The 57,671-nt window shown below is 48.8% G+C and carries 55 protein-coding genes (1 of these 55 only partly in view); 52 read left to right on the top strand and 3 right to left on the bottom strand.

Translation table 11 applies throughout. The features are described from left to right. Positions 1 to 21: 21 nt before the first annotated feature. The 6 genes from CVT49_03840 (at position 22) to CVT49_03815 (ending at position 8,990) form a co-directional block, all read left to right on the top strand. Positions 22 to 903 (top strand): pyridoxal 5'-phosphate synthase lyase subunit PdxS, encoded by an 882-nt coding sequence (locus CVT49_03840; GenBank protein PKK84467.1) that lies wholly within the window; start codon positions 22 to 24, stop codon positions 901 to 903. Continuing rightward, a complete protein-coding gene (locus tag CVT49_03835) occupies positions 822 to 1,526 on the top strand; it encodes a pyridoxal 5'-phosphate synthase glutaminase subunit PdxT (GenBank protein PKK84466.1) in 705 nt (234 codons plus the stop codon). Before CVT49_03840 ends, CVT49_03835 begins: the two co-directional genes overlap by 82 nt. A gap of 38 nt (positions 1,527 to 1,564) precedes the next feature. Continuing rightward, positions 1,565 to 2,500 carry a 4-hydroxy-3-methylbut-2-enyl diphosphate reductase gene (gene ispH, locus CVT49_03830; protein ID PKK84465.1) on the top strand — a complete coding sequence of 312 codons (936 nt, stop codon included), beginning with the start codon at positions 1,565 to 1,567 and terminating at the stop codon, positions 2,498 to 2,500. 143 nt (positions 2,501 to 2,643) lie between these two features. Then, positions 2,644 to 6,324 (top strand): hypothetical protein, encoded by a 3,681-nt coding sequence (locus CVT49_03825; GenBank protein PKK84464.1) that lies wholly within the window; start codon positions 2,644 to 2,646, stop codon positions 6,322 to 6,324. 487 nt (positions 6,325 to 6,811) lie between these two features. After that, on the top strand, positions 6,812 to 7,210 hold the full coding sequence (locus CVT49_03820) for a hypothetical protein (protein ID PKK84463.1): 399 nt from the start codon (positions 6,812 to 6,814) through the stop codon (positions 7,208 to 7,210). Positions 7,211 to 7,313: 103 nt separating this feature from the next. Then, positions 7,314 to 8,990, top strand: a complete 1,677-nt coding sequence (locus CVT49_03815) for an electron transfer flavoprotein (GenBank protein ID PKK84462.1) — start codon at positions 7,314 to 7,316, stop codon at positions 8,988 to 8,990. A gap of 72 nt (positions 8,991 to 9,062) precedes the next feature. On the opposite strand, the gene CVT49_03810 is transcribed toward CVT49_03815, so the two are convergent. Continuing rightward, complete coding sequence (locus CVT49_03810; GenBank protein ID PKK84461.1) at positions 9,063 to 9,470, bottom strand: hypothetical protein; 408 nt, start codon at positions 9,468 to 9,470, stop codon at positions 9,063 to 9,065. A 282-nt stretch (positions 9,471 to 9,752) separates the two neighbouring features. Here CVT49_03810 and CVT49_03805 point away from each other — a divergent pair, with 282 nt between their 5' ends. Next, positions 9,753 to 10,532, top strand: a complete 780-nt coding sequence (locus tag CVT49_03805; GenBank protein ID PKK84460.1) for a hypothetical protein — start codon at positions 9,753 to 9,755, stop codon at positions 10,530 to 10,532. 50 nt (positions 10,533 to 10,582) lie between these two features. On the opposite strand, the gene CVT49_03800 is transcribed toward CVT49_03805, so the two are convergent. Next, positions 10,583 to 12,412, bottom strand: a complete 1,830-nt coding sequence (locus CVT49_03800; protein ID PKK84459.1) for a hypothetical protein — start codon at positions 12,410 to 12,412, stop codon at positions 10,583 to 10,585. A gap of 154 nt (positions 12,413 to 12,566) precedes the next feature. On the opposite strand from CVT49_03800, the gene CVT49_03795 reads away from it, so the two are divergent. The 17 genes from CVT49_03795 (at position 12,567) to CVT49_03715 (ending at position 31,509) form a co-directional block, all read left to right on the top strand. Continuing rightward, on the top strand, positions 12,567 to 14,822 hold the full coding sequence (locus CVT49_03795; protein PKK84458.1) for a hypothetical protein: 2,256 nt from the start codon (positions 12,567 to 12,569) through the stop codon (positions 14,820 to 14,822). An 11-nt stretch (positions 14,823 to 14,833) separates the two neighbouring features. Then, positions 14,834 to 15,520, top strand: coding sequence for a rhomboid family intramembrane serine protease (locus CVT49_03790; protein PKK84457.1), 687 nt, complete (start codon positions 14,834 to 14,836; stop codon positions 15,518 to 15,520). A gap of 98 nt (positions 15,521 to 15,618) precedes the next feature. Next, complete coding sequence (locus CVT49_03785; protein PKK84456.1) at positions 15,619 to 16,752, top strand: hypothetical protein; 1,134 nt, start codon at positions 15,619 to 15,621, stop codon at positions 16,750 to 16,752. 216 nt (positions 16,753 to 16,968) lie between these two features. Continuing rightward, positions 16,969 to 17,565: an exosortase H gene (xrtH, locus tag CVT49_03780; protein ID PKK84455.1), complete on the top strand. Its 597-nt coding sequence runs from the start codon at positions 16,969 to 16,971 to the stop codon at positions 17,563 to 17,565. Continuing rightward, a complete protein-coding gene (locus CVT49_03775; protein ID PKK84454.1) occupies positions 17,537 to 18,049 on the top strand; it encodes a hypothetical protein in 513 nt (170 codons plus the stop codon). Before xrtH ends, CVT49_03775 begins: the two co-directional genes overlap by 29 nt. Before the next feature lie 144 nt (positions 18,050 to 18,193). Further along, positions 18,194 to 19,222, top strand: coding sequence for a rod shape-determining protein (locus tag CVT49_03770; protein ID PKK84453.1), 1,029 nt, complete (start codon positions 18,194 to 18,196; stop codon positions 19,220 to 19,222). 103 nt (positions 19,223 to 19,325) lie between these two features. After that, positions 19,326 to 19,868 (top strand): RNA polymerase sigma factor SigW, encoded by a 543-nt coding sequence (locus CVT49_03765; protein ID PKK84452.1) that lies wholly within the window; start codon positions 19,326 to 19,328, stop codon positions 19,866 to 19,868. 4 nt (positions 19,869 to 19,872) lie between these two features. After that, positions 19,873 to 20,421, top strand: coding sequence for a hypothetical protein (locus tag CVT49_03760; protein ID PKK84451.1), 549 nt, complete (start codon positions 19,873 to 19,875; stop codon positions 20,419 to 20,421). After that, positions 20,418 to 20,933, top strand: a complete 516-nt coding sequence (locus CVT49_03755; GenBank protein ID PKK84450.1) for a hypothetical protein — start codon at positions 20,418 to 20,420, stop codon at positions 20,931 to 20,933. Before CVT49_03760 ends, CVT49_03755 begins: the two co-directional genes overlap by 4 nt. 37 nt (positions 20,934 to 20,970) lie before the next feature. Further along, positions 20,971 to 21,558, top strand: a complete 588-nt coding sequence (locus tag CVT49_03750) for a hypothetical protein (GenBank protein PKK84449.1) — start codon at positions 20,971 to 20,973, stop codon at positions 21,556 to 21,558. 291 nt (positions 21,559 to 21,849) lie between these two features. Continuing rightward, positions 21,850 to 24,048, top strand: a complete 2,199-nt coding sequence (gene rnr / locus CVT49_03745; protein PKK84448.1) for a ribonuclease R — start codon at positions 21,850 to 21,852, stop codon at positions 24,046 to 24,048. Further along, positions 24,045 to 25,478: a sigma-54-dependent Fis family transcriptional regulator gene (locus CVT49_03740; GenBank protein PKK84447.1), complete on the top strand. Its 1,434-nt coding sequence runs from the start codon at positions 24,045 to 24,047 to the stop codon at positions 25,476 to 25,478. The genes rnr and CVT49_03740 overlap by 4 nt, the downstream gene beginning before the upstream one ends. Positions 25,479 to 25,519: 41 nt before the next feature. Beyond that, a complete protein-coding gene (locus CVT49_03735; GenBank protein PKK84446.1) occupies positions 25,520 to 27,115 on the top strand; it encodes a hypothetical protein in 1,596 nt (531 codons plus the stop codon). After that, positions 27,109 to 28,767 carry a hypothetical protein gene (locus CVT49_03730; protein ID PKK84445.1) on the top strand — a complete coding sequence of 553 codons (1,659 nt, stop codon included), beginning with the start codon at positions 27,109 to 27,111 and terminating at the stop codon, positions 28,765 to 28,767. The genes CVT49_03735 and CVT49_03730 overlap by 7 nt, the downstream gene beginning before the upstream one ends. Next, entirely contained in the window at positions 28,764 to 29,591 is an 828-nt protein-coding gene (locus CVT49_03725; protein ID PKK84444.1) for a hypothetical protein, read from the top strand. Before CVT49_03730 ends, CVT49_03725 begins: the two co-directional genes overlap by 4 nt. 15 nt (positions 29,592 to 29,606) lie before the next feature. Further along, positions 29,607 to 30,743: a deoxyguanosinetriphosphate triphosphohydrolase gene (locus CVT49_03720; GenBank protein ID PKK84443.1), complete on the top strand. Its 1,137-nt coding sequence runs from the start codon at positions 29,607 to 29,609 to the stop codon at positions 30,741 to 30,743. Positions 30,744 to 30,861: 118 nt separating this feature from the next. Then, positions 30,862 to 31,509, top strand: a complete 648-nt coding sequence (locus CVT49_03715; GenBank protein PKK84442.1) for a hypothetical protein — start codon at positions 30,862 to 30,864, stop codon at positions 31,507 to 31,509. 517 nt (positions 31,510 to 32,026) lie between these two features. Here the strand turns inward: CVT49_03715 and CVT49_03710 are convergent. After that, positions 32,027 to 32,674, bottom strand: coding sequence for a hypothetical protein (locus CVT49_03710; GenBank protein PKK84441.1), 648 nt, complete (start codon positions 32,672 to 32,674; stop codon positions 32,027 to 32,029). Positions 32,675 to 32,712: 38 nt separating this feature from the next. On the opposite strand from CVT49_03710, the gene CVT49_03705 reads away from it, so the two are divergent. The 28 genes from CVT49_03705 to flhA form a co-directional block, all read left to right on the top strand. After that, positions 32,713 to 33,114 (top strand): hypothetical protein, encoded by a 402-nt coding sequence (locus CVT49_03705; protein PKK84440.1) that lies wholly within the window; start codon positions 32,713 to 32,715, stop codon positions 33,112 to 33,114. Continuing rightward, a complete protein-coding gene (gene holA / locus CVT49_03700; GenBank protein PKK84439.1) occupies positions 33,111 to 34,142 on the top strand; it encodes a DNA polymerase III subunit delta in 1,032 nt (343 codons plus the stop codon). The genes CVT49_03705 and holA overlap by 4 nt, the downstream gene beginning before the upstream one ends. Further along, entirely contained in the window at positions 34,135 to 34,737 is a 603-nt protein-coding gene (locus CVT49_03695) for a hypothetical protein (protein ID PKK84438.1), read from the top strand. The genes holA and CVT49_03695 overlap by 8 nt, the downstream gene beginning before the upstream one ends. A gap of 9 nt (positions 34,738 to 34,746) precedes the next feature. Beyond that, complete coding sequence (locus CVT49_03690; protein PKK84437.1) at positions 34,747 to 36,129, top strand: hypothetical protein; 1,383 nt, start codon at positions 34,747 to 34,749, stop codon at positions 36,127 to 36,129. A gap of 68 nt (positions 36,130 to 36,197) precedes the next feature. Further along, on the top strand, positions 36,198 to 36,626 hold the full coding sequence (locus tag CVT49_03685) for a hypothetical protein (GenBank protein PKK84436.1): 429 nt from the start codon (positions 36,198 to 36,200) through the stop codon (positions 36,624 to 36,626). Beyond that, positions 36,623 to 36,835: a hypothetical protein gene (locus CVT49_03680; protein PKK84435.1), complete on the top strand. Its 213-nt coding sequence runs from the start codon at positions 36,623 to 36,625 to the stop codon at positions 36,833 to 36,835. Before CVT49_03685 ends, CVT49_03680 begins: the two co-directional genes overlap by 4 nt. Continuing rightward, positions 36,822 to 37,718: a hypothetical protein gene (locus CVT49_03675; GenBank protein PKK84434.1), complete on the top strand. Its 897-nt coding sequence runs from the start codon at positions 36,822 to 36,824 to the stop codon at positions 37,716 to 37,718. The genes CVT49_03680 and CVT49_03675 overlap by 14 nt, the downstream gene beginning before the upstream one ends. 255 nt (positions 37,719 to 37,973) lie before the next feature. Beyond that, the gene (locus tag CVT49_03670; GenBank protein PKK84433.1) at positions 37,974 to 39,236 is read left to right on the top strand and encodes a hypothetical protein; all 1,263 of its coding nucleotides are present in this window, start codon (positions 37,974 to 37,976) and stop codon (positions 39,234 to 39,236) included. Positions 39,237 to 39,324: 88 nt separating this feature from the next. After that, a complete protein-coding gene (locus CVT49_03665; protein ID PKK84432.1) occupies positions 39,325 to 40,092 on the top strand; it encodes a basic amino acid ABC transporter substrate-binding protein in 768 nt (255 codons plus the stop codon). 79 nt (positions 40,093 to 40,171) lie between these two features. Then, the gene (locus CVT49_03660) at positions 40,172 to 40,876 is read left to right on the top strand and encodes a cytidylate kinase (protein PKK84431.1); all 705 of its coding nucleotides are present in this window, start codon (positions 40,172 to 40,174) and stop codon (positions 40,874 to 40,876) included. Further along, positions 40,873 to 41,499, top strand: coding sequence for a 1-acyl-sn-glycerol-3-phosphate acyltransferase (locus CVT49_03655; GenBank protein PKK84430.1), 627 nt, complete (start codon positions 40,873 to 40,875; stop codon positions 41,497 to 41,499). The genes CVT49_03660 and CVT49_03655 overlap by 4 nt, the downstream gene beginning before the upstream one ends. Positions 41,500 to 41,635: 136 nt before the next feature. After that, positions 41,636 to 43,723 (top strand): 30S ribosomal protein S1, encoded by a 2,088-nt coding sequence (locus CVT49_03650; protein PKK84429.1) that lies wholly within the window; start codon positions 41,636 to 41,638, stop codon positions 43,721 to 43,723. A 124-nt stretch (positions 43,724 to 43,847) separates the two neighbouring features. Then, on the top strand, positions 43,848 to 45,128 hold the full coding sequence (locus tag CVT49_03645; GenBank protein ID PKK84428.1) for a tRNA (N(6)-L-threonylcarbamoyladenosine(37)-C(2))-methylthiotransferase MtaB: 1,281 nt from the start codon (positions 43,848 to 43,850) through the stop codon (positions 45,126 to 45,128). Positions 45,129 to 45,380: 252 nt separating this feature from the next. Next, a complete protein-coding gene (locus CVT49_03640) occupies positions 45,381 to 46,166 on the top strand; it encodes a hypothetical protein (protein ID PKK84427.1) in 786 nt (261 codons plus the stop codon). After that, positions 46,167 to 47,720 carry a hypothetical protein gene (locus CVT49_03635; GenBank protein PKK84426.1) on the top strand — a complete coding sequence of 518 codons (1,554 nt, stop codon included), beginning with the start codon at positions 46,167 to 46,169 and terminating at the stop codon, positions 47,718 to 47,720. Between the two features lie 6 nt (positions 47,721 to 47,726). Continuing rightward, positions 47,727 to 48,422, top strand: coding sequence for a hypothetical protein (locus CVT49_03630; GenBank protein ID PKK84425.1), 696 nt, complete (start codon positions 47,727 to 47,729; stop codon positions 48,420 to 48,422). 3 nt (positions 48,423 to 48,425) lie between these two features. Next, positions 48,426 to 48,815, top strand: coding sequence for a hypothetical protein (locus tag CVT49_03625; GenBank protein PKK84424.1), 390 nt, complete (start codon positions 48,426 to 48,428; stop codon positions 48,813 to 48,815). Positions 48,816 to 48,911: 96 nt separating this feature from the next. Further along, positions 48,912 to 50,885 carry a hypothetical protein gene (locus CVT49_03620; protein PKK84423.1) on the top strand — a complete coding sequence of 658 codons (1,974 nt, stop codon included), beginning with the start codon at positions 48,912 to 48,914 and terminating at the stop codon, positions 50,883 to 50,885. A gap of 14 nt (positions 50,886 to 50,899) precedes the next feature. After that, positions 50,900 to 51,118, top strand: coding sequence for an endoflagellar protein (locus CVT49_03615; protein PKK84422.1), 219 nt, complete (start codon positions 50,900 to 50,902; stop codon positions 51,116 to 51,118). Between the two features lie 15 nt (positions 51,119 to 51,133). After that, on the top strand, positions 51,134 to 51,664 hold the full coding sequence (locus tag CVT49_03610; GenBank protein PKK84421.1) for a hypothetical protein: 531 nt from the start codon (positions 51,134 to 51,136) through the stop codon (positions 51,662 to 51,664). Positions 51,665 to 51,679: 15 nt separating this feature from the next. After that, entirely contained in the window at positions 51,680 to 52,681 is a 1,002-nt protein-coding gene (gene fliM, locus CVT49_03605) for a flagellar motor switch protein FliM (GenBank protein PKK84420.1), read from the top strand. A 3-nt stretch (positions 52,682 to 52,684) separates the two neighbouring features. Further along, positions 52,685 to 53,290 carry a flagellar motor switch protein FliN gene (fliN, locus tag CVT49_03600; GenBank protein PKK84419.1) on the top strand — a complete coding sequence of 202 codons (606 nt, stop codon included), beginning with the start codon at positions 52,685 to 52,687 and terminating at the stop codon, positions 53,288 to 53,290. Beyond that, positions 53,287 to 53,874: a flagellar biosynthetic protein FliO gene (fliO, locus tag CVT49_03595; GenBank protein PKK84418.1), complete on the top strand. Its 588-nt coding sequence runs from the start codon at positions 53,287 to 53,289 to the stop codon at positions 53,872 to 53,874. Before fliN ends, fliO begins: the two co-directional genes overlap by 4 nt. Before the next feature lie 55 nt (positions 53,875 to 53,929). Next, positions 53,930 to 54,679: a flagellar biosynthetic protein FliP gene (gene fliP, locus CVT49_03590; GenBank protein ID PKK84417.1), complete on the top strand. Its 750-nt coding sequence runs from the start codon at positions 53,930 to 53,932 to the stop codon at positions 54,677 to 54,679. 13 nt (positions 54,680 to 54,692) lie between these two features. After that, the gene (gene fliQ / locus CVT49_03585; protein ID PKK84416.1) at positions 54,693 to 54,956 is read left to right on the top strand and encodes a flagellar biosynthetic protein FliQ; all 264 of its coding nucleotides are present in this window, start codon (positions 54,693 to 54,695) and stop codon (positions 54,954 to 54,956) included. Between the two features lie 198 nt (positions 54,957 to 55,154). Next, positions 55,155 to 55,946, top strand: coding sequence for a flagellar type III secretion system protein FliR (locus CVT49_03580; protein ID PKK84415.1), 792 nt, complete (start codon positions 55,155 to 55,157; stop codon positions 55,944 to 55,946). 4 nt (positions 55,947 to 55,950) lie between these two features. Continuing rightward, positions 55,951 to 57,021: a flagellar biosynthesis protein FlhB gene (flhB, locus tag CVT49_03575; protein ID PKK84414.1), complete on the top strand. Its 1,071-nt coding sequence runs from the start codon at positions 55,951 to 55,953 to the stop codon at positions 57,019 to 57,021. Next, positions 57,021 to 57,671 carry the beginning of a flagellar biosynthesis protein FlhA gene (gene flhA, locus CVT49_03570; GenBank protein PKK84413.1) on the top strand. It continues 1,425 nt past the right edge of the window, so 651 of the gene's 2,076 nt are visible here — the first part of the coding sequence; it begins with the start codon at positions 57,021 to 57,023; its stop codon lies beyond the right edge, outside the window. The genes flhB and flhA overlap by 1 nt, the downstream gene beginning before the upstream one ends.

The following is a 57,671-nucleotide window of genomic DNA, read 5'->3' as shown; positions in this document are numbered from 1 at the left end:
GTCTTTTTAGGAGATTACATTATGAACTTTGAGGATAAAGATTACAGGATCCGCGTCGGTTTGGCCGAAATGCTTAAGGGTGGCGTCATTATGGATGTTACCACCGCCGAGCAGGCCAAAATTGCCGAGCAAGCCGGCGCGGTTGCGGTTATGGCTCTGGAGCGGGTACCTTCGGATATCAGGGCCGACGGCGGCGTGGCCCGCATGGCAGATCCGGATATCATCGAAGCTATAAAAAAGGCGGTGAGCATTCCCGTGATGGCCAAATGCCGGATCGGTCATTTTGCCGAGGCCGAAATATTGCAGGCGCTGGAGGTCGATTTTATCGACGAATCCGAGGTCCTGACACCGGCCGACAATAAGTATCATGTCGATAAGTGGCGTTTTAAGGTCCCCTTTGTCTGTGGTTGTCGCAATCTGGGTGAGGCTCTTAGGAGGATTTCGGAAGGCGCGGCCATGATTCGCACCAAGGGCGAAGCGGGGACCGGGGATGTTTCGGAAGCAGTCAAACATCTGCGCGAAATAACTTCGGCTATGAAGCGTTTGACTATCATGAGTGCCGAAGAACTTAATGGTATCGCCAAGGAACTCGCGGCACCGCTCAGCGTCGTAAAAATGGTAGCCAAACTGGGCAAGCTTCCGGTACCCAATTTCGCGGCCGGCGGGGTGGCGACTCCGGCTGATGCTGCCCTGGTCATGAAACTCGGAGCCGAATCGGTTTTTGTCGGCAGCGGTATTTTTAAGTCGGCTAATCCGGAAAAAACCGGCCGGGCCATTGTCACGGCCGTGGCTCAGTACCGGGATCCCAAGGCTTTGGCTGAATGCAGCCGGGGATTGGGTCAGGCGATGAAAGGAATTTCGGCATCATCGATTGCGGAAGAGGACCTGTTGCAGGTCAGATAAAGCTACCTTGGTGCGGGCATAATATGACAAAAAGTGTGACAATCGGCGTCCTGGCCCTTCAGGGCGATTTTGAGCGGCATTTGACTCAGCTCGAAGGACTGGCCCTTCGAGGGTGTGAAATACGTCGGGCGGATCATTTGGATAAAATCGACGGTTTGATTATCCCCGGCGGCGAATCCACCACTATGACCGAGTTGATCGACCGATTCAATATGCGTCAGGCCCTGGTGGATTTTTGTACGACCAAACCGGTCTGGGGAACTTGCGCCGGTATGATTATGCTCGCCAGCGAGGTCGATCATGATGCGGTCCGCCCCTTGAAAATTATTGATATTTCAGTGAGGCGCAACGGATACGGGCGCCAGGTCCATTCATTTTTTACAACGATTAAGGCCGGTCTTAACGGTCACATTTCCGATTTGAAAGCCTCTTTTATTCGCGCCCCTTTGGTTTCCAGATATGCCCCGGATATATCGGTCCTGGCAACCTATAAGGATACTCCGGTCCTTCTGGCGCACAAGAACTGCCTGGTAAGTTCTTTCCACACCGAACTGGATGATGATCTGGCCCTGACCGATTACTTCGTCAGGAGATTCGTCGCGGATTCCGGGGTCCATGTCTGAAAAAAATCGGCCGATCTTCGTTTTTAATGAATGAGTAAATGATTAAGCTTAAGAAAATAATTATTGCCCGGTATTATGGGTTTTGCATGGGTGTTAAGCGGGCGATTTCGACTGCCGAAGAAACCATGAGCAAGGGCGGGCAGGTTACGATTTTAAATGAAATCGTCCATAACGATGCGATAGTCAGGAAGTTTGAAGAGGCCGGTCTGGCCCAATCTTCATCGATAGATAATATCAAAAAGGGCACCGTAATTATTTCCGCTCATGGAGCTTCGCCGGAAATTTTTCAGAAGGCGGGTGACCGGGGATTGAATATCGTCGATGCCACCTGCCCCCTGGTAATTCGCATCCATAAAATCATTCATAAGCTGGCCGAGCAGGGATATCAAATCCTGCACTTTGGTGATCCCGATCATGATGAAACCATCGGCATTGTCGGTCACGCGCCCGGCCGCGTGCGGGTGATTCCAAATATGGAGGCTTTGGAATCCCTGGGTTCTATTGAAGGCAAATTGGCGCTTACTTCGCAAACGACCGCCCGCGTGGCCGATTTTAAGGAAGTCGAGAAACTGGCCGCGAAAAAATTTCCACAGGTCGAGACTTTTAATACCATCTGCAATGCCACCAATCAACGCCAGGTGGCCGTCATGGATCTGGCGCCTCAGGTGGATATGATGCTGGTCGTCGGCTCAAGCACTTCGGCCAATTCCAAAAGACTGGCCCAGATTTCATCGGCTATCTGCGGTTCCAGCCACCTTATAAACACCGCCGACGATATCAAAGAGGAATGGTTTCATCGGGCCGACGGCGATGTTGCTGTTGTCGGACTATCTGCGGGAGCCTCGACACCCGATTTCCTGATAAACGGGGCCATCGCCCGCCTGAAAGAACTTTCGGGGGGGGGAGCGGAGGTAGTATATCCGCCCAGGGGGACTGAACGAAACAGACTGGCACTCAAAAATGACCCGTCATAATCAATCATTTGACGTTGCCGGTTAATGTCGGACATTATTCTTATCGGATTATTTAGGCTTGCCAATGGACATATTTTCTGTTAAAATTATGTTGTTTAGTATGATATCATATCCATTCTATTCCGCCTGATGGAGTATCCGCCATGGATGATGAAAAAAAGAGCCGGCAACAACTGCTGGAAGAGCTGATCGAACTGAGACGACAGGCCGCCGGAGGCGGCCAGGTCGAGCGGCAACCTTCTGCTTCTGAAGCCCGATATGAATTGCTGGTGAAAAATGTCCGGGCTGACCTGGCCGTCATCGATTATGATGGGAAATTTATATATGTAAATGAAATTAGTGCTGCTCAGTTTGGATTGAAACCCGATGAAATAATCGGCAGGAATCAAGAGGAATTTTTCCCTCAGGAAATTAATGAGCGTCAACTATCCAATATTCGCCGGGTGATTGAAACCGGAGAAGCTTATCATGAGGAAGCCAGAACATTTATTAATGAGCAATGGCGTTGGTATGATGTTAGTCTCCAGCCGTACGTCGATTCACATGGCAAAATTTCGGCCGCGATGCTTCTTGCCTACGATATAACAGCGTCTAAAAATGCCGAACAGGCTCTTCGGGAATCCGAAGAAAAATACCGCGAATTGGTCGAGAAGGGCGGTATCGCGATTCTCATTGATAATAAAGAGGGATATTTCACCTATTTTAATAATAAGCTGTGCCAACTCTTTGGCTATTCCAAAGAAGAGATGGAAAAACAATCAATCATGTCTCTGATTCACCCCGATGATTATGAAAGGGTATTGAAATATCATCAGGATAGATTTGATGGCCTGGATTCAAAAACCAGGTATGAGTTCAAGGGAGTCAGGAAAGACGGTTCCTTCATATATCTGGAAATTGACGTTACACTCTTAAAATCCGACGGTGTCGTCGTCGGGACCCGTTCATATATTTGGGATATTACCGAACGCCGGCGCGCCGAAGAGACCCTGCGGCGCAATGAGCAGTTCAACAGCGCCGTAATCGAGAACTCTCCGCTGGGAATTTCCGTCAGGAATTCCCAGGGCCGCCTGCTCAGCTATAATGAAGCCTGGAAAAAATTATGGGACATCTCCGACGACGAAATAGGAAAATTGTATTTTTCGCCTCGAGCCGCGCTGAAACTCGATGAGCATGATGAGTACCTGGGAAAATGGAAACCGCTGGTGGAGAGAATTTATCAAAAAGGCGGCTATCTTTTCATTCCCGAGGTCAAGTCAACGCGTCATCGCTCGGGGAATCCTCGCTGGATTTCCCAGTATTTTTACGCCATAAAGGATGAATCGGGCCGTGTCGATCGGGTTATAGTTTTGACCGAAGATATAACCGACCGCAAAAAAGCCGAGGAAGCCCTGCGGCAAAGCGAAAAACAATTCCGGGAATTGACCGATTTGCTGCCCCAGACCGTTTTTGAGGTGGATCTCGAGGGCCGGGTGACGTTTGCCAACCGCAGTGGTTTCGAATCGACCGGGTATACTCAGGAAGATATCGACTTTGGGCTAACCGTAGCACAACTGATAGTGCCGGAAGACAGGGAAAGAGTTACAAAAAATATAGCGACGCGCCTTGTCGGCGACGACCCGCGGGATCACGAATATACCATGCTGAGAAAGGATGGCAGCACTTTCCCGGTTCTGATATATTCCACGAAGATAGTCAGGGATGAGAAGACTGTCGGCCTGAGAGGAATCGCGGTTGATATCACACTGCGAAAAGAAGCCGAAATCGAAATCAAAAAACACCGCGACCACCTGGAAGAACTGGTCAGGGAACGCTCTTCGGAATTAATTGCGACCAATGAAATGCTGCGCGCCGAAATTGTCGAGCGCAAGAAGATTGAGAAGGAAGTGCGCGAATCAGGGGAGCGCTACAGGGTTCTGTTCGAGACCGCCGGTGAGGGTATTTTGATTGCCGATTTTGAAACGCGCAAATTTCGTTATGCCAATCCGGCCATCTGCAGATTCCTTGGCTATAGTGCCGAGGAATTAGTTGGAATGGGAGTAAATGATATTCACCCAAAAGATAAACTCCGTGAGATTCACGCCGAATTTGAGCTTAACTCGACCTCGCCTCAACATATTGCTGAAAATATCCCCTGCCTGACAAAAAATGGAAATCTCATCTATGCCGATATTGTGGGGGCCACCATTTATATAGACGGCATCAGATGCAGCGTCGGATTTTTCAGAGATATATCCGAAAGAATTCAGGCGCGGGAAGCTCTCCGTGAAAGCGAAGAGAAATTCCGACTGCTGGCGGAATTGTCGCCCAATGCTATTTCCATTGTCCGCGAAGGCAAAATAGTCTTTATGAACGAAGCCGGCTTGAAATTGTATGGAGCGGATCAACCGAAAGATATTCTCGGAAAGGAAAGCCTTGATTTCATTCATCCCGAGTACAGAGATTTTATTCGGGAAAAAAGAAGACAGGTTGTTGAGGAAAATAAAAGTTCGGGATTTAAGGAAGAGAAGCTGGTTCGCCTTGACGGCCGGGTCGTTATCCTGGAAGCTGCCTCGGCTCCTTTCACCTATGAAGGACAGTCGGCCATACAGGTCGTTGTACGCGATATTACCGAGCGGAAACGCATCGAAGAGGCCTTGAAAGACTCCGAATTACAGTACCGCACGACTATTGATTCGATGGGCGATTCCATTCATGTCATCAATCAAAATTATAAAATCATCCTGTGCAATAAAGCCCTTCGGGAATGGCACGATGAAATTGGTCTGAACTCCGATATTCACGGTAAAGACCTCTTTGATGTATATCCCTTCTTAAGCGAAAAGGTGCGCGAAGAATATCGTCGGGTTTTTGAAACGGGAGAGACTCTTGTCACGGTGGAAAGCAATGAAGTCGGCAGTAAGAAAATAGTTACCGAAACTCGCAAGATCCCGATCAGCGACGGTAATCAGGTGGTGCGGGTCGTGACGGTCCTGCGCGATATCACCAAAAGGGTCCTTGCCGAAGAGGCCCTGCGAGAAAGCGAGGCCCGGCTGCGATCGACGGTTGAATCCCTTCCCTTCGATTTCTTTGCCCTCGATGAAAACGGGCGGTATATATTGCAGAATTCCGTTTGCAGAATGCATTGGGGAGATTTAATCGGCACCAATCCCGAGGAGGCGGAAGTGAGGGATGAGGTCAAGCAGATCTGGCATGAAAATAATCGTCGAGCGCTGGCCGGCGAGACGGTTGAGGGTGAAGTGGAATACCTGTTTTCCGGACAAGTTGAACATTACTATAAGATCATTGCCCCAATCTACTATCAGGGCCGGATAAAGGGTATTCTTGGCCTGAATATGGATATTACCGACCGCAGACGGGCGGAGGATGAACTTCGCAAGGCAACTGAAGAGTTGAGTATTGAACGCGAAGCTCTGGAATCCAAAAATACTGCGCTTAAAGAGGTTTTGAATCAGATTGAGACCGAGAAGCGGAATATAAAGCTGCAGATTGCGGCCAATATTGACAGGGTTATAATCCCTGCAATACAACGACTTAGAGAGAATTGCGGGGATCGCCTTCGCAAACATGTTGACAATCTGGAAAGTAGTCTCAAGACCATATCGGCCCCCTATATCGAGAAATTGAGGAAAGATTATTCGCAGCTATCTCCAAGGGAGTTAGAGATTTGCGACATGATTAAGAAGGGTTTGATGTCAAAAGATATATCGGAGTTACTTAATGTCTCGGTGCTGACCGTTCATAAACACCGTGAAATGATACGTAAGAAGCTGGGAATCAAGAACAAAGAGGTAAATCTGAGTTCCTTTCTTCAGTCTCTCTGATTGCGTATATATTATACGTAATATATCCCTAAATTTATCTTATTGATTTTTTGTTTTTTATTAACGATAATTATACTGTCAAGTGATATTCTGAAGCCAGATGCGGGTGCCCCGCAGGTTCTTTTATGAACAGAATGGGGGAACTTTAGGTGACTTTGGGTGGTTAAATAGTTGGCAACTTGATTTTGCCCATAACAGCCTTTCCCTCACAGAAGCGCTTAGTGTCGTTGAAAGAGTTTTACAACGTTTTGACTGGGGGCCTAAAGACGAACAATAAGCAGTGCAGGCAAAAATTTGCGTGCGTGAAAGAAAAAAGTATTTGAAAAAATAGAATTATGAGTATTTATTTTGTAATATATAACAATTTCACCGGGGGGGACGATAATATTAGAAACCCCCCTCTCAGGCAGCAGTGCATGTATCGGATGCACCAGGCATCATGATCATACATTTTTAGAGGACACTTTTATGCGTTAATGGAGGCGCAATGCTTAAGACAATTGAATTATTTCTGGTTCCCGATGACCCCGGATGCAAAGAGGTTCTCAAATTATTGGAAGAGCAAGAACTGCGGGTAAGAGTTCGTGACATTTCCAAGGAACCTCTGAAACTGAATGAAATTACCAGACTGATGCGTCATTTAAACCTGCGTCATTTCCTTAATCATGAGGCGAAGGGTTTTACCAAACATCATTTGGACAACACTCTTCCCCCCAGGGATGAACTTTTTCAAATGATGGCCGAGGATAACGAATTGATCAGGAGACCGATCATCGTCGCGGGCCGTCTGATGGTGGTGGGGCCGAATCTCGCCAAGATCAAGGAAATGTTGCAGATCAAATCGAATGGAAATGGTAATGACCCGGTCAGACGACCGACGGCGTAAAAAGGGGTATAATTCCGGACGAGCGAAAAACTGATTCCATTTTATCCCGCTCTTCATTATATTGGCTTCTGTTGAGCCAAACATTTTTGCCTGAGGAGCGGGAATGGATGTAGAAAGAGAAATTCTTGAAGTTGATATTCTTGTTGTCGGAGGCGGCCCGGCCGGGCTTTCATTCGGGTATCATTTAGCTGATCTGATTCAAAATTCCGGCGGTGATTTATCGATGCCGGAAATGATCATTATTGAAAAAGGTTCCTATCCGGGTGCACATTCCTTATCCGGCGCCGTTCTTGATCCGCGGAGCCTTAAGGAGTTGATGCCCGATTTTATGGATAAAGGATTTCCCTTTGAACATGAAGTCGGCCCGGACTCCTTGTACTATTTGACCGAAGAATCCCATTTAAGATTTCCATTTCTTCCCAAGCCATTCAAGAATGAAGGCAACTATATAATATCTTTGAACAAGTTCACCTCATGGCTTTCCGAGCAGGTTGAAGCTCGGGAGATAAATATATTCCCCGCGACCGGCGGCTATGAGCCGGTTATCGAGGACGGCCGCGTGAGCGGTATCAGGACGGTCGATCTCGGCCTTGATAAAGAAGGCGAGCCGAAGTCGAATTTCGAACCCGGTTCGATAATTAAAGCCAAAATGGTTGTTTTCGCTGAAGGTGTTCACGGCTCGCTGACCAAGCAGATAAGACAGGAACTCGACCTGTTCAAGGATGCCAATCCGCAGTCCTATCTGACAGGTATCAAGGAAGTCTGGGAGATCCCCGATGGGCGGTTGCGGGACGGCGAAGTCATTCATACTTTCGGCTGGCCGCAGCCGGGCGAAGAGTATGGGGGCGGCTTTATTTATAAAATGAAGGGTAATATGGCCGCGGTCGGCTATGCCGTCGGCCTCGACAGCCCCAATCCGGCCAATGATCCGCATTATAAATTTCAGATGTTTAAGACGCATCCCTTCATCCGCCGGATTTTCGAGGGCGGGAAGATGCTTCATTACGGGGCCAAGACGATTCCCGAGGGCGGCTACTACTCAATGCCGCGGCTTTACGGTGATAATATCCTGCTGATAGGCGATTGCGCCGGATTTCTCAATTCGCAGCGCCTGAAAGGGATTCATCTGGCAATAAAGTCGGGGATGATGGCCGCCGAGACCGTCTTCGACGGGCTCAGGCAGGGCGATTTCAGCGCCTCCGTTCTGAAGGGCATGCAGGACAGGTTCGAGTCGTCCTGGGCCAAAGACGAGCTTTACCGTGTGCGGAATTTCCATGCCGGGTTCGGGAACGGCCTGTTTATGGGCATGATGCATTCCGGTTTGCAGATGATTTCCGGCGGACGCGGACTGATCAACAATATCGAAACGAAACCGGACCATGAGCATATGATGCCTCTTCAGGAGTATATCGCGCGCTATGGTGAGGAAAATACCAAACACGCTCTTAAGTTCGATAATGCCTACCTGTTCGATAAACTGACCGATGTTTATCACTCGGCCACCAAGCATGAGGAAGAGCAGCCATCGCATCTGGTCATTGCCGATTTAAATATCTGCAACAATCAATGTACCGAGGAATACGGCAATCCCTGTCAGTATTTCTGCCCGGCCCAAGTGTATGAGATGGTTGATGATGAAGCACGCCCGGGAAAGAAGAAACTTCAGCTGACACCGTCCAATTGTGTGCACTGTAAGACCTGCGATATTGCCGATCCTTATCAGATTATCAACTGGGTGACGCCTGAAGGCGGCGGCGGCCCGAATTATACTAACTGCTGAAAAAATATGAAATAATAAGAAAGGGCGGGTGCGATCGACCCGCCCTTCCTTTATGGGTGAGTGGAGAGATGACTAAAAAACATCAGCCGGTTCACGGACCGTGTCCGGCTTCTTTTCAACAGTGGGCTGCGGTTGCGGAGCGGCGCCCGATGCCAGAACGTATAAGGCAATCAGGTTAATGAACGGCAGCAGCATCAAAACTCCCCAGAAGGTCTCTTTCTGGCGGGCCTTGGCGATTTCAACCCAGATCAAAGCATAGGTGACTATGTTGACGAACGGGATGAAATAAAAAACAAACCAGTACCAGGCCTTTCCGGCAAGCTCGACTGTTTGATATAAATTGAGAACAGGAACAAACGACCACCATGGATATTTGTGGCCGGTTTTATTGGCTATGGCATACTGACAGCCCGCATAATAAAAATACAGGGCCAGCCAGAAGAACCAGAATAAGCCACCAAAGGTGCCGGATTCGTACATAACAGCCTCCGTTTAAGATTTAGAATTATTGATGGATGATATCCATTTTAGCTCTATTTTATTATCGACCGCTCCATCGGTATTATTAACCTTAATTAGTAATAGAATTCCGGCAGATCCGGCCGGCAAAAATTATACGTTTCAACTCGAAACAGTCAGGTGGTTTGTGTTTCTAAGTTGATGTCCAAAAATATCTTATCTTATTATATTGAAAGGCGAACGTATATAATTTAATTACGTATCAGGATATATAAGAAAGAATCACCGTACAGAGACATAAAGGTGCTTATAAAAGTCATTGCCGCTCAGATTGAACTGGGGCGGGCGCTGAGTCTCGAAGAAAATCTTATGATTTTCAAACAGCGTCCCGATTTTCTTTGCCTGCCCGAATATTTTCTGGTGGAGAAAACATCGCCGGATTTTGCCCGGTCCGCGTTGGGGATTAAGGAGAGTCTGCAATATTTACAGTCGCTCTCCGAAAGGCTTTCGACCTGCCTGATCGGCGGCTCGGTGGTCGAGGGTGAAGGAGATTCTTTGTACAACAGTTGTTATGTCTATAACAGGGGCAGATTGACCGGTCGTTACCGGAAGTTGAACCCGGTTGAAGGTGAAATGAATAAGGGGATACTCCCGGGCGACAAAATTTTCACGACGGTTATCGAAAATGTCAGAATCGTGGTCCTGATCTGTGCCGATGCGCTTAATATCGGAATATTCGAAGAACTTTCCCGACATAAAATCGATATTATCTTTATACCGACCACTTCGCCGTTTCGTCCGGAAGAAACGAGATTGGACAAGTTCAAAAGGGATAATGATATATATGTCAAAGGAGCGGAAGCGGCCTCCAGTTATATCGTCAAATGCTGTGGAGTCGGGTCGCTTTTCGGAAAAATGCTTCAGGGTCGGTCATTGATTGCTTCTCCCTGGGGAATACTCCGACGAATCGAGCCACATGCCGAACATTCAGGCAGTATTATGACCCTGGTTCCTGATATCGAAGAACTGCGTGATTTCAGAAATAAAAAGAGACCTCAACCCGCCAGATCGAATTTATCCTAATAAAAAAGGGACACCGCTCAGGCGTCCCTTTCTTGCTTCTATTTTATGCCTTAGTTATTCGAATAAAACTGGTCGACATAACTTACGACTTTGGCATTCTTGGTCAAATTTTCAAACCACCGGCCATAGGCATCCTGGCTTTTCTTCAACTGCACCGCAAAATGCAGAGAATCCTGTTTCTGGTTGAAGACTTCCAGACTTGCGGACTGCTTATCGAGCAAGGTTAGAATGGCGGCTCCGCGATCATACTCCACCGGTGGAGTAATGCCGTTAATGTTTTGGAGGCCGAAGGCCGCCCCGATGACTTCCGGTGCGCGGCCGATCCCGGAAATCAAACCATTGCGGTTGAACATTTCCGATTGACCATATATATATCCGTATTTTTTGGCGGTATTATTAAAAGAATTTCCGGCTATAATATCATCATACATGACCCGGGCCGTATCCATCGCCATTTTCTTTGCGTTTTGTTTCCTGAGCTTTGTCGTGATGGATGCCTTGGCCTGATCGAAAGCGGTATATTCCTCCGGGAGGTGAGAGGCCACCGATATGACAAAATACAAATTCTCCGTTTCCATCATATCGGAGACGGTTCCGACTTCCTTTTCGAAGGCGAAATTATTGACCGCAAGGTCAATTCCGATATAAGAAATATACCCGTTCTTATAAAACGGAGTGGTCGTTTTGACCTCATAGTTATATGTCTCGGCCGCCTGCTTCAGCCCGACGTTTTTGGCTTCATCCGCAAATTCAGTAGCGCTCGAGGAAAGGCCTTCAAGCGTTTCCTGCGAAGGCACAACTTTAAAAAGAATATGTGCGGCGTTTCGTTTTTCCATCATCTGAGGTTTATCCGATCCGCGCGGTGTTCCCATTTCCTCTTTCACGCCCAGCAGCTTGATTATGTGCCAACCGAACCGGGAACGGACCGGCTTGCTTATTTCATTCACGGTCAGAGACCATGTCGCGCTGTCGAATTCAGGAACCATCCGCCCCCGCTCGAACCAGCCAAGATCACCGCCGGATGACGCACTGGCATCCTCCGAAAAAATTTCGGCAAGTTCCGCAAAATCGGCGCCGGCAATCGCGGAATCATAAATATCCTTTGCCTGTGCATAAACGCGCTGCCAATCATTTTCGGAGGGGACTTTGTCGAAAACTACCAGGTCAATTGTGGCTCGCTCGCGAAGCTTATATTCTTCTTTGTGCGAATCGTAATATGCCTGCATTTCTTCTAACGAAGGTTCTTTCGCAATGGTTTCGAACGGATCCGAAGCGACATTAATGAAGCCGACTTTGATTTTTTCGTTCTCGGCAAGAAACGATTCCATAACCTCCGAAGGCAATACCCTGACTGTGCTGAGAATTTCAGCCTGGAGCTTTCCGCGTTTCAACTCCGGCGTGACCATCGCCTCGAGCTGAGCCCAGAAGGGGGCATTATCCGGACTGATCATGGCACCCATATATTTCTGCCGGTCGAATTTACCATCAGTCATAAACTGTGGCGCCTGTTGTACGATTTGCGGAGGATACATCTTGAGATATTCATACAATTCTTCACTGGATATCGAGATATTTCTTTTCTCCACTTCGCGGTTGATCAGGAAGTCTGCAACCAGTTGCGACCAGGCTTGATCCCTAATTTCTTTTTCCTTTTCCGGAGGAATATCCTCTTCAGTCTTTTCCTGTTCCTGGCGATAAAGATTGGAATAGTAACGACTGTAAACTGCTATCGGGATGTTTTCACCGTCGATAACACCGACGGTATCTTTCGGTTTTTCCTGAAAACCGCCGCCTCCCCAGCTGAATATGATTGTGAAAATAAAGGCAATCAGCACCAGAAGCATGATGGGACCGATCATTTTTCTCAAGAGTTCAAACATCGAGTCTATTCCTCCAAAAAAGTATTTTACATTGACTTGTTAATATATGCCAAATTCTCATTTTTGCAAGTCGGATATTTAATGTCAACCCTATTCTTTTACAAAATGTTTTGACTTTGAACCAACCTCGACATAATTTGTTAAAACATTTAATATGAATATCTTATCGACCATATATAAAACCTCGTTAATAATCCTGATTTTAGCGGTTTTACCCGCTATTGGGGCCGATCGAGCCTGGCCCGTAAAGGGGGAAATCGACCTTTCCTCAGCATTTTGCGATTATCGGGCGCTTCATTTTCATGGCGGAATCGATATCAGAACCGGCGGAACCGAGGGCCGGCGAGTATATTCGCCGGTGGATGGCTATGTCTGGCGGATTAAATATTCTTATACAGGATATGGGAAGGCAGTCTATGTTCTAGATAATCAAGGGTTTATCTATGTTTTTGGGCATCTGTCGGGCCTGTCGGACCGCCTGGAAAAAATCGTCAGAGAAATTCAATATTCCCAGAAAAGATATTACCTTGATTCGAGCTTTTCGCGCAATCAAATTCCGGTCAAACAGGGGGAATTGATTGCGCTATCCGGTCAGACCGGATTCGGCGGGCCGCATCTTCATTTTGAAGTACGGAATCCTCAAAATATGCCGTTAAACCCGCTGACAAACGGTTTTCCTCTCACCGACAATTTTGCGCCTGTTTTTGACGGGCTGGCTCTGGCCTATCAGGACACGGTCTCGCTTTTCCCTGATGGGCGGCGAAGGGCTTTCCTGGAACCGCGTCGGGATAAATCGGGGGGGAAGTATCAAATAGACACACCCGTGCTGATTCAGGGGCCCTTCGGCGTGGCGGCTAAAATCATCGAGCGGATTCGCTCCAACGGTCCGAGACTGAATATTCTGAAGGCGAAGCTTTTTATTGATGATTATCTACACTATGACGGTAATTTCGATCAATATGACTATGAGCAGACCGCCATGGTGGACCTGACTTATGATTATTTCCTTGCAACCGCCAGGGATCAATCCTGGCTCCTGCTTTTTGAGCCGGGAGGTAAGGTTTTTTCGGGCAGCAGTTCCCAGTTTGAAAAGGGGGGTGTTTTTACGGGCCGGACCTCATTCAGTTATGGCTTGCATAACGGCCGGGTCGAGATCTATGATGCCGCCGGAAATATGTCGGAACTTGATTTCAAGTTTGTATGGGCGCCGAAAACGCTTTTTGACGTGGGGCGAGTCAATGATTCCACCCTGTATTTGAGAGCCGGGCCGGATACACGATATATCGATATCGGCGGGATCGCCGTTTATGCCGTCGGCAGCGGTGAAAATATCCAGCGGCTGGATTCGACGCTGGTGGAATCGATGGGTTCCGGCGACTTTAAGATCAGCCTGCCGGGAAATCTGAAACGAATAAATGGTTTCAGACTTGATGTCATGGGTGAATCAGGCTGGGTCTATACCCAGGAATACGTTCCGTCACACTCCTATGGTGAATCGCAATATGGGCTGGATTATGAGCTGATAGACGGCGGCATTTTATTTGAGGTACATTCGAGGGATAAGTTTTCCCTCGCTCCGGAAGTAGATCTGGTCTATGAAGACGGTTACGTGAAAAAAATTCAAACCCGGGTCGTCTCACCCCTGAATTTCGCGGCTTTTTATAAGAATACCTGTATCAAGACAAGAATCATCAGAATCGATTTGATGGACCGCGGCGGCTCGCTTCCGCTGTCATCTGTGGAAACCAACATTATCCTGGCCGGAGGCGGTAGTCGTCAGACAGGTTTTTCGGTGCCGGGCGTTATTGAAGTCGGTATGCCCGGAAACGCCTTCTATTCTCCCGCTTTGGTCGAACTGCGCCGGGCGGATGAAAAATTTAATCAATCTTCCAGCATAATTGGCGATGCCTATGAAATCGGTCCCGAAACCATGCCGCTTGCGAAAAATATATTTATCTCGATGCCGCTTGACGGGAAGACCGATAATTCCAAGGTCGGTTTCTATCGCCTTAACAGCAAGCATCGGTGGAAATGGCTTGATTCAAAAATTCTGGGTAATAAACTAAACTCCGAATCAAGCCTGACCGGCACTTTTGCCGCCATCAAAGATATTGAGCCGCCGCATATTCAAAAGATAACCCCGGGCAACGGTACGACCGTAAAATCGGACATGCCGCTTATTAAATGCAATGTCCGCGATGAGTTGTCGGATATCGAGGATGACAAAAGTATTACCATCACCCTCGACGGCGAGTGGCTGATCCCGGAATATGACCCTGAGGCCGAGATATTAAAAACGACTCCGAGAAAACCGTTGAAGAACGGCCGGCATGACCTGGTCATCAAGGTCTCCGACCGTGTGGGTAATGAGCGGATTGTCAATACGCACTTTTTTGTAAATAAAGATTAGAAGCGCCCTCTATGTTTTTTCCGATCAAAGATGAAAATCCGACCGTGAATAAACCGTATGTGACGGTCAGCCTGATTGTCATCAACGTTCTGGTATATATGTACACCTTTCCGATGAACGCCAAGGTGTTTCAGATATTTATGTATAAATTCGGTTTGATACCGTTTGAACTGGTGCATCTTGAGGAGCTGACCCCGCGCTATGCTGTCCCGATTTTACTGACGCCGCTCACCAGCATGTTTGTCCATGGCGGGTTCATGCATCTCTTCGGCAACATGCTTTTCCTATGGATATTCGGCAATAATATCGAGGATTATCTCGGGCCGGTCAAATTTACGATCTTTTATTTTGTCTCCGGATTGGCGGCGGTCTTTCTATTTGTCCTGTTCGGCCCCAACTCTCAAATCCCTCTGATCGGCGCTTCGGGGGCGATCGCCGGTGTGCTGGGCGCCTATTTGGTTTTATTCCCGCGTGCCCGCATCGTCACCCTGATCTGGCTCTTCTTCATACAGGTGGTGCGCATCCCGGCCAAGTTTCTTCTCGGTTTTTGGTTTTTCTATCAACTCCTGATGTCCGCGATGGGCGGCGGCGGCGGGGTTGCCTGGCTGGCGCATGTCGGCGGCTTCGCTTTCGGTTATCTCTGGTTCCGTTTTGTTGCGGCGCGCCGTCGTATCCGGCGCGCGACAATCGAGTTGTGATTCCATTATTATCCTTGACAACCAACTCATAAATAAATATTTTATTTCATATAATTGTCGGCAGGCGAATGATTTATGTGTGAATTAAGAGGTATATAATGGAATATGGAATTATTAAAAATTATGACTTAATTCAAGAAGACTGCAAAGTCGAAGATCTGCTTGATTTTTCCGAATCGATCGGGCAATTTTCAAAGAAGTTAAATTCGATTGAGCGATCCGCAATAGTTGGTCTAGTAGGCAAATTTGGATGTGGCAAAAGCACCATGCTTTATCAAATAAAGAAAAGCAGTGATAATGACAAACAAAAGTGGATTGACTTCGATGCCTGGAAGTACCCTGACAGGAGAGATCTTTGGGAAGGATTTGTGTTGGATTTTGCGGATCAGGTCGGCAATAGGAAGAAAGTAACAGGGAAAATTGATGGTAAAGACACAAAATCCAGACTAATAGGAGCAAGCACAGATATACTTTCAATTATTATTGACAAATTGCCGAATTTGAGTTTTATGGAGAAATTTTTGGAGATATTTAAGGCTTCTCCAGCAAAAAGAGTCTTCGAAATTCAAGATATTTTAAAGCAACTTATTAACGCTCAAGGAAAAGAAATATATATAGTGATTGAAGATATTGATCGTTCTGGAGATGCAGGCATCTATTTTCTTGAAACACTAAAGCAATTTATCAGAGATACAGAAATTGGAAATAAGATTATTGCAATAGCTCCAATTGGCGACGAAAACTTTGCAAAAAATAATGATCTTTATTTAAAATGTCTTGATTATATCGAATATTTTAATCCGAAATTTACCGGGCTGTCAAAATTCGTAAGAAGCATTTTTAAAGAAGATTTATTAAAAAGCAAATATTCATATCCAGATATATCGATACATTCCACAGAATTCGATTGTACTGGTCAGGTTTCCACATTCTTTGATGAACTGTTTAAGCTTAAAAAAGGAATGACGATCAGGACATTAAAAAATATAATTCGGGAGAGTGATCTAAACTATATAAGTCAAGTATTGGACGGACATAGGCCTGACTGGCGTGTGACTTTATGTTTTCAGGCTTCGAAATATTTAAATATTACGGAAAGCCCTGCAGTATCATGGTTTGATAAATTCAGGCATGAAAAACAAATATATCGTGATACAATATTTGCTTCATTTTTGGCATCAATTGTACATGCACTTCCAAATATCTATGACCCTCATAATAGTACCCAATAAGTATTTAAATCCAAGTATGAAGTCAAATGTATTGAAAGAAAAGGCCCAAATGGCTACGTTGAGTATCCATCGCGGCCATGGTCTTATGGGCAATTTAAAAGTGAAGAGCAGGGCTATGGTGTTTGTGATTTCTATCTGGAATATTAGGTAAGATTCTGACCAACTTCTATTATACATCACATTACATTTGCATAATTAGATAACTATGACTATATTATGCCCATGGGTAAAGCTTCGAATAAACCCGAAAAATCCGGAAACGACAACATAGACAACACCGCAGCAACCGGTACATCGCCGAAAATTTCTCCGGTGGTGCGGTTTGTGGTTCTCTTCATGGTGCTGCTGATATTGATCAGCATCGGCTTCTCCCAGTTGTTCACGCGATATCACGACAAGATTCTCTGGCTGATGGAGGGGACGGCAATGATTTCCGGGGCGATCCTGTCGCTATTTTCGGACAGTGTTCATTATTCCGGGGTCTATGTCAGCTATAAAGGCTTCTCGGTCGAGATTATCGATGAATGCACCGGTTTGTTCGAAATGCTGATTTACCTCGCGGCGGTGCTGTCGTTTTCCACGACGATCAGAAAGAAGCTCCTCGGCATCGCCATGGGACTTCCGGCCATTTTTGTTTTCAATCTGGTCAGGATAACTATTCTTCTGGTGGCCGGGGCCAGTTCGATGGAGCTGTTTAATTTCATGCACCTCTATCTCTGGCAGGTGACACTTATCATAATGATTTCAACCATCTGGATCGGATGGCTCTACCTGGTGGTGTATCGTGACAGTAGAAAGCACAAACAGGAATGACCTGTGGCTGTTTCTGGCCAAACTGGCCTTTTTCACCATAGTCTTTGGGCTGCTCTGGTTTTATTATGCCCAGAATTTATATCCTATTATTCTCAAGCCGATAGTTTTTCCATTTTTCAAATGGGTCGGCGTCAAGAAATGGAGATTGTCGATACTTCTCGATCATTTCACCAATATTATTCCCTATGTTGCGCTGATCTGTGCCTCGCCCGGATTTTTTAGAAACTGGAAAAAAACAATAGCCGCTCTCATTGGAGGCTTGTTGATTTTGGTGCTCGGACATGTCGCTCTCTCGTGGATTGACTATAATTTCTGGTCGAAATATGGCACCACCCGGCCCTTTTTCCGCCGTATCTTTCATTTCTACCTGATCAATGATGCCCTCCCGCTGGGTCTCTGGCTGCTTTTCTATCCCCGCCTGCTGCCGCGGCTATTCAGTTTCCTTCGTTTTGGGAAGAAACGACCGGAGACAGTCGAGTCATAAACCCGAGTGATGTCGGATAATCAAAAAGAATTTCCTAATAACATCTTTTTTTATTGATTTCCTGGCCCAAACGGTGTAAACTATCATAACTTTTGACGATAATTGGTTTATATAAAGGGATTTAAACAAACTTAAGGGAATAAATTGGGCTTCTTCGATTTTATTTCAAGCGATATTGGCATCGACCTGGGAACCGCTAATACGCTTGTTTTTGTCCGTGGTCAGGGAATCGTTCTCAATGAACCATCGGTGGTGGCTATCGAAAGAGCCACCGGCAAAGTTCTCGCAGTGGGGTCGGCGGCCAAGGAGATGCTGGGACGCACACCCGGCGAAATCGCCGCTATCAGACCTCTAAAAGACGGCGTTATCGCCGATTTCGAAATTTCCGAAAAACTTCTCTCCGATTTTATCAAGCGGGTGATTCGCCACCGCTACCTGATGAAACCACGTATTCTGATATCGGTGCCTTCGGGAATCACCGAGGTTGAGAAACGCGCTGTCAGAGATTCGGCTGAAAATGCCGGAGCCCGCGAAGTATATCTTCTGCAGGAACCAATGGCGGCTGCGATTGGTGTTGGTCTCCCGGTCGATCAACCGTCAGGCTTCATGATTATCGATATCGGCGGCGGCACCTCGGAAATCGCCGTCATCGCCTTAAACGGCATTGTCAATAATACTTCGATCAGGATCGCCGGCGACGAGATGAATGATGCAATTATCATGTATTTGAAAAAGAATTACAATCTTCTCATCGGCGAACTGACGGCGGAAGAAATCAAAATAAGGATAGGATCGGCCTTCCCCTTGGAGAAGGAAGTTTCGATGGAAATCAAAGGGCGCGATCTGGTGGCCGGTGTTCCGAAAAACCTCAAGCTGTCATCGGTGCAGGTACGAGAAGCGCTGGTGGAACCGATTGACCGTATTGTCGAGGCGGTCAGGCAATCGCTGGAAAGAACGCCTCCGGAACTGGCCTCAGACATTCTTGATCGCGGAATTATTTTGACCGGCGGCGGCGCCCTGTTGAAGGGTCTGGATAAGCGATTACGCCAGGAAACAAATCTTCCGGTCAATGTCGCCGAGGATCCGCTGACCTGCGTGGTTCGCGGCACCGGCAAAGTTCTTGAGAATATGCAGCAATATTCCAAAGTTCTGATAAAAAGCCGACGTGATTGAGGCACTTGGCTTTAGACGGCTTGCAAGGCAGACTTTATTTAAGGTTTGCCTTTTTTGTTAGTCTTTTTTTGGGGCCGCTTGTCTATAGTACAGAAACTGAGAAATGATGGACAGGGAAGAACAGGCATTAGTTTCGCTGGCCAGGGCCGGCGACCGGAGAGCGTTTGATAAACTTGTTGCGAGGTATAAGGATAAAATGTTTGCTTTAGCCTACAGGATGACCGGTAACCGCGAAGAGGCGCTGGACATTCTTCAGGATACCTTTTTCGCCGCTTTTAAGGCGATCCGCGGGTTCCGTGAAGAAGCGAGCTTTTCGAGCTGGCTTTACCGGATTGTCTCCAATAAGTCCATAAATTTAATCAAACGCCGGGGGATTTTATCTTTCCTGCCGTTTGGCGCCTCGCCCAAGGATGAGCCGGCCTATGAGATGGATGATGCTGCCGGACGCAGCGAATTGAGCAATAAAATACAGGAAAGTATAAATGAATTACCGCCCAAACAGAAACTGGTCTTCAATCTTCGGTTTTATGATCAGCTTTCCTTCGTCGAAATTGCCGAAATACTCGGAAAGGGTGAATCGACCGTGAAGACCAATTATCAGAAGGCGGTCGAGAAACTTCAAAAGAAACTCGAAGATTTCAGGTGATAAGATGGACTGCAGATTTTTTAGAGAAAGCTTGACCCTAAAATTGGGTGACCCGGCAATAGACACCGAGGAAAAAGTGCATCTGGAAAGCTGCGTTGATTGCCGTAAATGGTATGAATCGCTGCAGGCGTTGGAAACCAGCCTGAATAAAATGACGCCAAAGCCTCTGGCAGCCGCGGAATTTGCAGTTGTGCAGGAGCGGCTGGATGCAAAAATCAACGGCTATCTTAATCGTGCGACCGGGTTCTATCGGTTGATGGTGCGGTATGGCGTTGCTGTCAGCGCCGTATTCATGCTGGTTTTCATATCAATTTTCTCAAATACGCCGGGTGTTGAGAATAATTCGGTAGTGCCGGAATTCTATTACTCCAGCTATACCGGTGAAATAGAGCTCTTCGATGATTCCTGGATCGATGATCAGTATGTCGCTGAAGCAGTCGGCGATTTTGTCGGGAGGAACGGTTTTGGCAGTTCGGAACTTGTTATCGACGAGCTGAGCGCCGAGGAACTGAAATATCTTGAAAATAATATAGAGTTGGGAGGTCTGTTATGAGAAGACGGCAAGGAACAGACTTGATAATTATCGGTATGTTGCTGGTTATTCTGGCCGCACCGGCCGCTTTCGCGCAGCGACCGGGTAAGGGTATGCATGGCGGCGGATGGGGTAAGCACGCCGATAATCTGGAAAATTTGAGATTGCTGAAACTTCTGGAGGTTCTTGATCTGGATGAGCAGCAAAACAGTGAATTTATTGCGCTTTTTGCCTCATTCAGAAAAGAGAGCCGCGATATCAGAGAGAAAATCGACCTGGAAGTTGAAGGACTGATCAAACTCCTGAAAATAGAAACTCCACCGGAAGAGGCGGTGAAGGAAAAGGTAGAGAAAATACAGGCATTAAAGAGAGAAATGATTAATTCATTTGACACATTTTTTGACAACTCAAAAAAGATATTGACTGTCATTCAGCAGGGGAAAATGATTGTTTTTCAGGAGCGTTTTGAACGGGAGTTAATTGAATCCGTGCGGGGGTTCCGCAAAGATGAACCGCACGATAAGCGGCCCTAAGAGAAATATAATATTTTAATATAAGAAGGAGATTGTTATGAAAAAGGCACTTATTATTGCAGTTGCAGCACTGGCACTTTTGGCGGCATTTGCGGTCGCAGATCCGGGGCATCGCGGGCGAGGCGACAGCGACATGGCCCGCGGTATGGGCGAACGCGGGATGGGGCATGGAGCGGATGGTTTTTTTGGACCGGGCATGCTGTTGAAAGCGGCTGATGAAATCGGCCTCGATGATGGTCAGAAAGCCAAGATTTCTCAGATGGCCGAGCAGTTCGGTTTGGAGCGAATCGATAAGAAAGCGGCGCTGGATAAGGCGGAGCTGGAATTGCGGCATATGAGAATGAATGATGCCGCGGATAACGAGATACTTTCGCAAATGGACAAGGTCGGCAAGCTTAAAACCGAGATGCAAAAAATGAAATTTTCTCATCGCCAGGCAGTCAAGGGTGTCCTGACCGAGCAGCAGATCGATAAGCTGAAAGAGCTTCGCCAGGAAAAAGGCAAAGAACGGGGACATTTCGGCGGTCACGGATTAGGACATGGAAAGGGCATGGCGCCCGATGCTCCGGGGCAGGGATTCGGACCGGGAACCGGCCCGAACAACGCCGATTGCTGGAAGCGATAATTTGACATAGATAAGGCGGCCGGAAGTGTTCAAATACTCCAATTAATCGGCCGTGTTGAATATCCAAAGCTTGTTGTCAGTGTGCCGGGCCGATTGCCCGGCACTTTCTTATTGCATAAAGAATGGCAATTCTATTAAATTTAATGCGCGTAACAGGCAGAGCGAATAAGCAAAAAGGCAGGTTCATTGACCTGCCTTTATTTATTTTATAAGAAAATATAATAATCAAAAATCATAGTTTTCTGCCAAATTGGCAGAAATGTGACATTTTGTCTTGACAGTGACCCTTTTATGGCCTTTATTTTCTCTATGAATATCAATGAATCATTTATAATTGACTTTTTGCGCTATAAGGCAGGGCGGCCGCTTAAACCTCGAGAGCTGGCCAAGGAAATCGGCGTTACTGAAAAAGAATATGTCGCTTTCCGGCGGTTGATCAAGGAACTGATTGACTCAGGGCGGCTGGTTGACCTGCGGGGCGGAAAAATCGGTGTTCCCTCGGATATGAATCTGGTGGTTGGGACCATTGCCATTACTCGCGGCGGCAAGGGGACAATCTTCACCGAAGCGGGTGAGCCGGTTGTAATCGACTCGCCGAATCTGCTGACCGCCCTCGATGGCGATAAAGTCATGGTCCGGGTCGGTTCCCGCCCGGAACAGGAATTACAGGGGACAGTCATAAAGGTAATCGAGCGCGCGGAAAAGGATATTGTCGGAATATTTCAGCGCGGGAAGCACTTCAGTACTGTCATCCCCGATGACAAAAAAGTGCGCCGGAATATTTATGTCCCGAACACCTTATCAAAAGAGGCCGGCGACGGCGAGCGGGTGGTTGCAAAAATCAGTGCCTGGGATGATCCATACCGCAATCCGGAGGGGGAGGTCCTTGACGTGCTCGGGAAACCCGGCGATCAGGGCGTCGATATCAAGACTGTCATAAGAAGCTTCAATCTGCCGAGAGATTTCCCGCCGGCGGTTATAGAGGAGGCCGGCAAGGTCGGCGCCTATCTCAGTTCCGGCGAAATAAAGCGCCGTCGAGATTTTACCCGCGAGGTTGTTTACACCATCGACCCGATTGATGCCAAGGATTTCGATGATGCCATTACGGTTTCGAAGACACCGAATGGTTATCGTCTGGGTGTTTTTATTGCCGATGTTTCGTTTTATGTGAGGGACAACACCCAACTTGACAGAGAGGCTTTCAATCGCGGTAATTCTGTCTATCTTCCCGGGATGGTGATACCAATGCTTCCGGAGGAACTCTCCAATGACCTCTGTTCGCTTAAGCCGAATAAGAAGCGCCTCGTTTATGCGATCATTATAAATTTTGATCGCAAGGGCAAAGCGCTTGACTGGGAGATAACCGACGGCGTTATCAATTCGAGGGCGCGGCTTAATTATGAGGAGGTGCAGGCGTTTTTTGACAGCGGGACCGTCACCGATCGGATAGAGCGAATCGCCGACAATTTGACCGTTGCCCGGGAACTGGCCCAAATTCTTCATTCTCTCAGAATGGCCAATGGCTCGCTCGATTTCGATTTGCCCAAACCGATGATCATCATCAATAAGAAAGGTGAGATTGCCGAAATCAGGCACAGCGTCCGTCTTGAGTCGCATCGGCTGGTTGAGGAATTCATGCTGGCGGCCAACCAGGCAGTGGCGGCGAATGTCTCCAGGCTGGGACAAAAATTTCTTTACCGCGTGCACGATCGGCCCGATTTGGAGAAACTCGAGGCTTTTTCATATCTGATGACCACTCTCGGCTATAACTTCCCGGTTTCGGAAACCGTGCAACCGATGCAGTTTTCCAAATTTCTGCTGAAAGTGAAAGGCAAGCCGGAGGAGGAGCTGATCAACGAATTGATGCTTCGCTCGATGAAAAAGGCCGTTTATCAGCCGGGGAACGTCGGTCATTTCGGGCTGGCATTCAAGCATTACACTCATTTTACCTCTCCGATCCGGCGCTATCCCGACCTGATCGTTCACAGGCTCTTGAGAAAACTGGCGGACGGACACTACCCGGTCAAGCTGGCTCAGCGTCTGGACAACATCCTGAGCAATATCGGCCGGCATTGTTCCGATACCGAGCGTAATGCCGAAGCGGCCGAGCGCGAGGCCGTCAAGTATAAACAGGTGGCTTACATGTCCAAGCATGTCGGCGAGCAGTTCAAGGGCGTCATTTCGGGCGTCCTCAACTTCGGTTTTTTTGTCCGTCTCATTGATCTGGGTGTCGAAGGTATGGTGCGCGTATCGACTCTGGGCGACGATTATTATCTTTTCGAGGAAAGGCGTTATCGCCTGGTCGGGAGGCGGACGGGCAGAATTTTCAGAATGGGTGATCCGGTCGAGGTGGGCGTGCTTTCGGTTGATTTGCTCAAAAACGACATTAATTTTTACCTTGTCGAATTGCCACCACCCGTTCAAAAGGACCGACCCAAAAAAGGCGGCCGCCGGGTTACTCCGGGAAAAGGGAGACGCCGCCGGAAATGATTCAAAATGTTCTGATATTGGCCAATGGCGATCTGATATCGGGCAGTTCCGGTTTCGAAAAGATTTTTCGCCCGATTGGGGAATTTGTCGAAGAAGTCTCGCTTCTTTATACTCTTCTTAAGGAACGGGCGGTCGATCTTATTCTTATTCCTGAAATATATCCCAAGATAAATCGAGGTGTCGTCCGGAGGATGCGGCTCAGAAATCCGCAGGCGGATATCTGGCAGATTGTCTGGTCCGATACCGATTCGGCGGCTTATGAAATCTATGACGGGACGATTAATATTGACGACGGTCCGGAACAAATCGCAAAAAAGGTTCAAAGGATACTCCATCAGAAATCATTACTGAAAAAGTACAATATTATCGGGCGGTCGGAAAAGATGAAAGTGGTTGCCGAGACAATCGACCGCATCGCCCCGACCGACATCTCGATTCTTATTGTCGGCCCGTCAGGCAGCGGCAAAGAACTGGTGGCACGCGCCATCCATGAGAACTCATCACGCGCCGGGGGAAGATTCGTGGCCATCAATTGCGGCGCTATTGCCGAGGGTGTCCTGGAATCGGAATTGTTCGGTCATGAGAAAGGTGCTTTCACCGGCTCCGTGGCCAGCCGGGTCGGCATGTTTATCCGGGCCAACGACGGAACGATTCTTCTGGATGAAATCGGCGAAACGAAACTTGATATGCAGGTTAAACTGCTGCGTGTACTCGAGGACGGCTATTTCTATCCGGTTGGCGGCGATAAACCGGTCCATTCCAATGCCCGGGTAATTGCGGCCACCAATCGCGATCTTATCGAAGCCATCCACAGCGGTGATTTTCGGGAAGATTTGTATTTTCGACTGGGCGTCGTTAAAATCGTTCTGCCCGCTCTGTATGACCGCCGCCAGGACATTCTCCCGCTGTTGTGTCACTTCAGCGCTTTGGAAAAAGTAAAAGGTTTTTCCGATTCAGCGCTGGACCTGCTCTTGCGCTATGATTGGCCGGGGAATGTCAGGGAACTCAGGAACTTCCTTGCGCGTATGGGAGCGCTTCATCCTGATAGTGAGATCTCCGCCATTGATGTTGAACAGTTCATATCGGAACAAGCCTTCGAAAGCAGAAATCTTCCGGTTGTGACGGGACACACACATGAGGAAGCCGGACACGAATTGATCTATCATGCGCTTCTGCAATTGGGCAGTGAGATAAAAATGCTTCGCGATCTTATCACGGTTAATTTGCAGGGAAGGTCGGAATTCGAAACCGTAAACAACACGACCGATGATACCGCGGTTTATTCCGATAAGACAATGAAAGATATCGAAAGGGTCATGATAGAAACGGCCCTTCGCGAATGCGGCGGAAACCGCAAGACGGCTGCAAAAAAACTCGGCATAGGGGAAAGGACTCTTTATCGCAAGATAAAAGAGTATAATTTGAATTGAGTTCCCACACTCGGACCATATTCCGTTGCCTGCTTTGCCTGATGATAATGACATCCCTGACTTCTGCAGAGAATCTGACGCTTGATGTTTATCCGTCGGAGCAGGAGCTTTATGAAGCGTACCTTCGCGGCGATATAGACTATCAAACCTATCTTAATCTGAATGAAATCTTTGAAGATGGAATCGACAGTACTGATCTGTATTTATTGGAGGAAATTCCCAATATAAGTTACTTTTTGCAGTCGACGGCTTCGGATTATACCGGTATTGAACTCGAGCAGACCGAGACATTTTTACCGGGAGAGCCTTCTGCGACAAAAAAGAACGGCTATTTCCGATCCCGGACTTATCAGAAGCTTGAGGAAAACGGCGATAATAAGAGCTTTATGACCTTGAATTCGGCGATCAACGAAAATTGGAGATTGGACCTTCGCTATAACGAAAATTTCAACGGCGAAAGGAAATGGGCCCGGCGTTCAATAATTTACCAAGCCGATCAGGGACCCTTGTCAAAAATGATCTTTGGTAATTTTACGGCGCGCTTCGGCCTTGGATTGACCATCGGTTATCGCGGGAAGCTGCTGAGCAAGAGCGATGAGACCTTTGAAGATTCATTTCTTTTCCCTGACTATGGCGGATTTAACGGCGTCTATTTTGAGGGCGGCCGCCGAAGTGATGCGGTGCGGATGCTGTTGCATTATGACCAAATCGACAACTTCAGTCTTCGCGCCGGAGCGGTCGATTTCCTTAGAAAATTCAAGGATTTTGAGATGGAGGGCATGTTCCAGGGAGCAATTGTTGAAAACCGCCTGACCGGGATAAAATACAAGCACTATCAGTTCGGGGCTTTCGGCAGTTACAAGCAAAGGGATTTTGAAGCGGCTCTGGAATTGGCGGTACCGAAGGATATGAATGCCTCGTTTCCCAATGCTGTTGCTGAGGTGCAGGTGAAAGGCGATCCTTTTAGATTGAAAGTCTCCGCCTGGAATTATAATGATGATTTTATTAATCTTACAGGCGGCGGACGCGCCGGTTCTCTGTATCAAACCGTCGCCATCGATACGATAGAATTTGAATATCGGGACAAAAGAATCGATCAAAGAGGGTTACTTCTCAAGAGCACAACCGAGTTCGGTTATTCAATTCAGCACGAGGTTTCGTTTTCGACATACGGAGAAAGCAGATACCTGAATTATATTGATTTGGCCAATTCGCTTATCTATCCGATTAATAATAATTTGAAGCTTAAGCTCAGCTATCGATATTGCCGCAGATCGGTGCCGGGAGAGATTGCATCCAAAAACGAGTTCCGGGTCGAAAGCAATATAATCTTTGGCATATTTGACATAAAGAATTATATCGAATATACTGATGACCTGTATGACCGTGAATATCTGTCCCTTTTTCAGCGAATCAGGGGGGATGTAAGGGATTTCGGACTGGTCGATATATGGTTGAATATGGATAAGATTAATCTGAAAGCCGGCCGACTTGATTATTTTTACGGTTATGTAAGTGAAATGGTTGAAATGAATAGTACCTTTGAATTGGGTGCGAAGTACTCTTACCGGTACAGTCGCGCGAGTACGGATAGATATGAATCGCAATTCATGATAGAAGTGAAAGCGAAATGGTGATGAAACTGCTCAAGATCATCCTTTCTTTTCTGTTCCTGATGTCAGTGGCAGGCGACGTCCTGGCCGAGCTTGAAATCAATGAGGTCATGGCCAATGAACCGGGCGGCAATGTCATGCTGGAATGGATCGAAATTTATAACAATACCGATAATGACTTTCCGTTGACTTTTTATTCGTTAAAAATCGGCAATGATATTATTCTTATGCCGGGAATCAGGATTTTTCCTTATGAGTATGTGGTGTTCTGCCGCAAACTAATTTCCGACGGTGCTTCTGCAGGATTTGAAGAAGTCTGGGGTGACGGCAGCGGGTTCTGGGGGGACGACAGCACGACGGAATATTATCGGGCCATTGAGTTGAGCAGTATAAGGCTGACCAACTCGGGCGGATCGGTCGAGCTGGATCTGGCGCTTCAAACGGTATCAAAATTAACCTGGGAGAGTGATGGTATTGACGGTGTCTCGTGGGAACGGTATCTTCCCGGTGATACGGCCGGCCGGCAGTCGCTTGATCCTGCCGGAAGCACTCCGGGGAAAATCAACTCGGTTACCCCGTTGCCATATGATCTGGCCCTGCAGTCGGTTATAGCCGAATATTTTGGTGACGGTATTTCCAGGATTGGTGTTATTATGCTCAATTTCGGCCTGGAGCAGATGCCGGCCGGGGAGCTTTCGGTGTACTATGATCCTAATGGCGACGGTTTGGCGGACAGTTCCGATCTTATCGCCATAATCGATTATCCTCAAACGAACCCGGGCGATACGATCGAGTTTGATCTGTATTTTGAATTTAATGATGTTTATCCGTTGATTCTTTTTCAACTTCCGCCGGATAATCGAATGGAAAATAATGTGCGGACAGTGACCGCCTTTGGGATGAAATATCCGCCGATTTTATTATCGGAATTTCTGGCTGACCCCCAGAGTGATCTGGCAACGGAATGGGTGGAACTGAGAAACCGATCGGATCAGGCTGTCAATCTTGCTGATTGGTATCTGGGTGATGAAATAAAATATTATCCGATTATGGCCTCGGATCCGATTGCGGTCCCGGAAATCATTGTGGAAGGACAGGACTATCTGGTTCTGTGCAAGGATAAGGCGGCCTTTGAGAATTACTATGGCACTTCTGTGAATGTACTGGAGATGAATAGCTGGCCGGCTTTGAATAATGATGGAGATATCATCAAACTACGCGATAATCTTGACTATATCGTTGACAGCATCAGGTATGATTTTACTTATGGCGGCAATTACACCTGGGCGCGCGGCGAGGAAGCCGGAATGACTGAGCGCTGGGGACGTTCGGTGGAGGTCGGCGGGACGCCGGGCCGGCCGAATGAAGTCTATTTCCAGCCGGTGTCATCGAGTATCAATGTTACCGCCGAGCCGAATCCTTTTTCGCCGTCAAAAGACGGTGAGATGATGATTGAATTCGAAGTGCCGCCGGGCGAAAATATGACCATACGAATATATGACACCAAGGGCCGGATTGTCCGGACATTGGTCGATGGGCTTCCGGCTTTCGAAGGGCGGATCCAGTGGGACGGCCGCACCGACGGCGGGCGGTTTCTTCCGATCGGCATGTACATACTATTTATTGAAGTTGCCGAGGCCGGACAGTACAAACAGACGGTGGTGATAGCGCCATGAAACAAATAAGTCTTACATTTGTCATGGTGATGCTGATCATCATCGGCGGAACCCGGGCCAATGATTTCGATATCGGCCGGCAGTACGGACTGGGCGGTTCGGTTCTGCTTTCTTCGCCGACCGCAACCGATATGCTGACATGCCCGACCGGGGTCATGAACAAAAATGAGATTATCTTCGAAGCAGGTTATCAGCGAAAATTCGAACTGGCCGATCTTGATAAGATTTATACCGCCGCCGGATACAGATATAAGAATCTGTCGGCTGTTATCGGTTTCTCGCAATTCGGGAAGAGCGATTATTATGTCGAGCAGACTGCAAAAGGGGTGTTTTCTTATTCCATCAATCATTTTGCGGCGGCGATTATCGCCGATGGCAGGCAGGTAAGTATCGGCGAGGCGGAAAGCAAGGTGACGCTTCGGGCCGCTTCGGTCGGACTGGCGGCCGGAATTAATTATCAAAAGTATCATCTGGGCGCTGCCGTCGATAATATCAACCGTCCCAGGCTCGCGCAGAGTCTTGCGCAGGAAAACAGCATCTATCATATTTATGCCGAAGTGGAGGGGCTCTCGAGATTTTCGGTCACGGGACATATCGCTTTTGAGGAAAGCGAAAAACCGCTGGCTTCGTTCGGCCAGTACATCCGGCTGATCGATAATAATGCCCTTTTCTGGGGAGTAAGCAGCAACCCGCTGACGTACGGCGGAGGATTGGATATAAAGTATGGAAATTACGGCCTGATTTATGCGGTGTCCTATCATCCGGAGTTGGGTATGACGCATAATGTCTCGCTGAATATTTCCTCGGGTAAACTCCTTCACTAAATCAAGAGATTGAATATGCTGACGCCGCGTGAAAGACTGGAAGAATATGAAAGGAAGATCCTGGCGCCGTACGCCTGTTTCTCTTCGAAATCGCGCGGGCGGCATTATCCGCAGTCGGAGCATCCAATCCGCACTGCTTTCCAGCGTGACCGCGACCGCGTTATCCATTCGGCGGCTTTCAGGCGGATGGAATACAAGACACAGGTATTTGTCAACCACGAGGGGGATCATTACCGGACACGGCTGACGCACAGTATCGAAGTGGCGCAAATATCCCGGACCATCGCGCGGGCGCTCGGGCTGAACGAGGATCTGTCGGAGGCGATTGCGCTGGTGCACGATCTGGGGCACACGCCGTTCGGACATTCGGGCGAAGATGTTCTCAATGAGCTGATGCGCGATTTCGGCGGATTCAATCATAATCGCCAGTCGCTGAGAGTGGTCGATATTCTGGAACGGCGCTATCCGGAACATCCGGGTCTGAACCTTACGTATGAAGTCCGCGAGGGAATCGTCAAGCATGAGAGTCATGTCGAGCCGATAATGCCTGATATCTTCCCGCCCGGGGAGAAACCAACACTCGAAGCGGCACTGGTCGATCTGGCCGATTCGATTGCATATAACAGTCACGACATCGACGATGGGTTGTCGTCGGGGATACTCGAGTGGGGCGCGCTCGAAGATGTTCCGATATGGGTCGAGGCGCGGCGTGAATCGGAGAAATTGTATCCCGATCTGACGCTCAAGCGGCGGCGCCATTCTATCGTGCGTTTTCTGGTGGACCGGCAAGTAACCGATCTTATCAATGAATCTTTTACGAAAATAGAACGGCATCAGATAAGCTCGCTCGATGATGTCCGGCATGCCCCGGTAAGACTGGTCGATTTTTCGGATGAGATGAGATACAAACTCGGAATCCTTAAGAAGTTTCTCAATGAGAAGATGTATCATCATCCGCGGATGCTTGAGATAGCGGGGCAGGCGCGGATGATTATAGAGATGCTTTTTGCGAAATACAGGGTGGACCCGGAAAACCTTCACGGGAAGTACAAGCTTCGTGTCGGTCATGAACCGCTGGAGATAATCATCAGTGATTTTATCGCCGGCATGACCGACCGTTATGCCTACAAGATTTACGAGCAGTTGAAATAGGCGCGGCGCGGGCTCAAATGTTTTAGTTGACATCTTTTCTCTAACATTTAATCTTCTGTCTATCTTAATATAAATCAGAGCACAAATTGAATACCCTTGTTTGACAGGGAGGTCAATCATGAACAGTGATGTTTTCATGGGACGATTTCTGCGTTCTATCTCGGACGGGGACCTTTTCAAGAAGGTCTTTGCCATCATCCTGCGGGTTGCGGCCATTATCGTGGCTCTTGGCGGCCTGTATCTCTGGATCAGGCTGTGGGGGACGGTCTTTGATCTGGGAGGATTTTTCGCCGTGGTGGGCGGGATTATTTTCCAGATCATACTGATCATAACCATTGCCATGGTGACGCATGTGGTCTGGCTTCGGGCCGAAACAGTGGCAGGACTGCCGCAAGCCGATTTTACCGTCATACCGATTGCCTCGATACTGCTGAAGCTGACCGGGGAAGTTTATGTCAGCCTGTTCGTGCCGCTGTCGATCGCGGGCGGCGTAGGTATCTGGTTCGGCGGCGGCAATTTTATGTATTATGTAACGAGATATGTCGATTTCCTTCCACGGCTGCCGCTTGATTTCCTGCGCGGCGGAGGGGGCACGTTCCTGGGTGGCCTGTTTTTCATTGTCGGCGGCATCGTCACGGCCTTCCTGAGCCTGGTCTTTTTCTATCTTCTGGCGGAAATTCTGGTGGTGACGGTCGATATTGCGCGTAATCTTAAAATCACGCGCGAGGTTGCCGAAGGTTACAAGAAGCCGGGCGCGGCGGTTTAGTTGTATGGTAGGGGCGTATTGATATACGCCCTCTACTTAGAAGGTCAATTTCAAATCGGGCGTATTTCCCTTCCTATGTCAGGATCTTCGACAATACGCCCCTGCAAATAATGCCATTGTATATAGTAGATTATATTATGTGACTCCGCCCCAAACAAGTTTGGCGCGGCCACCCGGTTGCAGTTGTGTGACCAAATTACCTACAAAATGATGTTTTAACCGCGCCGATTTTGATTGAAAATATCCTGTAAGTTATATACCTTCTTTTGGTTATGAGAAATTGGCTTTGTTTTTGCGTTTTTAAAAAAATTAAAAACCTGTTCCCCTTGAAAAAATAGAATACCCCAAATAAGGTTTGGATAATCCGCATTTTTTGACACAAGAATAGACATAGTTAAATAAATACTCCTCTATAAGAGCTCCCGGTGACCGAATTACCATCAAAGTGATAGTGTTTTTGCAAGGGGATATGATTTAAGAAACCCGGAGCGGAGCTCCGGGCCAGGCAAGTGCCATATTAGCCGCCGGCATTCATGGGCGGGTATTCTAAATGCTCATTAAAATATATTTTTAACAAATTCTTTTCCGCTTCACGAGGATTGGCGATCTTGGCAAATTTGACTTTTATCGGGCCAAATTTTTTCATTATATACTTATATCTTTTCCAGTTGCCATTTGAACCTTCCACATCAGCCCAGCGATGGAGTCTTTCATATAATGTGTTAATTGTCTTGCCAATGTAAATTATATTACTCTCTCCGCTCATCCTGGGTATGCCTTCATTAGTAAACCACATATAGACAACACCACGTTCACTTTTCGCTTTTGCGCTGGAAAAAATACTCCTAAATTGCGATTTGAATTCCTCGTCCGTCGTTGCTTTTATTTCCCCATCAAGGCATTGAATAGGGCAATTGATTTTTTCTAATAACTCTGAGTCATTCATTAAATCACCTCCATGCATTATTACTTTAATAGATTTTGGGTTTTGCAAAGCCCGATTAATTTCAACCGTGGAAAATGCCGAGTGGTCAGCCAAAAGGTGCCCAATCCACATAGGAATAATATCGCAATTTCGACAAATAACAAGGCTTTTTGTGAAGGAGATTTCACAAAATCTGCCGCTTTGATATTCTTCTAATTTGCCCAACCTATTGATAATCAATAATATACAATTCTGTCAAGACTCGTTCCCTGAAAGGCATGGGATTTGTTGTAGTTATCGTTATGGAATGTTTCTTTGGATCATATGAGCGGGAGCCGAAAGCGACCGAAGCCAAAAAGATGCTGGTCTGCTTCTCGATCCCCAAAGCGGGAATCGCTTTCAAGGCTCCTTTTGACGGCGAGAAGATGCACACCGAGTACGCCTCGCTGCTGACCCTGCTGGAGTTTATTGAAATGAACAATAAACTTTTCAAGGGGAAAGAACTCAAGATTTACGGCGATAATATTGAACTGGTCGAGCAAATCAATAAAACCCACACCTGCCGCTTTGAATTCAGCGAGCTTTTGAAGAAGACGCTTGATTATAAAAAGAAATACAATTTCTCACTCGGCTGGATCCCCAAAGATCGCAATCCCTCCACCACACAGCTTTTTGATTGACAGTCCGGTATCAGCCTCTTTATTATGGGGCTGTGTCACCAAATGAATTAAGTAAAGAAATCGAGGCCGGGAAATTCCGCCCGGTGTATTATTTTTACGGCAGTGAGGATTACCGTATAAAAGAGGCACAACGGGTGGTGGCGCTTAAGTTCCTGCCCAAATCGCAGCAATCAACCAATCAAACGGCGCTTTCGGCAACCAAGAACAAGCTGGAAGATATCATAAATGAGCTGTCGATGATCCCGATGCTGGGCGAACGGCAGCTTTTTGTTATCAGTAATATCGAATCATTTTCCCAGGCCCAGATAGGCAAAATATTATCGCTTTTAAATCCGCCCGATCCAAACCGGGTGCTGATACTGGCGAGCCCATCGGCCAAAACACCGCGCAAAAACACGAAAATATTCAAATATCTTGAGCAAAGCACGACCGCGGTCGAATTTGGCAAACTTAAGGGGGACGCGGCCAAGCGGCGGATTAATAAGATGCTGGCCGACAACAAAATAACCATCGACCCGGCGGCTCTTGATATGATAATAATCCTTACCGGCGGTGATTTGGGCGGGATGATTGCCGAGACCAATAAGCTGATTGATTTTGTGGGTGAGGGGGGCAGAATCACCAAAGATGAAGTAGCCAAGGTCTCATCGGATTATCAGGCTTTCAAGGTTTTTGAGCTGGCCGATCATGCGGCCACCGGAAATTATGATAAAGCCATGGAAATCATAGGCTTCCTTCTCGGCCAGGGCGAAAAAATGTCGTCGCTTCTATTCTGGATGGGGGAGCACTTCGTGGGGTTGTATCTGGCCCGAAACAAGAAATCTTCCGGGGCCGGCGGGCGCGATATGAGTTGGAAATATAAGGGGCAATTAAATCACTTCGAAAGTGAGCAGTTGGAAGAGATAATCTGCGAAATCGCCAAAGCCGATTATGAATTGAAGACCAGCCAGATCAAGCCGGAGCGGTTGATAATCGAGAAGCTTATTTATAAAATCTGTTCGGAACATCAGAAAAAAGCGAATGTCTAAAGAAATCGGGGAAGAAACGTCGCCATCACCGGTAAACCATTCGGAAAGCAACGCCGTCGACCGGGCGCTGATACTGGCGGCGGTTGATGGTGATAAGAACGCCTACGGAAAGCTGGTTTTGAAGCACCAGAAGAGGCTGTTCAGGTTTATCCTGATGATGCTGGGGAAAAAGGATATGGCGGAAGATGTTGTACAGGAAGCATTTGTGAAAGGTTATCTGGCCCTCGGCAGTTTCGATCCCGAAAAACCGTTTTACCCCTGGATTGCGACAATTGCCCGGAATCTGGCCCTGAATCTAATCAAGAAAGAAGAGCGCGAGAAACCGGCTTCGGAATATGATGATTTGCTGGCGTCGGTTCCGGATGGGGCCGATAACCCGCTGGACCGTATTATAGATAGCGAGAATAACCGGCGGTTTGCCCGGGCGGTGGAGGCGCTTCCGCCGCAATACCGGGTGGTTTTCGTGATGCGGATGATCGAGAAGAAAAGTTATGAGGAAATCGGGCGCGAGTTGAAAATTTCGCCCGGCACGGTCGATTCGCGGCTGTATCGGGCGCGTCAAAAACTGCTGGAAATGTTGAAAGATTTATTATAATTAAGTCATATGAACTGCGACAAAATAAAAGAACTGCTTTCGGGCTTTATCGACGATCAGCTTGACAAGGATGATCGGAAGCTGGTCGAGGAGCATCTGAAAAGCTGTGCGGAATGCACCGAGCATTTTGAAAAGCTGCTGGCGCTGGGCCGGATGGTGGATGATTTCGATATCGACGGTGATGAGTCATACTGGGCGGAGCAAAAGGATGCGGTCCTTGACCGGATCGAAAAACTCGAAACAGAGAAAGTCGTTCCGGTCAGAAGAAGCTACCGGAATCTGATATATAAGCTGGCGGCCGTGGCCGCTTCGGTAGCGCTGATTGCATTTATTTCGGTTCATGAGGCGGAGAAGGTCGGGCCGGTCAGGGGATTGTTTAAATCCGAGAAAGCGAAGGTCAGCCAGCCGTCAGAGTCGGTAAATTATTTGGCGCCTGCGCCGGTCAAAGATGCTGATACAATGACGTCCGAAAGAGTCAATGTCTCAGGAGAAATGAAGGCCCGGGACGATGCCGCGCCGGTGATGTCAGTGCCGACCATTGAAACCGCGGCCGGAGTGCAAGTCGATGAGGGTAAATCGAAGAAAATGGAAAGAGCCGCCGGCGATCAGGCAAGCAAACCTGCGGTTGCGGAAGAAGCAGTGAAGGATCAGGTGACGGAACAATTAGAATCGATTCCGGCGCCAAAGGAAGCAACATCATCGGCGGAAAAGAAGGGTACTCTTCAGAGTGATAATGAGACAGCCGAGAAAACGGTAACTGAGTTTCAGGCGGAGATGAACATGCCGGTTGCTATTAAGGACAGAGCGGACGCGGAGGCGTCACGAATGGCGGCCACGGAGCAGGCTGATATGGCAAAGAAGATACTCCCGGTAATTGTACCTTCGGACAGTGTGGCGTCGCTTCAGCAGCTTTCCGCCGGTTCCGAGGCCGATAAGGCGCCATCGACCGATGCATATATGGCCATGTATGATGTTGAAAAGCAGGCGACCGAACTCAAAGAGCGGGGTCTTGATCCGAATCAATTTGACGATTTAACCGGTCAGGATATAGCGACCTACATAAATTACTATGACGATGCTCAGCAACTTCGGCAAAATTACGGTTATGTTCTGGCAAGTCGGCAAAGCGATTATTTATCCAAAACCATGAATTTCAATTCAGCCTCGACCCCTGCCAAGGGCGCGTCGCCCGGGCGGCCTTCCGCCGACTCGCTCCATATAATAATCAGGACGATGGCTGATGCCTTTCATAATCTGGGTAAAGTGACCCCGATCAAGAATGAAAGGGGCCTGATGCTTGAATATCTCAGATCCTTGCGTAACCAGGCCGATTCCGGCACCATAACAGAGATTGATAAATATATCGGCGATCTCGAGCCTGAGACAAAATAGAAACCTTCTCAGTCCAATTATCGTATCTGTACATGGATAGATAGAAACCGTCATCCAAGGAGTGACTGATGGACAAAAAATTGTACAGATCAACTGCCGACAGCAAGATTGCCGGAGTCTGTGGAGGGTTGGGTGAATATTTCAATATTGACCCGACGATTATTCGGATAATTGCGATTATTCTGGTTTTTGCCGACGGAGCAGGTTTGCTGGGATATATTATTGCCTGGATTGTTATGCCCAAGCGGCCGCTGGGAGTTGAGCTGGAAACACCGCCCGCCCGAACGGAGTCGAGCCTTGGGAAATTCCTTCCGGGGCTGATCCTGGTCGCCATTGGCGTCGTTTTTCTCTTCAAGAACATTTACTGGTGGTTTGATTTTTGGGATTTCTTCTGGCCGGCGATTTTAATTGCGGCCGGTCTGGCGCTTGTTCTTAGCAGCAGCCGGAAAAAAGAAAAGCTGCTGGAAACCGACGGACATATCCAGGAGGTCAAATGAGATCGGGCAGTCTAGTGTTCGGGATTATTCTAATTCTGGTGGGCAGTCTGTTTTTGCTTAACAGCGTGGATATGGATATTTTTGATATTTTTGATTTCTGGCCGATGGTTCTGATCCTGGTCGGGCTGGTAATATTGTTTAACCGACCGCGCAAGCAATCATTGAAGGAAATCGCCAAGATGGGGGGAAAAGAAAATGACACCAAGTAGATTTCGCTGGGGGCTGCTGTTTATCACTGTCGGAGTCCTGCTGCTTTTGAACAACGCCGGCTACCTCGACTGGGATTACTGGTTGGAGCTGCTTTTCTGGTGGCCGCTGCTGTTGATTGCCATCGGGATCGAGAAAATATTCAACCGGACGAAGCTTCAATTCATATCATACCTGGCTCCGTTGATTTTGGTGGGAGGTATGGTTTATGTGGCCGTCGATATCGGTCCCGACCGCCGGGAGAGGAGTTTTGTCGACCGCTATAACTGGAAAGCAGAAACGGATTCCTCCATCGAGAAGATGGATGCTGTCATCGACCATGGGCAAACCGATCTGACTATTTATCGGACCGGCCTGAATCTGGCCTCGGCCAAATTTGATCGATTTTCGCGGAAACCCGACATTACGCTCGAAAAGAAAAACAATCTGGCGACGCTTGATATAAGCCGTTCCGGCAGCGGGCGCAGTGCCGTGATTATCAGCGGCCGCGGTTCCTACCAGGATTGGCGGGTGTCATTCTCCGATGAAATTCCACTGGAGCTGAAATGTGTCGGGCATGAATCCGATGTTGACCTTAATCTCGAATCCATTCCCATTGAAAAACTGACGGTGGATAATGACGGCGGCAACATTTATATGAAGCTTGGCAATAAAGCGGCGCTGGTCACTGTTGGTGTATCGGGGAATGATGCCGACCTTCGCATTAGAATTCCGGAAGGGTGCGGAATTAAGGTTATCGGCAAGGAATATGCATCATACTTAAAAGATCTGAACCTGATCGAGGCAGAGGACGGATTGATTTCGGAAGGATTCAATGAAGCCGCAGCCAAAATTTCCTTCGACTTCGATAAGGGGTTACGATATTTGTCCGTAAGCGGATATTGATTTTACAGGAGTCGTAATATAAGGGCTGTGTCCGCGGCCCTTTTTTATTAAATGTATCATGCGAGCATTGGTAATGCCGATAATATTATTGTTATGAAAAATTGGACAGGGGGCAGTCTTCGGGAACAGGGCGGGCACTAATTCTTCAATGGAAATCATGGGTGAAAAAACAAATATTATTTTGCTTTTGAATTTGATATTACGTAAATATAGCGTGTTATTTAAATGAGGGGAGAGGTGACCATATACGTACGATTGATATTGCTTCTGACCATTATACTATTCCGGCCGATAATCGGCAGCGCCTCGATAATTAAAATCCCCCAGGATTTTTTGGTTATTCAGGACGGCCTTGATGCCGCCGAGAGCGGCGATACTGTAATGGTTGCGGCCGGTATTTATAGCGGTGACGGCAATCGCGATTTGAATTTCAACGGCAAAGCCATAGCCCTGATATCGGAGGGGGGGAGCGATTCGACCATACTGGATTGCGGGGCCAATCTTGAAGCAGGTAATTTCCGGGGTTTCATTTTTGAAAACGGAGAAGATTCGAGCGCGCATGTGGTCGGGTTTACGATTAAGAATGCCGGTCTGCTCAGTATCGGGCATGTGCCTTCAGGAGGGGCCGGGGCCTATATATGGAACTCATCACCGGTTTTTGAGAATTGCGTTTTTGAAAATAATGTCATCGATCCGGGGCCAAAAAAAATATTGACGGAGGTAGCGGAGGAATTGAGCGGCGGAGCGGTTCTCTGCGATTCAAACGCCGCGCCATATTTTCAAAATTGCGTTTTCATTGGCAATCAGGTCTGGCATGGCGGGGGTGCGATTTATTGTTATAAGTCCTCGCCGGTCATTAATGGATGTCTTTTCATCGATAATTTCGCCTTCCGCGGCCCGGGCGCGGCTATTTTATGCGATTCGCTTTCATTTCCAGTAATAGCCAACAGTACTTTTTTCGGGAATTTTGTGGATCAGGGCCCCGGTTCTGCCATCGCCTGCCGTTTCGGCTCTCATTCGTCTTTATCCGCCTCGATAATCGCCTTTAACATTGGGACGGATGCCATCTACTGTGACAGCACGAGCAGTTCCGATGTTGACTGCTCCAATTTATATGGCAACAGCGGCGGCGACTGGGCCGGATGTGTTGAGTCGCTGAACGACAGCAGCGGCAATATGTGTGTCGATCCGATATTTTGCGATACGCTCGCACGGGACCTGCATCTGGGAGCCGCCTCGCCCTGTGCGCCTTCGAATAATATGTGCAACCGCTTTATCGGGGCGCTGCATGTCGCATGCCTGTGGGGTTATGTCTGCGGCGATGCCAGCGGCAATGAGAAAATAAACCTGCTTGATATCACTTATATTATTCGTTATCTGTACAAAGGGGGGCCGCCTTCGGAACCGGAGGAAGCGGCCGACGCCAATGGAAGCGGCAATGTCGATCTTCTGGATATAACCTTTCTGGTATATTATTTATACAACGCCGGGCCGCCGCCGATTTGCCCCGGTCCATAGAAACCGGATTCCCGATTCTTCATGCCTATTAAAAATTATTGCGCTTCTTTATAGTTCTGCCTATCTTAATCGGCAAATTGGTAAAGTCATGACCAGAAAGTTTATTATTACCATATTTATTGCCCTGTTTGTGTTCGGGTGCGCCGGGGAGAAAGATATTCCGGTCTGGAAGGAGAAATCGGTCCTGTTAGTGGGTACCGATGCCACCTATCCGCCCTTTGAACTGGTCAATACCGACAGCGGCCTGCCCGAAGGATTCGATATGGATATTATCGGCGCCATCTGCCGCGTGAACGGCTGGACACCGGAGTTTATCATTACCCCATTTGACGGCATCATTCCCGGTCTGAAGAACCACAAATATGACTGTATAATTTCGGCCATGACGATAACCCCGCAGAGGGAAGCTTCCGTTTCATTCTCGAAGTCTTATTATCTGGCCGGACAAATTGTGGCGGTGTCACTGGGAGATTCGGTCATTAAATCGGTGGATGATCTTCGGGGCCGCAAAGTGGGCGTCCAGTTGGGCACGACCGGCGAAAGGATGGCCAAATCGCTGGAGGGGCTGACCGTCTTTTCCTTTGATAATATCGGCGCGGCCTTTATCGATATGGAAAACGGACATATCGACGCCGTCCTCAATGATTATCCGACCACCATGGCATATATTAAAAGCCAGGGTCGTGCGAAAACGGTGGGAGAGCTGTTATCGACCGAGCATTATGGTATTGCGGTGCGCAAGGATGATGCCGAGCTCCTGGGCAAGATAGATTCGGCGCTTGAATTGATTCAGGAAAAGGGCGAATACGATCGGCTGGAGAGCAAATGGTTCGGTCATTCCAATGACTCGGACTAGTATTTGAAAATATGTATTGATGGGGCAAATGACGCAGCAATGAAATCGGATTTAATCATTTTTGCGTGATATAACAACTATGTCAAGACCTTACAAATTATCGGCGCTCGAGGGAAAGATAATAGCCATCGACGGTCCGGCCGGATCGGGCAAATCGACGACGGCCAAAATGCTTGCGGCGAGGCTGGGATTTATTTATCTCGACACCGGGGCGATGTATCGCGCGGTGACCCTTTTTGCCCTGGAAAACGGGGTTTCGCCGGAAGATGCCCGCGCTCTTGAAGCCATTGCATCGAGAGTGACGATTGAATTCAAGACCGAGGCGGACGTCAATCAAGTGTTTCTTAACGGACTGGATGTGACGGAGGCTATCCGTTCGCCCGAAGTTACCTCTGCCGTATCGCCGGTCTCGGCGCACGCCGGGGTCAGGGAGGCCATGGTGGCGCGACAAAGAGAAATGGCCAGAAAGGGCGGGGTGGTAGCCGAAGGGCGCGACACGACCTCGGTCGTTTTTCCGGATGCCGATATCAAGGTCTATCTCGAAGCTTCCCTGCAGGAACGGGCCCGCCGCCGGCTGATTGATTTTTCGCGGCAGGGAATCAACTCGACACTTGAAGAGCAAATGGAGCTTTTAGCGCGCCGCGATGATTATGACAGCGGCCGGTCCAATTCCCCTCTGACACGCACCCGCGATTCGGTTCTTGTCGATACGACTAATTTGAATATAGAAGAACAGGTTGATAAAATCATTAAGCTGATCCAGGCGCGTTTTATCAAAAAATGACTTTTTTTTACTGGTTTTGCTGGCGGTTGGCGCGTTCGATCGCCCAGATTATATTCAGGAGAAAAGTAAGGGGCCTTGAAAACATCCCCCGCGAGGGCCCTTTTATTCTTGCCAGTAATCATATCTCTCTGGCCGACCCGCCCATGTTGTCCACTTCCATCAAACGTCCCATTCATTTTATGGCCAAGAAGGAGTTATTCAATATTTTCATTCTTGGCACGGTGATACGAAATCTAAACTCGCATCCGATTCACCGGGGTTTTGACCGCCGGGCCCTGGAGCTGGCGGTGGAGATTTTGAAAAAAGGTGACGGGCTGCTGATTTTCCTTGAAGGAACCCGCTCGAGGACGAATGGTTTTCTTCCGGCCAAGCCGGGTGTCGGCCTGGTTGCCCTCAAGACCGGGGCCCCGATTATACCGGCTTATATTTCGGGATCAAACAGGCTGTTAGCCTGTTTTCTGGGCCGGGAGAGGCTTTCGGTGGTAATCGGGAAACCTTTGGACAGCAGTGAATCTAAAGACTATCCGGACACCAAGGATGGTTATCGGATGCTGGCCGAGGCGGTAATGGGACGTATTAGCGACCTGAAAAAAGATTCTCAAAAACATGACCGAAGTGCTTGACAATAAAGAAATTATATTCAATATTGTAAGGCTTAGTCGATAAATAATAGATTGAATCGACTTTTATATTCGAATATCCCACCCGTGTGATTTATCGCGCCGGGATAAATATAGTTCGAAGGAGGAATTTTCAAAAATGGCAGAAGCCAAAAAACAGATTGAGAAAAAATCCACAAAGACTGGAGGTGATAAGACTCCAAAGCTTACCAAGCGAAAAGCTTCCAGCGCCAAGAAGACCAAGTCCAAAAAGGTAAAATTGGTCAAGGCGAGTGAGGTTGAAGAAGTCAAGGTATCGACTGAAGAAGAATCATCGCAGGAAAAAATCGTCACGGCGCGCACGACGCGTCTGGCCGAAAAAGCGGTAGCCCGCAAAGAACGAGAAGATACGTTCGTCGATAATATCAGGGTTGTCGAGGCCATGAAACTGACCGAAATCGACAGCCGTGAATATTCCGAAGACGAGTACACCCAGCTCCTTGAGATGTATGACAGTACTATCAAGGATATCAAAGAGGGTGAAATAGTCAGCGGCACGGTTCTTGGGGTATCCAAGGACGATGTTATTGTCGATGTCGGATTCAAATCGGAAGGTATTATCCCGCTTCACGAATTTCCCGAACCGATTAACATTGCGGTCGGCGACAGGATCGATGTATTCCTGGAGCAGATCGAGGACTCGAACGGCCAGTTGATTTTATCAAAACAGAAGGCCGATTTCATGATGGTTTGGGACAGGATCCGTGATATTCATGATGCCGGTGATCTGGTCAACGGCCGGATTGTCCGCCGCATCAAGGGTGGCGTGGTGGTCGATATCATGGGTGTCGACGCATTCCTTCCCGGTTCCCAGATTGCATTGCGGCAGGTGCCGGATTTCGATGCATTGATCGGTTCGATGATGGAACTGAAGATTATCAAGCTCAACAAGAGCCGTCGCAATATTGTCGTGTCGCGCCGGGTGGTTCTCGAAGAAGAAAGAGAATCGAAGCGTGACGCGCTTCTCAGCGAAATTCAGGTTCAACAGACGCGTGAGGGTATTGTCAAGAACATCACCGATTTTGGTGTTTTCATCGATCTCGATGGTGTTGACGGTCTGCTTCACATCACCGATATGTCCTGGGGCCGGATCAAGCATCCGAGCGAACTGGTCAGCCTGGGCGATAAGATTCAGGTGAAGATCCTTGATTTTGACGAGAAGACCTCACGAATTTCTCTTGGCTTGAAACAGCTTACTCCCTATCCGTGGGAGAATATCGAAGAGAAATATCCGATCGGCAAGAAGGTTACCGGAAAAGTGGTTTCAATCACGGATTACGGTGCCTTTGTCGAGCTGGAGAAGGGTGTCGAGGGATTGATTCACATTTCCGAGATGTCCTGGACCCAACATATCAAGCACCCGTCGAAGATAATGAATGTCGGCGACAAGATTGACGCGGTGGTGCTTTCGGTCGATCGTGAGAATGAGAAAATCTCGCTTGGAATTAAGCAGATGGAGCCCGATCCATGGGAGACCATCGAAGAGAAATACCCGGTGAGCAAAGTTGTCTCGGGCAAGGTCCGCAATCTGACCGCTTTCGGCGCCTTTATCGAACTCGAAGAAGGCATTGACGGTTTGATTCATATCTCCGATATGTCATGGACCAAGCGCATTCAGCACCCATCGGAGCTGATGAAAAAGGGCGACAAGATCGAAATCAAGATTTTGAGAATCGATCATGAGAATCGTCGCATTTCTCTCGGTTACAAGCAGCTCAAGAATGATCCATGGCCCGATATTGCCAAGAAGTATGCGGTTGGAACCGACTGCCTCGGCGCCATCACGCGTGTGCTTGACCGCGGCGTAACGGTTGAGCTCGACGGTGAGGTCGAGGGTTTTGTCCCGACGCATCAGCTCGGCAAACCGGAACTGGAGAATCCGGCCGACGCCTTCAACGAAGGGGAGCAGATCCCGTTGCAGGTGATCGAACTGGATCGTCCGGCGCACAAGATCGTGCTTTCGGTCGCCGCTTATTATAAGAAGCGCGAAAAGACCGAACTGGATCAGTTCGTTGCGAATCATCCCACACGGACGGTCACATTAGGTGATGTCATCAGTGAAAATTCCTCGGAAGTGATGACGGCATCGGAACCGGAAGGCGAAACCGCGCCGGCCGGGACCGAACCTGAGGGGAATCCTGAACCGGCTGCCGAACAGCCGCCGGCGGAAGATGAGCCCAAGGAGTGATGCCACATCGGCGCCGGAGGGAAAGCCACCCGGCGTGATTGAAGACCGAATAATGTAATTGGCATAAAAAAGCGGCGAGCGATCGCCGCTTTATTTTTTGTCCGGGAATGCGTATAATGACGTGATGAAAAAAGTCGCTTTGGAAACAATCGGCTGCCGTCTCAACCAGTATGAGACCGAGAGGATCGCGGGACAACTGCTTGAATATGGGTTCGAGCGGGTTGAGTTCAGCGACCCGGCCGACCTTTATATAATAAACACCTGCACCGTGACGGGGCGGGCCGATGCTTCATGCCGCAATATCATTTCCCGGGCCGCCCGGCGGAGCGAAAAGCCGCCGGTGGTGGTGGTCGGCTGTTATGTTGATGCCGATCCGGAAAAAGTCGCCCGGCTCAATGGGGTTGACCTGATTGTCAACAATAGCGAGAAAGAAAAGATTCTTGATATTTTGCGGCATAAATTCCCCGCATTGTTTGATTCGGCGGAGCGGACTTCGTATCCGAAGGTGATAGCGGAGTTTCATCAGCATAACCGGGCCTGGATAAAGATCGGCGACGGCTGCAACCAGCGCTGCGCCTATTGTATTATTCCGCTGGTGCGCGGGGAATTGACGAATCGTCCCGCTGAGGAAATAATTGACGAGATCAACCTGTTATATGAGCATGGTTATCATGAAGTCGTGCTGACCGGCGTTCATATCGGGCAATATAGGCACGGAGAGATCGCCTCGCCGGGTAGGCTGGTGCGCCATATTCTGGAGAAGACAACCATTCCGCGAATCCGGTTGTCGTCGATTGAGCCACAGGAAGTCAACGACGATCTGATTGCGGCGATGTCTGACGGCGGGCGACGAGTCTGCCGGCATTTGCATATTCCGCTTCAGTCCGGATCGGACAGGATTCTAAAAATGATGAACCGGCCGTATGATTCGGCCAGATATCTCGATATTGTCGGCTATGCCAGGAGCAGAATCGAAAATATCGTGGTCGGGGCGGATATCATTGTCGGATTTCCGGGCGAGACCGATGAAGATTTTCAGCGGTCGGTGGAAACGGCCGACTCGGGTTTGCTGGATTACCTGCATGTGTTCTCATATTCGGATCGTCCGAACACGCCGGCTTCGGAAATGCCGGACAAGATCAACCCGGAAGTGATCAAAGAACGCAATGCGGTTTTGCGGGATATTTCCAAAAAGCATTATACGGCGGCGCTGAAAAGGGAGGTGGGCCGGAGGGCTTATGTTATCTCGGAACATCGCGCCCGCCGCGGCAATCATTACTGGGGCATCACCGACAATTATCTCAAAGTGGCCATCCCGGAAGGTCTCGGCGGCGGGAAAGAGATATTGGAGATGGCGATTGTCGGAATCAATCAAAGTCATCTTGTCGCCAAAATGCGCGACTGATTTCTTCAACGACAAATTGTTCTCATAATATAGTAATCCGTTATTTGATTTGTCGGGGCTCACCGTTATTTGAATAAATTACTCTCGTGAACCGGAAAAGTTTTCTCGAAACCGCATCCATGAAATAAATGTCGAAGCCTTCGCGCTTTGCGTAAGGCGTTGTATCATAATCAATTGAAATGGCGTTCGGCAAGTTTGGCACGCGTCATGCTTAAATGGAAGCCGGAGAAATATAAATAGGTCTATTGGTATATGGTAGAAGAAAGCAAAAAAGATCAGGAACCGAACGAAGCGGCCGAAGAAGTCGTGGCCAAGGTTTCGATTTTTAGCAGGCTGAAAAGCTTAAACTTAAAGAAGTTTCTGGTTCCCGCGGCATCAGCCGCCGGGGCCTTCGCGATTTCGGCTGCTATTTACTTCTTTATATTAGGCGGCAGTTTCGCATTCAAACAGACTATGGAAACGCCGGAAGCTGCAACGAGCAATACCACCGCCGCTACAAATAACCTGCCTGATATTAAAAAGCATGACAGTTCCACGGTGGACATCAAGGCTGAAGAAGCGGCAAGAAAAATCGCCAAAGAGGATGTTTCCAAGATTGAGATCGATACCGCGGGGATCATGAAAGAACTGGATTACCTTTTCATTACACCGGATATGGAAAACGCGGAGCTTGGCATGAACCCCCAGGATTCGCTGGATACCTTGAGCTGGATACAAAAAGAGATGGCCAGGTTCGCTGAAGAAAAAAGTGAGATCGGGATCAAGGCAAAAGAGCTTGAGCTGATGAAATATAAAGTGGATCAGGGTTTGTTAAAAATCGAGCAGGCGGAATCGGCCAGGATAATACAACTGGCCCGTTTGTACGACGGGATGAAAGCCAATGAGGTGGCGCGGCTGTTTGCCAACTTGTCGGATGAAGTCGTTGTCTCGATTCTGCCCCGCATGAAACCTGCCAATGCCTCGAAAATTCTGGCATTGTTGCCCCCGAAACGAGCGGCCGAACTTTCGACCGACATGATCACGGTGCTGGAGAATTAGATGAATTCCTTTATGCAGATGCCGGATATGGCAAATATCGATTCCATCAGCGTTAAAGCGCCGAAGGAAAGTGCTTCCGGTATGCCGAAAGCGTCGGGCGGCGATAATTTTGCGACGATGCTGGAAGGCACCATGACAGAAAAGGGACAGCTTCACGAAAATATGAAGTCGTTAAGCGAGGGAAGAGACATCCTTAAGGAAGCGATGATGTCTCCTCTCGGCCTGGGAATCGATCTGGAGCTTCTGGCCGGTCTGCATATTAATGAGAACGGCGGGATTATTCCAATTGATGAAATGACGCCTGAAGCCGCATCGGAAAATGCTTTAACTGCGGGCGAAAAGCTTGCTGATATGCTTCAGGGGCAGATAGGGTCGGTTAATCAAACAGGTGTAATCTCAGACGAAAATGTTATAGACCAGGATGTTTCGCCGGTCATTATCGAGCAGAGCAATGCCAAAGGCGAAACCAATAAACCGGGAATGCAGATCGATCTTAAAGCGGTTTTAGCCAAAGCCGAACGGAACGCCAATGCGATTCAGGATATTTCAGCCGGTCATAATCAAAATAATAATGTGACCAAGAATATTCCGGTTGATGATACAATCGATAACTCAGGGAAACACAATATCTCCGCCGCACGATTGGACAATAATATAATGACTGACCGCCGGGGCATGTCCATTATTGCACCACTTGAAAGTGAAAAAATATTTACGGCCGATCATGCCGCCGCAGATGATGTAATGGAGCGAGTCAGGAATAGTTTAAATGTGAATCGGGTGGAGATATCCAAAGAAGCGCCGGTGGTTAAGGCCGAATCCGTAACTAAATCCGATATTGAATCCTTGACGACGATTCGCAATTCCGGAATGGAAAAAGGAAATATGGCGGATCAAATATCCGAGGAAGACACTGATCATCATAATGATAAATCGAATGGCACTAAGACCGGTAGCGGCGATAAAGTAATGCCGGCGGCTGTTTCGGACAAGGCGAGTATTCCTAATGCAAAAGCAGAACTGTCCGACAATGCGGCCGAGTCGCAGACAATAAAGGGAATAAACGCCGAATCATTGTCGCAGGATAATGCAAGGATTGATACTTCCCGGGCGGCCCAGGAGCCTTCTTCGGTGAAGTTCGTCTTACCGGAAGATTTAAGCGCCAAAAACTTACAAAGCAAGCACACGATATTCATAAAACTCGAACCGGAACATCTGGGAACGGTACGCCTGACGCTGTCATCGCAGGGCCATAGTATTATGGGCCGCATGGTGGTGGACAGCACATCGGCCCAGAGTGCGGTTGAATCGCATATCAACAATCTTCTTGACGATCTGGCTGAAAAAGGTGTCCGGCTCGACGCCTTTCAGGTTTCGGTCGGCGGCGGTCAAACCGGCCGGCGTTATATGCACGGGAACCAGGGCCTGGGCGGGAGCCGTCATTACGGCTGGTCGCGAGAGATGGGAAAGTATGAAAATGAGCCGGCGGGCATTATCGGTGCATCGCGCGGCAGTCAATATATTGGCAGGTCAGGAGTCAACTGGCTGGCCTAGGAGGATATGATGGGAATAATTTCACCGATAGCAACCGACACAAACGGCAATCCGGTACTGACCGGGTCAATGCAGGCGCTCGGCAAAGACGATTTTCTGCAGTTGCTCGTGGCGCAATTGACGCATCAGGATCCTCTCGAGCCGATGGATGACACCCAGTTTATTGCCGAGCTGGCACAGTTTTCATCGCTGGAACAACTGCAGAATATGAATGAATCGATCAATAACTCGCTGGCTTGGGACTATCTGCAGATGCAGACCATCAACAATACCATGGCGACCTCGCTGATCGGCCGGGATATCAAGGCGACTTTCAATAATATTTATCTAGATGAGGAAAATCTGCCGAAAATAAATTACTCGACCACCGACTTTGCGTCGGAAGTGAAAATCGACATTTTGAATATGGATGGGACCGTTGTGCGCACCCTGACCCAGGAGGATATTGAGGCGGGCAGCAACTCGATTGTCTGGGACGGCAAGGATATGAACGGCAATCGCCTCGAATCGGGGTACTACACGATTTCGATCAGCGCCACCGATTCCAGCGGCGAAAGCTTTACGCCATCGACATTCGTCGAAGGGCGCGTGACGGGTGTTCTTTATCGCGATGGTGCGGCCTATTTGCAGGTCAACGGTCTGGAGATTGCGCTGGCCGAGGTGACCGCAATTAAGGATGCATCGCTGGAAGATGAGGGGTAAGAAATGAGAGTCACTGATTTCAATCGTGAAGTTAAACTGCTGGAGATTGTCAACCGCAACAACGTCAATCAGCCCGCTAACACGGGCAAGACGGCCGGCACGTTCAAGGAGACCTTTTCTCAGGAAATGGCCAAGGCGAGCGATATCAGGTTCTCCAAGCATGCCCAGCAGAGAATGTTTTCGCGCGGGATCGAACTCTCGGACGAAAAACTCGCTCAGTTGTCACAGGCGATTGACAAGGCGGCGGTCAAAGGATCGAAGGACACGCTGATTCTTGACGAGGATGCGGCCTATGTCGCCTCGATCCCGACACGCACTATAATTTCGGCCTTCAGCCGGGCCAATTTGCAGGAGGGAGTTTTCACTTCGATTGATTCGGCGGTGATTCTTTAAGGATGAAATAATGAGAAATAATAATAACAGTAATCAGGGCTGGACCCCGTATCGAGACGGGGAGGCCTTGCCTTCAGGTAAGGAGGATGTAAAGTTATGATGGCATCATTGTTTGCCGGGGTTTCGGGACTACGGAACCACCAGGTCAAGATGAATGTAATCGGCAATAATATTGCCAATGTCAACACGATCGGTTTCAAAGGCGGCCGTGTTACATTCCGTGAGGCGCTGGTACAGACGTTCAAAGGCGCCGGACGGCCGTCGGAAATATCCGGCGGAACCAACCCGGTCCAGCTTGGACTGGGTATGACCGTTTCCACGATCGACAATGTTTTTCAACAGGGCGGTCTGGAGACGACGGGGCAGATCACCGACCTGGCCATTCAGGGTTCGGGTTTCTTTGTACTGTCCAATAATACCGGTCAGTATTTCACGCGAGCCGGTGCTTTTGGCTTTGACGCCAATTCCAATCTGGTCGATCCGGCCACCGGGCTGTTTGTCCAGGGCCGCATGGCGGATGCTGAAGGCAATATTCCGTCAACGGCGACGATCGGTAACATCACCATGCCGTTCGGGCAGCAGGATCCGGCCCAGCCGACGACCATGATTACGCTCGGCAATAATTTAAATTCAGTGGCCACGGATTCGAACGCCCACCTTATTTCCGCCGGGGCGACCAGTATTACGACGGTATCGAACACTCCGACAGTTGACGGCGCTGGCGGCGTTCATACGCTGACCATAGTCGGCAATCAGGCCACGAATTCGAATTGGGCGGGAACCAATGTCGGCAATAACATCAGTGGTGCACCAGGCACGGTGTTATCGGGCAATATGACATTGGCCAGTCTGGGGGTAACCGATGTATCCGGGTTCACCATCTCACGCGATAATGGAACCCTGGTTGAAATAGTCTCGGTGGCGTCAATAAATTCGACGGTTAATGACCTTATCAATGCCATCAATCAGATCAGCGGCATCAAGGCCGAACTGGTTGGCGGCGAAATACAGTTGACCCGAACCAAAGCGGGAGCCGGAACCGATTACAATATCGAGTTATCGACATCCCAGGTTACGGTCGATCCGATGGGACTGAACACCTCCGGTAATATTGTCGGGGTGTTGTTTGGGGTTCCTGACGGAACGACACAGCTAATCAACAACGGCACCGATCATACTTTTGTATGCACGGATGTTTTCGACCCGACCAGCGGCCGCATCCAGCCGCCGATCAATCTGAACATCCTGATTGACTCGAACACCGGTCTCGCGATGGGAATCGAGGGGCTCGGCGGCGGCGGTGTCGAGATTGAAGCTCTCAGCGGCCTCAGCGCCGGCACGGCCACGATTGAGACCGATGATACGACGCATGCCATGTCGACGACGGTTTATGATTCGCAGGGCGGCAAGCACACGCTGACGCTCGAATTTCTTAAATCCGTCGAGAAAAATCAATGGACCTGGTCGGCATCATTCCTCGGTAATGAAATAATCACGGGCGGCGGCAGCGGAACGATCGAGTTTAATCCCGACGGCTCGCTGTTTTCGTTCGAGTATATCGGCGGCGCCACCTCATTGACCTTCGACCCGAATAACGGGGCCGATATGGTCAATGTCGGGATCGATGCCGGATCAGCCGGGCAATATGACGGTCTGACCGGTTTCGCCTCGGCGCATACCGCCTCGGTGCTCAACCAGAACGGGCATGGCCTGGGAATTCTGGATAAGATATCATTCGACCAGTCCGGAAACATCTTCGGCATATTTACCAATGGTGTCAGCCGGGTTCTGGCGCAGATTGTTTTGGCCGATTTCAACAACCAGGCCGGTTTGATAAAGGCGGGACAATCGCTGTATCAGACTTCGGCCAACTCCGGTGAGCCGATTATCGGTGTTGCCGGCGAGACGATCTCGGGCACGATTTCATCGGGCGCTCTCGAGGCATCATCGGTGGATATTGCCTCAGAGTTCACCAACATGATTACGGCCCAGAGAGGTTATCAGGCCAATGCCAGAATTATTACGACTTCGGATCAGATGCTTGAGGAACTGGTCAATCTGAAGAGATAGTGATTGGATATTAGATGATACGCCTTACGAAATTAAATGATCAGGAAATCGTCATCAACGATGACCTGATCGAATTTATCGAGTCAACTCCCGATACCATAATCAGCCTGATCGACGGCAAAAAGATTATGGTTCGGGAGACACCCGATGAGATCATAAAAAGAGTGGCCGCATTTCGCAAAATGTCTTCCAATATCGAATGGAAGGCGGGGCGCGGCGAGAAACAGGAATAAAGGGGAGATTGCCAGATGCCTATTGATGACAGGTTAAATCCCGACGAAAGCGGTCTTGCAGAAGGTGAAGGCCAGGTCGGGGGATCCGGAAAGAAGAAACCATGGCTGATTTACCTGGCTGTTGTCGTTGTCATGGCGGCCGGTGGGTATTTCGCCGGAACGAAGTACTTGAAGTCATCCGACCCTGTTTCCTCCGAAGAAAAGAAGGACGATAAGAAGGAAAACAAGAAGAAACAGTTCACCGCCACCGAGATGTTCATGATGCAAGATATTATTGTGAATCCGGCAGGAACCGGCGGCACCAGGTTTCTTTCGATTTCGATTGGATTCGAGATCGGCACGCATGAAACGGTTCTGCAGTTCGAGAAACGAGAGCCGGTTATCAAGGATGCCTTAATAACGATTCTCGGATCTAAGACGATCGAGCAGCTTTCCGATCCCAAGGAGAAGGAAATCACCCGCTATCAGATCAAGAAGCGCGTCGAGCAGTTGATGCAGACCGATGAACTGGCGGCGGTTTACTTTACCGATTTTATTCTGCAGTAATAGGGCAGGAGGAAGATTTTGGCAAAGATTCTGACACAGGATGAGATTGATGCCCTGCTGACGACGGTGTCGTCGAATCCGGGGCAGCCGAATCCGGCGCCGGTGATGAATGACGGGACGACGCAGACCGTCCATACGTATGACTTCAAGCATCCCAACCGGGTCTCCAAGGACCAGTTGCGGACGCTTGAAAATATGCATGACAACTTCGCCGGGCATGTCAGTTCCACGCTGTCGGCAATGTTCCGGACTATGGTTGATGTGGACCTCGTCTCGGTCGATCAGATCAACTATTCGGAATATATAATGTCGCTGGTGACGCCATCCTGCACCTACACTTTTTCGGCACAGCCGCTCGAAGGGCTTTGCGTGCTCGATTTCAACCCCTCGCTGTCGTTTGCCTTTATCGACCGGATTTTCGGCGGCGGGGAGAAAATGCTCGAGATCGAGCGCGAATTGACCGGGATAGAAAAAGCGGTGCTGGCCAAAGTGACCAAAAAGCTTTACCAGGATCTCGAAAAGTCATGGAATAATATTGCGCCGATAGTAATCGAAGAGAAGTCACTCGAAACCAACCCGCAGTTCATTCAGATTGTCCCTTCAGGTGAAACGGTTATTGTGGTTTCGCTGCAGTTGAAACTGTTCAAGGCGACCGGCTTGCTGACGATTTGTTATCCGTATGTATCGCTCGAGCCGGTGATAGCGCGGCTTTCCGCCCAGAACTGGATCGATGCGACCAAAAAGAGATCGGTCGAAGCGGCGACGGACGCGAACAGGCAAAACCTGCAGGAAATCAAGGTTGAGATCTCGATTCTGCTGGCCAGGACACATCTGAAAATGAAGGACTTTCTCAGTTTGAAAGTCGGAGATATAATTGCGACCGATGCCAAAATCAACGAGTCGGCGGAACTGCTCGTGAACAACAGAAAGAAATTTTATTGCCAGGCCGGTCTTCTCGGAAAACGCCGGGCCGGACAGGTTACCGAAATATATCCGGTAATAACAAAGGAGTTATAAAACATGGATGAAAAAAACGGGATTGAGCTGCCCATGAACGGAAGCCCATCGGATGAAGCTGCCGGCGGCAAAGGGATCCCGCCCGAAAATATGGCGGAGACTCCGGACTCCGGCCTTCCGGCGGCAGATCAGGGTGCCGCCAAAGGTGATTCCATAGATATGCCGGATGAAGGCGGGGACAACGAGCCGGACGGCGCCGACCTGTTGAGTACTGAGGATGTCGAATCGGCCATGCAGAGGGCGGTCGAGGAGGAATTGACGCTCAATGGCCTGAACGCGTCCGAGGGACAGCCGGTCATCAAGCAGGCGGATTTTCAGCAGCTTTCCGCCGATTCCGAGCAGCATGGAAGCCGCAATATCGAACTTCTCATGGACGTCGAGTTGCCGGTTTCGATCGAACTGGGGCGCACCCGGATGAATATCTCAGATATTCTGTCCCTGGGGCCGGGCTCGATTGTCGAGCTGGATAAGCTGGTCGGCGAGCCGGTCGATCTTCTGGTAAATCAGAAAAAGGTTGCCCGGGGCGAAGTTGTTGTTGTCGAAGAAAATTTCGGTTTGCGAATCACGCAGTTGATCTCGCCGGAAGAAAGGTTGAAGAACCTGCAATGAGCCGCAAGAATAAGAAAATTCTGCTGATTATGTTCATTATAATCATTGTCTCATCGGCCCTGTTGATATCGAAATTCGGGGATGTTTCGGCTAATGATGTTTTAAAGACTGATGGAGCCGATGTCGCCGCCGCCAGTACCAAGCCGGCGACGGTTCTGAATGAGTCGGTTTTCTGGTCCCTGGCCAAGCTGATGGCCGCATTGATGGCGGTCGTGGCCGGGATTTACGGTTTTCTTTATCTTCTGCGGCGGATGATGGGCAACAAGCTCTCCGGCAATAAGCAGCATAATATCATCGAGGTTCTTGAAACAACCTATGTGGCGCAGAAAAAATCGGTGTCATTGATTCGCTTTGCCGACCGCGCCGTTTTGATCGGCGTGGCCGATTCGGGAATCAATGTTCTGGCTGAACTGGATGGCGAGCAAACATCGAAGGTCCTGGCCGAGTTTGCGGTCGAAAAGCCGACGTCCGGTTTTGCCGGCATCATGAAAGATGCCAAAGACAGGCTGATGAGTCTTAACATTGGAAAGTTGAAGACACTTCAGGCTGCCGAAGATGGAAACAGGCCGCAAGCGGCCCTGTAATTATTTCCGGCAGGATGCCGGATAAATAGGATTTTAGAAAGTTCATAGGATTGAAATGAAAGGCATATTACGTCTTGCCGTCTATGTAATACTGACGGTAATCATCATGGCTGTCGCCGCTGAGGCACAGGCCATTCCCAAAGTTTCGGTCGAGTTGGGGGAATCAACCAGCCCCAAAGATCTCTCGGCAACATTGCAAATAGTCCTGATGCTGACGGTCCTGACGCTGGCGCCTTCGATTATCCTGATGATGACATCATTCGTCAGAATCGTGGTTGTCCTCGGTTTTCTGCGTCAGGCGATCGGGACACAGCAACTGCCGCCGAATCAGCTCTTAATCGGACTGGCGCTTATTTTGACTTTTTTCATTGTCAGCCCCATGGCCAATAAAGCGTATGATGAAGGTCTGAAACCGTATCTTGATGAGCAAATCAGCCGGGATGAGGCATTTGAAAAGGGTATTGCGCCATTCAAGCAATTTATGCTGGAGCAGACCCGCGAAAAGGACCTGGGCCTGTTTATTGAACTGGCCGGAATGGAACCGCCCGAGAAGCCGGAAGATGTTCCGCTTCACGTCTTGATCCCCGGTTTTGTCATCTCGGAACTGCGAATTGCGTTTCAAATTTCCTTTCTGATATTCGTACCGTTTTTGATAATCGATATGATTGTATCCTCGGTTCTGATGTCGATGGGTATGATGATGTTGCCGCCGATTATTGTGGCTTTGCCGTTCAAGATTTTGCTGTTCATCCTGGTCGATGGCTGGTATTTGCTGGTGAAATCGCTGGTCGGATCATTTTATTGAGGGGTAATGAATTATGACACCGGAAATGGTTGTATCTATCGGCCGCGATGCGGTTCTGACGATGTTGCTGGTATCGGCGCCGATGCTGCTTTCGGGACTGCTAATCGGTTTAGTCATCTCGATTTTGCAGGCGATTACCCAGGTTCATGAGATGACCCTGACATTTATTCCAAAAATCGTTGTGGTGGCGGTTTCGCTGATTATCTTTTTACCCTGGATTATAAATGTCGTGACGGAGTTTACCATTCGTTTATTCGGGATAATACCCACTTTATAAGGAGGCGTCTTGAATTATTTTCCCGGTCATCGGGTAATCCTTTCCGCAGCCTGCCCAAAACAGGTCTTTTCTCTGATTTCTAAATTTATATAAGTCGTTGTAAATCAATAAAATATAATAATTTTGCGACCTTGTTACGGGTTGGCATAAAGCTTGATTAAAGTATTGACGAGTAACCCGTAATCTAGGCAGGATAAATTGTTTGACTTTCTAACATTCGGAACTGCAAAACTTCAAGTCTTCCTTCTGATACTCTTCCGCTCCGCCGGATTATTTTTGATTTCACCGATTCTGGGCCATAAATCGATCCCGGTCATGGTTCGGGCCGGTCTGGCTATCATGCTGGCTGTCATATTGATACCGCTTGTATCCATGGACCAGGTTCCGGTTATCGAATCGGTTTGGTTGCTGGCCCTTTTGGCGGCCAAGGAGATGCTGGTCGGATTTATAATCGGATTACTATTTTCGCTGTTATTTGTCGGCGTCAGGATGGCGGGCAATATAGTCGGTTACCAGATCGGGCTTATTATTGCCAACGTTCTGGATCCGGAAACCAATTCCCAGACTTCGGTCATAGGGGAATTCTGGTATGTTATGGCCGTCCTGATTTTTCTGACAATTGACGGTCATCATGCCATTCTTTCGGCCTTCTCCGACAGCTATAAACTGGTTCCGGTCGGTGTTTTCAATTTTACCGGGCCGGCCGGGGAGCAGTTGATTCGTGTCAGCGCTTATGTTTTTACGATTGCCGTCAAGCTGGCGGCTCCGGTCATGATAACTCTTTTCCTGACCGAAGTGGCGCTTGGTGTAGTGGCGCGGACGGTTCCTCAGATGAACATCTTTATTGTCGGCATTCCGGTCAAAATCGGCATCGGACTTTTTATACTGGCGGCGGCTCTGCCGGTATTCAGATACATGATTGAAAAGACGGTTTACTTCCTCGACGGGGAAGTGACCAAAATACTTTATAACATCGGGTCCGTGAGTTAAGAAGATGGCAGAAGACAGCTTTCAGGAACGAAACGAGCGAGCGACCCCACGCCGCCGCCAGAAGGCGCGCGAAGAGGGTCGAGTCGCCCGCTCACAGGAATTGAATTCGGCGGTTATTCTTTGCCTTGGCATTGTCACCCTTTATCTGGTCGGCCCGCTTATGGTCAATCAAATGAAGGATTACATGGGATATATTTTCACCGAGGCTCCGAATATCCGCACCGATTTCGATTCCCTGCAGGCGCTGCTGGCTTCCAACATCATGACTTTCTTCCTGATGATGGGACCTCTTTTGATCGTTCTGGCCCTGATCGCTTATGGTATTAACGTTCTTCAGGTCGGCATCCTCTTCACAGGAAAACCGCTGGAACCCAAGCTTGACAAGTTGAACATGACCAGCGGCATCAAGCGGTTGTTTTCGAGCCGCACCTTGTTTCAACTGGTCCGCGATGTTGCCAAGCTGATTGTGATCGGCACCGTCGGATATTTCTCAATCAAGTCGCAAATCGACAGCTTTTTCACCATGTCCGACAAGTCCATCGCCGAGTTTGCCGGAGCCATGGGCCTTATGGCGCTCAAGACCACGCTGCAGATCGGCGCCGCCATTCTTTTTCTGGCCCTGCTTGATTACGGCTACCAGAAATATGATTTCGAAAAGTCGATCAGGATGAGCAAGCAGGATCTGCGTGACGAATTCAAGGATACCGAGGGATCGCCGCAGACAAAATCACGCGTCAGGCAGATACAGCGCGAGATGTCGCGCCGCCGCATGATGCAGGAAATTCCGAAAGCCGATGTGGTCATCACCAACCCGACGCATATCGCGGTGGCCCTGAAATATGATCAGACGGAAATGGAAGCCCCGATGGTTGTCGCCAAGGGTGAACGGCTGATTGCTGAGAAGATTAAAGAAATCGCGCGGGAAGCGAATATTCCGGTTGTGGAAAACAAGCCGCTGGCCCGGGCGCTGTTCAATATGTGCGAGATCGGCTCATATGTTCCGGGCAAGCTGTACCGGGCGGTGGCCGAAGTGCTCGCTTACGTTTACCGGCTTAAGCAGGAGACGATGGTATAATGGAACTCGAAGGCAACTCATTTCTGGGCAAGCTGACCGGCCGCTCCGATATTATCCTGGCGGTGGCGGTAATCGCCATTATCGGCGTGCTGGTTATTCCGATTCCGCCGGGACTGCTCGATTTCGCCCTGGCCTTCAATATCACCTTCTCGCTGGTAATATTGCTTTCGACTCTTTACATCCGTCGGCCGCTCGACCTGTCGGTTTTCCCGGGGATGCTTTTGATCGTTACCCTGCTGAGACTGGCGCTCAATGTGGCCTCGACCCGTCTGATTCTCGGAACCGGGTATGCCGGTGAAGTGATCAATTCCTTCGGCAACTTTGTTGTCAAGGGCAACTACGTGGTCGGCTTTATCGTCTTCATGATCCTGGTCATTATTCAGTTTGTCGTGATTACCAAGGGCGCCGGAAGAATTTCCGAAGTGGCCGCCCGCTTCACTCTGGATGCCATGCCGGGCAAGCAGATGGCGATCGATGCCGATCTCAACGCCGGTTTGATAAACGAAACAGAGGCCAAAACGCGGCGTAAGGAAATCGCCGACGAGGCCGATTTTTACGGCGCGATGGACGGCGCCTCGAAATTTGTCAGGGGCGATGCCATCGCCGGCATTTTGATCACGATGATCAATGTTGTCGGCGGATTCGTCATC

Source organism: candidate division Zixibacteria bacterium HGW-Zixibacteria-1 (assembly GCA_002838945.1).
Classification (GTDB): domain Bacteria; phylum Zixibacteria; class MSB-5A5; order GN15; family PGXB01; genus PGXB01.
The sequence above is the reverse complement of the archived record's forward strand: the minus strand, read 5'-3'. Positions and strand labels throughout refer to the sequence as shown.

Excerpts from the sequence above, each read along its gene's own strand:
- CVT49_03840 (PKK84467.1), top strand. The coding sequence starts at position 22 with ATGAACTTTGAGGATAAAGATTACAGGATCCGCGTCGGTTTGGCCGAA.
- CVT49_03835 (PKK84466.1), top strand. The coding sequence starts at position 822 with ATGCAGCCGGGGATTGGGTCAGGCGATGAAAGGAATTTCGGCATCATC.
- ispH (PKK84465.1), top strand. The coding sequence starts at position 1,565 with ATGATTAAGCTTAAGAAAATAATTATTGCCCGGTATTATGGGTTTTGC.
- CVT49_03825 (PKK84464.1), top strand. The coding sequence starts at position 2,644 with ATGGATGATGAAAAAAAGAGCCGGCAACAACTGCTGGAAGAGCTGATC.
- CVT49_03820 (PKK84463.1), top strand. The coding sequence starts at position 6,812 with ATGCTTAAGACAATTGAATTATTTCTGGTTCCCGATGACCCCGGATGC.
- CVT49_03815 (PKK84462.1), top strand. The coding sequence starts at position 7,314 with ATGGATGTAGAAAGAGAAATTCTTGAAGTTGATATTCTTGTTGTCGGA.
- CVT49_03810 (PKK84461.1), bottom strand. The coding sequence starts at position 9,470 with ATGTACGAATCCGGCACCTTTGGTGGCTTATTCTGGTTCTTCTGGCTG.
- CVT49_03800 (PKK84459.1), bottom strand. The coding sequence starts at position 12,412 with ATGTTTGAACTCTTGAGAAAAATGATCGGTCCCATCATGCTTCTGGTG.
- CVT49_03795 (PKK84458.1), top strand. The coding sequence starts at position 12,567 with ATGAATATCTTATCGACCATATATAAAACCTCGTTAATAATCCTGATT.
- CVT49_03790 (PKK84457.1), top strand. The coding sequence starts at position 14,834 with ATGTTTTTTCCGATCAAAGATGAAAATCCGACCGTGAATAAACCGTAT.
- CVT49_03785 (PKK84456.1), top strand. The coding sequence starts at position 15,619 with ATGGAATATGGAATTATTAAAAATTATGACTTAATTCAAGAAGACTGC.
- xrtH (PKK84455.1), top strand. The coding sequence starts at position 16,969 with ATGCCCATGGGTAAAGCTTCGAATAAACCCGAAAAATCCGGAAACGAC.
- CVT49_03765 (PKK84452.1), top strand. The coding sequence starts at position 19,326 with ATGATGGACAGGGAAGAACAGGCATTAGTTTCGCTGGCCAGGGCCGGC.
- CVT49_03760 (PKK84451.1), top strand. The coding sequence starts at position 19,873 with ATGGACTGCAGATTTTTTAGAGAAAGCTTGACCCTAAAATTGGGTGAC.
- CVT49_03755 (PKK84450.1), top strand. The coding sequence starts at position 20,418 with ATGAGAAGACGGCAAGGAACAGACTTGATAATTATCGGTATGTTGCTG.
- CVT49_03750 (PKK84449.1), top strand. The coding sequence starts at position 20,971 with ATGAAAAAGGCACTTATTATTGCAGTTGCAGCACTGGCACTTTTGGCG.
- rnr (PKK84448.1), top strand. The coding sequence starts at position 21,850 with ATGGCCTTTATTTTCTCTATGAATATCAATGAATCATTTATAATTGAC.
- CVT49_03740 (PKK84447.1), top strand. The coding sequence starts at position 24,045 with ATGATTCAAAATGTTCTGATATTGGCCAATGGCGATCTGATATCGGGC.
- CVT49_03735 (PKK84446.1), top strand. The coding sequence starts at position 25,520 with ATGATAATGACATCCCTGACTTCTGCAGAGAATCTGACGCTTGATGTT.
- CVT49_03730 (PKK84445.1), top strand. The coding sequence starts at position 27,109 with ATGGTGATGAAACTGCTCAAGATCATCCTTTCTTTTCTGTTCCTGATG.
- CVT49_03725 (PKK84444.1), top strand. The coding sequence starts at position 28,764 with ATGAAACAAATAAGTCTTACATTTGTCATGGTGATGCTGATCATCATC.
- CVT49_03720 (PKK84443.1), top strand. The coding sequence starts at position 29,607 with ATGCTGACGCCGCGTGAAAGACTGGAAGAATATGAAAGGAAGATCCTG.
- CVT49_03715 (PKK84442.1), top strand. The coding sequence starts at position 30,862 with ATGAACAGTGATGTTTTCATGGGACGATTTCTGCGTTCTATCTCGGAC.
- CVT49_03705 (PKK84440.1), top strand. The coding sequence starts at position 32,713 with ATGGGATTTGTTGTAGTTATCGTTATGGAATGTTTCTTTGGATCATAT.
- CVT49_03695 (PKK84438.1), top strand. The coding sequence starts at position 34,135 with ATGTCTAAAGAAATCGGGGAAGAAACGTCGCCATCACCGGTAAACCAT.
- CVT49_03690 (PKK84437.1), top strand. The coding sequence starts at position 34,747 with ATGAACTGCGACAAAATAAAAGAACTGCTTTCGGGCTTTATCGACGAT.
- CVT49_03685 (PKK84436.1), top strand. The coding sequence starts at position 36,198 with ATGGACAAAAAATTGTACAGATCAACTGCCGACAGCAAGATTGCCGGA.
- CVT49_03680 (PKK84435.1), top strand. The coding sequence starts at position 36,623 with ATGAGATCGGGCAGTCTAGTGTTCGGGATTATTCTAATTCTGGTGGGC.
- CVT49_03675 (PKK84434.1), top strand. The coding sequence starts at position 36,822 with ATGACACCAAGTAGATTTCGCTGGGGGCTGCTGTTTATCACTGTCGGA.
- CVT49_03665 (PKK84432.1), top strand. The coding sequence starts at position 39,325 with ATGACCAGAAAGTTTATTATTACCATATTTATTGCCCTGTTTGTGTTC.
- CVT49_03660 (PKK84431.1), top strand. The coding sequence starts at position 40,172 with ATGTCAAGACCTTACAAATTATCGGCGCTCGAGGGAAAGATAATAGCC.
- CVT49_03655 (PKK84430.1), top strand. The coding sequence starts at position 40,873 with ATGACTTTTTTTTACTGGTTTTGCTGGCGGTTGGCGCGTTCGATCGCC.
- CVT49_03650 (PKK84429.1), top strand. The coding sequence starts at position 41,636 with ATGGCAGAAGCCAAAAAACAGATTGAGAAAAAATCCACAAAGACTGGA.
- CVT49_03645 (PKK84428.1), top strand. The coding sequence starts at position 43,848 with ATGAAAAAAGTCGCTTTGGAAACAATCGGCTGCCGTCTCAACCAGTAT.
- CVT49_03640 (PKK84427.1), top strand. The coding sequence starts at position 45,381 with ATGGTAGAAGAAAGCAAAAAAGATCAGGAACCGAACGAAGCGGCCGAA.
- CVT49_03635 (PKK84426.1), top strand. The coding sequence starts at position 46,167 with ATGAATTCCTTTATGCAGATGCCGGATATGGCAAATATCGATTCCATC.
- CVT49_03630 (PKK84425.1), top strand. The coding sequence starts at position 47,727 with ATGATGGGAATAATTTCACCGATAGCAACCGACACAAACGGCAATCCG.
- CVT49_03625 (PKK84424.1), top strand. The coding sequence starts at position 48,426 with ATGAGAGTCACTGATTTCAATCGTGAAGTTAAACTGCTGGAGATTGTC.
- CVT49_03620 (PKK84423.1), top strand. The coding sequence starts at position 48,912 with ATGATGGCATCATTGTTTGCCGGGGTTTCGGGACTACGGAACCACCAG.
- CVT49_03615 (PKK84422.1), top strand. The coding sequence starts at position 50,900 with ATGATACGCCTTACGAAATTAAATGATCAGGAAATCGTCATCAACGAT.
- CVT49_03610 (PKK84421.1), top strand. The coding sequence starts at position 51,134 with ATGCCTATTGATGACAGGTTAAATCCCGACGAAAGCGGTCTTGCAGAA.
- fliN (PKK84419.1), top strand. The coding sequence starts at position 52,685 with ATGGATGAAAAAAACGGGATTGAGCTGCCCATGAACGGAAGCCCATCG.
- fliO (PKK84418.1), top strand. The coding sequence starts at position 53,287 with ATGAGCCGCAAGAATAAGAAAATTCTGCTGATTATGTTCATTATAATC.
- fliP (PKK84417.1), top strand. The coding sequence starts at position 53,930 with ATGAAAGGCATATTACGTCTTGCCGTCTATGTAATACTGACGGTAATC.
- fliQ (PKK84416.1), top strand. The coding sequence starts at position 54,693 with ATGACACCGGAAATGGTTGTATCTATCGGCCGCGATGCGGTTCTGACG.
- flhB (PKK84414.1), top strand. The coding sequence starts at position 55,951 with ATGGCAGAAGACAGCTTTCAGGAACGAAACGAGCGAGCGACCCCACGC.